We start from the raw sequence: 57,671 nt of genomic DNA, 5'->3' as shown, positions 1-57,671 counted from the left end.
AGATGAAATTACTTATTGGGACGAAAAAATCAGCAAATTAGTAGAAACAGATGCTTGGAAGAAAATATTGAAAAATAATGAATGGGAAGATTACTACATGGACAGTACAGAATCAGCTAAATTTCTTGAAAAGCAAATGGAAAATTATAATGAGTTATTGAATGTTTCTGGTTTAATTGATTAATGGACCGAAATTAGAATGAATCCGAGCTTACGGATTCATTCTAATTTTACCAATGTAAATAAGGAGGGAATAGTATGCTCCGATTAATCACACCTTTGTTTTTTATTTTTGCAGGCGTTATCTATGTCGTTTTTACCTTTAATTTACCGCAAGCAAAAATTGGAGATCCAAATGGACCACTATATTTTCCGGCAGTCATCGGGATATTTTTGCTGTTAATGAGTATTGTTTATTTGTTTCAGGAGTGGAAGAAGCGCGGGGAAAAGATGGAAAAGGTCAGACAGCTTTTCACAGGCAGAACGCCATTCCTAATTATCGCGTCTTTGGTTCTGATATTTATCTATACATTCCTTTTTGAAAGAATCGGTTTTTTATATTCAACAATCATCTTTTTGACAGGATTACTTTTTGTTGTGAATGGGAGAAAACAATGGATTAAGAATATCTTAATTGCAGTCATATTTTCTTTCATTACGTGGTACTCCTTTGCTGAACTTTTAAATGTGAGTCTACCATAGAAAGGAGAAAGAAAAATGGGAGTTGACTTTCAACATATAGTCGAAGGGTTTATGGTCGCTATTAAGCCTATCAACCTATTTTTGATTATCATTGGTGGGTTTCTTGGAACAGTAGTTGGGATGCTTCCAGGACTGGGGCCTGCTACAGCGGTTGCAGTTCTTATTCCGATTACGTTTGGTATGGATCCAACTAGTGCATTGATTTTAATGGCAACCATCTATTATGGTGCCATGTATGGGGGTTCCAGAAGCTCGATTTTAATAAATACCCCGGGTGACGGATCAGCCATTGCTGCCACGTTCGACGGATATCCAATGGCACAGAAAGGGCAGGCTGGCCAAGCGTTAACGATATCTGCTATTGCTTCGTTGATAGGTGGGCTGTTCGCAATAATCGGGTTCATCGTTTTAGCAAAGCCATTGGCAGCATTTGCCCTGGAATTTGGTCCAGCTGAGTATTTTTTGTTATTTTTATTTACATTATCGGCAATCGTTTCCTTGTCTATTGGCAATATGGTAAAAGGGTTTATATCAATGTCTATTGGACTGGTTTTGAGTACCGTTGGTGTTGATTTACAATCAGGGGTACATCGATTTACCTTTGATATTCCCCAGTTGAGTGAAGGTGTTGACTTTCTGGTAGTCATTATTGGAATTTATGCGGTTGGAGAAGTATTTTATAACTATATCAGCATAGATAAACTTAAAAAAGAAAAGAAAAAAGTTGGGTCAAAATGGATAACAAAAGAACAATGGAACCAAACAAAATGGCCGATGCTAAGAAATGGACCAATAGGGTTTCTTATTGGAGTATTGCCTGGTGCCGGTGGTTCCATTGCTTCGATGCTTAGTTATTCAACAGAGAAACAACTATCAAAGCATCCTGAAAAATTCGGGAAAGGTGCCATTGAGGGATTAGCGGCACCGGAATCTTCCAACAATGCGGCTTCTGTCGGTGCATTTATCCCACTGTTAACAATGGGTGTTCCGGGATCAGGAACGACTGCGGTTATTTTGGGGGCAGTTGTTATGTTAGGATTGCGTCCAGGTCCGCTTCTGTTTGAAAATAATCCGGAAATGGTTTGGACACTGGTGGATAGTATGTTTATCGGAAATATCTTTTTAGTTATTTTAAATATCTTGTTAGTCGGCTTATTGGTCCGGATTTTGGATACGCCACCTAAAGTATTATACCCGTTAATTCTGGTATTGGCGTTCATTGGAACCTATACATTGAGCTACAGTATGATCGATTTTTATATACTGGTTATTTTCGGTTTGATCGGATTAGGGATGAAGTTGCTGGATTTTCCGGTTGCTCCATTGATACTTGCTGTCATTGTAGGTGGGGACATGGAACAAAATTTCCGTAAAAGTATTGTCGCACAGGACAATTTTTTGAATGTAATAGTTGCCTCCCCTGTAACGATTGCCTTAACGATTTTGACAATTTTATCGATATGCTATCCATTTTTTATTGGGTGGTTAAGAAAACGCAAGCAAAAGAATACGTAGATGACTGCTGTGAGGCGGTAATATAATGAAGAAAAAGTTGCTTTTGATTTTGATTGTCATTCTGTATATCTTGTTTTTTTCTCCTTTAATAGAATGGAGTCTCGAAACGAAAGCATTGGGAGCACTCATTATTATTCAGATTCTCTGGATTGGGAGAGTGTTCCCTCTAGCATTTAGTTCGGTATTGCTAATTCTATTGTTATCATTTCATTTCTTTAGTTATGATGAAACATTAAGTTACTTTGGATCCAGTCTGGTCTGGTTATTATTTTCCATTTTTATATTGTCCCATGCCTTTATCAGCACAGGACTGGCCAGCAGGATTTCATTATATATTTTGACCTGGGCTAGGGGATCCGGGAAACTGTTGTTATTTGTATCATTTCTATTATCGTTTATTTTAACGTTTTTCATTCCCTCTAACATTGGAAAAGGAAGTTTAATCAGTTCGATATTGCATGATATTATTAGTAGTTTAAAAAAGATTCAGGCAACGTCCAATTTATCTAAATCCTTTTTTATCGGCATAACTTATGTAAGCCCTATTGCTGCAGCTTTTGTGCCAACGGGGGCTAGTTCGACGATTTATGCGTTTGGCATGTTTTCTTCTATTTCCGACACCATTACCTATTTTCATTGGATGTTATATTTAGGGTTGCCTATTTTTATATTTATTTTCTTATTATGGATTTTATTCCAGCGCGTTTTTCCGGTTGAAAAGGTCGATCAGCAAATGGTGAAAAACCTGATCCGTTCCAAGATGGATGAATTGGGGAGTTGGAGTAGCCAGGAAGTAAAAATGATTTTTATTATGGGGATTACGCTTTTATTATGGCTGACTGAACCATTACATGGCTATTCGATTCCTTTAATTGGTCTGTTGGGAGCAAGTTTAACGGTGTTGCCTTCTATCGGTGTGATGGATTGGGATGAGGCACAGCAAAGTGTGGATTGGAATATGATGATTTTCTTTTCATCTACGTTAATGCTATCCAATATGCTGATAAATACGGGATTGATAGAAACGGTTGCTGCATATGTGGTTGAACATTCACAAAATTTCCCTACTATTTTTCTTGTAATGGGTTTGATTGTTTTTACCGCATTTATTCGGGTTGTTTTTGTCAATGTACTTGGGTTTTTGACTATTATGCTTCCTTTAGCGATAACTCTAGGAGAGCAGATAGCTGGCATTTCTCCATTAACATTAGCGATGGGGGTCTATTTAGCTGGTGTTCCCGGATTTTTATTGATAACACAATCACCAGTCCATTTAATTAGTTACTCGTATGGATATTTTACCCATCAAGATTTATTACGTGCCGGTTTCCTTTCCATGTTAATTTGGGTATGCCTAGTGTTTGTAAGCATTTTTTTATATTGGGGTTTTGTAATTTAGGGAGGTATTGGATCATGACGTGGTTGACTAAAGAACAGAAAGGCTTAGAGTGAATTAATACAAAAATACTAGTAAAACTTGGCCACTTCAGATGTTCCTGGTTCTTTAATTTTGTTGCTCAATTTCGGATTAAATTTTTCCAATTCCAGTTTGAGACCGAGTCCATATACTTCCCTGGTTTTATCGAATAATATCCATACATGTCATAGGAGCTTATTAACTATTTAAACAAGCTTATTTATTTAACTCCCCCGTAAGTAGTGTATGGTCAGGTGAATTTAGCAGATTCTCTTGAATAGTATTATAGCACTTCCTTCATAATCGTAGAGCTAAATTTTGCCGTGTTATAATTACAATAGAAACAGTTCAATTCGTAACGTCAGGGGAGCTATCCATTCATGATTCATACATCCAAGAAGCCAGTTATCCACCCAAAAATAAAATTTAACTTAAAGCTAAAAATGATTGCCTTGATAAGTTTGCTGATTATCGGGATATTTGTCATTTTCGGCTTATTTCTTCGTTCTTTTATTTCCACTACCATGGAAGATCAAATCGGCAAACGTGCATTGAGTGTGGCGCAAAGTGTTGCTAATATCCCAGAAATTAAGCAGGCTTTTCAACTGGAAGATCCTGCATCGGTCATCCAGCAGATTGTAACGCCGATTCAACAAGATACAGAAGCTGAATTTATCGTTGTCGGAAATCGAGAGGGGATCCGCTATTCCCATCCAGAGGCCAATCAAATCGGGAAAAAGATGATCGGCGGTGATAATGAGCGAGCCTTGCTAAAAGGGGAGTCCTACATATCGAAAAGAGTTGGATCGCTCGGATTGTCGATACGGGGAAAGGTGCCTGTTTTTGCAGATAATGGGGAAATTATCGGCGTTGTTTCTGTTGGTTTTTTGAATCATGATGTACAAGGTATTATCAAAAATCAGAGCAAATCATTATGGCTCACACTTGTAGCAATTACTTTACTTGGGATTATTGGTGCCATTTTCATCTCAAATTACCTTAAAAAGCTGTTATCAGACATGGAACCAGAGGAAATTTCCGATTTATTAGTGCAAAAGGAAGCAATTTTGCAGTCTACACACGAAGGGATTATTGCAGTAAATGAAAAAGGTACAATTACGATGATGAATGTGGCGGCACAGTGGATTCTATTCAAACAAATTGACCAAGACAATCAGTTCCTGGGCAGACCAATTAAGGAACTATTGCGACATACGGATTTATTTACAGTTTTACAACATGGAGAAAGCCATTATAATAGGGAAATGGTTCTTGGAGAAAATATTGTGCTGGTAAACCGGATGCCAATCTATCAGGATAAAAGAATTGTTGGTGCCGTGTCGACTTTTCGTAAAAAAACGGAACTTGCGCATCTGACAAATGAACTCATGCAAATTAAACAATTTGCCAATGCACAACGCGCGCAGACCCATGAATTTTCCAACAAGCTTTATACTATTCTAGGCTTGCTTCAGTTAGATCAAAAACAGGAAGCGATCGATTTTATCAAAAAGGAAAATAATGTGCAGCAGGAATGGTCCCAGTTTCTGCTGGATCATGTTGCAGATCCGATGATTCACGGCCTCCTGCAAGGTAAATTTAATCAGGCAAATGAACTTGGTATCACCATGTCCGTTGACCCAGATAGTCAGCTTGCTTATTGTTTCAATGGGGAAAAACAGGACGCACTGCTGACGGCGCTTGGGAATTTGATCGAAAATGCAATGGAGGCAGTAAGAAACATAGAGGGCAAACGGGTAATTTCTATTTTCTTTACGGATATTGGAGAAGATGTATTAATCGAGATAGAAGATTCTGGCCCGGGTATTGCAAAGGAAGACGCAGCCCATATTTTTGAACAGGGATTTTCTACAAAGACTGGTTCCCATCGTGGGACAGGCTTACCACTAAGTAATCGTATGCTACAGGATATAGGCGGAGCAATTATGCTGGAAGACGGAGAACTGGGTGGTGCCTGCTTTGTGATAATCCTGCCTAAGGATAAAGGAGAAGATAAGAATGAATGAAAAGTTTCATGTACTCATTGTAGAAGATGATTTTCGGATTGCAGCTATTCATCGTCAATTTGTTGAAAAAGTAGAAGGGTTTGTTGTTCAGGATTGCGTGAAAACGGCGAAGGAAGCATTCGCCCATCTGCAAAACAAAGAGCGTCAGCCAGACCTGATTATACTGGACATCTATATACCCGATGTGGAAGGCCTGGAATTGCTTTGGCGGCTTCGTACAACCTATCGAGCCATGGATATCGTGATTGTGACAGCTGCCAAAGAAGAAGAAACAGTTACGAAGGCTTTGCGGGCTGGTATTTTTGATTATATTGTAAAACCAGCAGATGCGAGCCGTTTTAACCAAACGTTACGACGTTACAAACAACAGCACGAATTTCTGGCGTCGAAGGAAGCAATGGAGCAAGCGGATATTGATTTCATTACCGGAGTACGTGATTTTTCCGTTTCTGCCGAAAAGTCGAATCACCATTTGCCAAAGGGGATTGATCCGATTACGTTGGACGAGGTTACCCATTTATTGGCAGATAAAAAGGGAGACGGAATCACTGCTGTAGAATTGAGTAAGCAAATCGGCACAAGCCGTTCCACTGCCCGTCGCTATTTGGAATATTTGGTGTCGATTAAAGAAATTCGGACAACACTAAAATATGGGACCGTTGGCAGACCTGAGCGGCAATATATTCGAAATTAAAACTATGTCTATCGCTGACGTGGTTTTAATACGGAAGTCATGTCCTGCTACCGACCTGTGAAACTTATGAACAAAATGCAAAATATAGCGAATAAATCACTTATGACAAGAAGGTTTCTCCCCCGCTTTATCCATGGTATTTTTTTAATATCAAAAAAAGAAAAGATCTTTTTTTTTGGATAATCTGTTAACGTTTTCATCTATGATTTTTGAGGAAAGCGGAAAGGAGAAAGAGATGTTAAGTCTTAGTATAATCGGGTTTGCAACCATATTAATTATTGTGTTATTACTTATAAGCGGGAAAGTTACGCCGATTATTGCATTGGTTTTAGTCCCTATTCTCGGCGCTTTTGCTGCTGGATTCGGGATGGAGGCAATTGGTGACTTTTTTAATGAGGGAATTGTTGATGTTATTGAAGTAGTGATTATGTTTATTTTTGCGATTCTGTTTTTCGGTATTATGCAGGATGCTGGACTGTTTGATCCGTTAATCAACAAAATGATTGCCATTTCACGCGGGAATGTTATCGCGGTAAGTGTCGGAAGTGTGATTATTGCGGCAATTGCTCAATTGGATGGATCCGGTGCATCAACTTTTTTGATAACGATTCCAGCATTGCTTCCACTGTATAAACGGTTGAAAATGAATCCGTATTTGCTGCTTTTATTAATTGGGGGAAGTGCCAGTATTATGAATATGTTGCCATGGGCAGGTCCTTTAGGGCGAACTGCGTCTGTTTTAGGCATGGATGTTACCGAATTATGGAGACCGCTCATCCCCATCCAGGCTATCGGGATGGTGCTGATGATCGGCTTGGCTGTTTTCCTCGGATATATGGAAAAGCGCAGAATCACCAAGCGATATGGTCAAATAGAGCTGGCTGCGACTGCTGAGGCAGTTTTTGATGATGAGCCTGCCGTGGAAGATACAAGTGCTGCTGATAAAGATGTCTCCCTTGCACGTCCAAAATTACTTTGGATCAACGTTATATTAGCTATTGCTGTTATTGGTGTTTTAGTTTGGGGGATTATCCCGGCAGGTTTTGCCTTCATGATAGGTGTCAGTATTGCTTTGCCACTTAACTATCCGAACGTAAACGATCAAATAGCCAGGATTCGTGCCCATGCACCGAATGCGTTAATGATGGCAACGATTATTCTTGCGGCTGGCTCATTTTTAGGAATATTATCTGGAACGGGAATGCTGGATTCGATTGCAAAAGATATTGTAAAGGTACTGCCTGCAATCGTTGCACCATACTTGCATCTTATTATTGGATTCTTCGGTGTACCGTTTGACTTATTGTTAAGTACGGATGCTTATTATTTTGCTTTGCTTCCGGTCGTGGATCAAATTGCAACAGGCTTTGAAATCGGTTCCTTATCAACTGCCTATGCCATGATTATTGGCAACATTGTCGGTACATTTGTCAGTCCATTTTCCCCGGCACTTTGGCTGGCTTTAGGTTTGGCAGGTCTGGAAATGGGACGTCACATCCGCTATTCTCTTGTGTGGATGTGGGGACTTAGTATTGTGTTATTGATCATTGCCTTGATTGTTGGTGTGATTGCAATTTAGCATCTATTAAAAAGTCGTAACATTGGACAAAGTTGCGGCTTTTTAAATGAAAAGGAACAAGCGTCTGCAGATACTTTTACCATAGATAATCCTATGATAGCTATGAAAAAATTACTGGACGATCCGGATATTGATGCTTTCTATATCCCGTTACCAAATCATTTATTCCTTCAACTCTTTTATCTTGATTGAATAATATTCTCAAGGAAGCCACTTGATCATGAATCTAGTGGCTTTTAAATCAATCCTATAAAATATCCTTCTTATCCACCGAACCCTTCTTCTCATCCTCATAAAACAATGCAAAATCAGGATCAATTTTTCCAATCCCCAAATATCTTGCTTTGTAATCATGAAGCAATGCGAAGAATTTTTTGCTTAAAATCAGAATGACGACGACGTTGATGAAGGTTGGAATTGCCGATGTAATATCCGCGAAATACCAGATAGTTTGACCTGGCAGACCAAAGCTGACAGCATAAATGACCATTAGTGTACCTGGGATAGGATAAAACCAATTAAAAAATTTTAAGAACCATTTTTTAATTTTTACGTTCTTGTTTTTAAACAAGTGGCGAAGCAGTATCTCGTAATATAAGTACCAGCCTGATGTAGTTGTTAAACCAAACAGGAAAATGGAAAGGGTAATAATAATCCGGCCGAAATCGCCAACACCGGCTTCAAAGGCTGACAAGGTCAGTTCTGCACCTGATAATCCTGTGGCCCATTTGCCAGTGATGATAATCGTAAATGCCGTTATCGAGCAGACAATGATGGTATCCACAAAAACTTCAAAAGCACCCCAAATTCCTTGTTTTACCGGGTGATCTGTCTTCGCTGTAGAATGAACCATAGGCGATGTTCCCCAGCCGGCTTCATTACTGTAAACTGATCTGGCTAGACCCATGCGAATAACCTGAGCAACTGCTGCTCCTGTGAATCCGCCTACTGCTGCGGTCCCGCCAAATGCCCCTTGAAAAATAATGGAGAATACATTTCCGATTTGGCTGAAGTGGCTCAAAATAATAAAAATGCCGGCGAGCACGTAAAACAAGACCATAAATGGAACAAGTTTTGCTGCAACTTTGCTAATGTGTTTAATGCCGCCGTAAATCATATAATAAATGAGCAGCATCAGTGTAATTGAAACAGGGATCATGCCAATATCAAACGTTGAACTTACGGCTTCGGAAATAGTGTAATTTTGCAGGGTTACAAAGAAGGTCCCAAAAATACCAAAGCCAAACAGAACAGCAGGGATCATCCAGTATTTAAAATTTCTTTCCTCCCCAAGCCCTTTTTCCATATAGTAAGTTGGTCCGCCATATGGATCTCCGTTTTCATCGGTGTTTCGGTAGTGAACGGAAAGCGTTACCTCAGCTGTCTTGATGATCATGCCAAACAAGGCGCAAATCCACATCCAAAATACCGCACCAGGGCCGCCAACAGCAATTGCCGTGGATACACCACCGATATTTGCAACCCCTACCGAACCGCCGATTGCCGTACTCACTGCTTCAAACGAGGAAATGATTCCTTTTGATTCGGCGTCAGATTCCTTCTTTTTAAACACCTTCATGAGTGTTTCTTTTAAAATATGTGGTAAATAAGCGAACTGAAACAGTTTACTTCCTATTGTAAAATATACTCCGGCAAAGAGAATGGTCAAGATGAGGGGGAGCCCCCATAGGAACGATGTGATGGCCTGTAATATATCACCCATAAAATTATCCCCCTCCTATTGGTCCTGTGGTACCAGACTTTTTTCGTATTTTACGTCCCCATTAATAATGGTCATTTCGATATCCGTGTTCAATAATGCATCTGGGTCTTCCATCTTAAATGGATTAGCGGAGTAAACGGTCATGTCTGCCAGTTTCCCGCGTGAAATAGTTCCCTTTACTGTTTCTTCATTTGTCGGATAGGCACCCATTTTCGTAAATAAGTGAAAAGCTTCCGTCATTGTAAGCTTTTCCTTTGCATTCCAGCCATTATGGGTTTGTCCGGGAACCTTTCTTGTGACTGCAGCATGGATTCCCAGGAGCGGGTCAACCGGTTCGACTGGTGCATCAGAGCCTCCTGCACAAATAACTCCAGATTCGATTAACGTTTTCCAGGCATAGGCAAGCTTAATTCGTTCTTCACCAAGCCGGTCCTCCACCCAAGGAAAGTCACCGACAACAAAACGGGGCTGAATGTCTGCAATCCGGCTTGGTGTTGCCAGACGTTTGATGAGTTCGTTGTGTGCCACTTGTACATGAATAATCCTGTCACGGTATGCAACTGGCGGAAATTGATCCAAAACATCCAATACATTTTCAAGTGCTTGGTCACCAATCGTATGTACGGCAGTTGGCATCGAAAGCGAGCGAGCATTTTTAACAATCTCGTAAAGTGTGTCTTGATCAAACATAGCTTTCCCATATTCATCGGGTGCATCACTATAAGGTTCTGATAATAAGGCAGTTCTCCTGCCAAGTGCACCATCGGCAAAAATCTTTATCGCACCTATTTGCAATGTTTCATTTCCGTAACCAGCATACATTCCATTTTCCCTGAGATCTTTCAAAAACTCATGATTGATTAATAGATTACAGCGGAGTCCTAGTTGCTCCTTGTTCAGCAACTCATTGTAAAGCTTATACGTTTGATTAAGTCCACCTAAAAAAAGCGGGTCATTTGTATGGACACTTGTTAGCCCTTTTGTGATGGCAAATTGTATCGCCTGTCTTAAGGTATTTTTCAGTTCATCATACGTTCTTTCAGGTATATGTTGGGTTATAAGATCGGCAGCCGATTCTAACAGTAAACCGGTTGGCTTCTTCGTTTGTTCGTCAATCACAATAGTTCCGCCTTCAGGTATCGTCATCGATGGATGGTAATGACAAACCTCTAGCGCCTTACTATTTACTAGTGCAGCATGGCCACATACTCGTGAAAGAAATAGCGGATGAGATGGACAAGCTTTGTCTAGTTCCTCAATCGTTGGAATACCACCATCGATAAAAAGATTTTCATCCCAGCCTCTTCCCTGTAACCATTCTCCTGCTTTTAATGTTATGGCTTTCCGTTGAATTTTCTGAAGCATTTCTTGTTTGGATGCAACACCGGTTAAATCCAAGTTAAGGAAATTTTGTCCAACTGCTGAAAGGTGCAAATGACTATCGATTAACCCTGGAGTTACCGTTTTTCCATGTAAATCAATGGTTTTAACTTCTGGACGTTGCCAGTTGAGTACCATGTCTTCGGTAGTTCCCATGTCAATAAACCTGCCATTTTCCACAACAACCGCTTCAACGGCAGGTTTTACTTGATCGAACGTGTAAAAATTTCCGTTCGTATAGATTTTTCTCATCTGGTGATCTCTCCTTACTGAAATATGTGAGGCGTTTCAAATGGGTAAAATATCTTAAAAAATGTCATAATAGTTGATTATAAATATTCTAATTATTTATAAAATAGCAAAATTAGAAGAAGGAGTCAATGTTTATTTAAAAAAAGGGGAGAACTTGCCCAGAAAAATCAATGCCAATAAAAGATATTTTTTTGTTAGCACTATAATATTTTCAGAGTGTGGCACGTACTAATTTTAAATGGATGTGCTACGTATTTTACTTAAGGAACTAATAAAATGGAAGAGTATTATACGTCAAAATCTTGTTATTTCTAATACCAATAAGCTTCTATCCACGTGACAGGAATTTTCATACATGCTAAGCTAGATATGCAATTAAATCAAAAATCTGCATGTAAGCAGGAGAGGTTCGAAACCATCCCTCTATAAAAAACTAGGGAGACAAGGCAGCGTGCTTCTTAGTGCTGTCTTTTTTTATGGTGAATTTTTGAATCTCTTCCTTTTAGAGGATGTTCAAAAAGTCACCAAATGATAAGCGGCGAATCGTGTCGTTGGCGGAAGGGGATCTTCTGCTAAAACCGCCCACGTCCTGTGGGCAACGCAGAAGTCAGCACCTCCTGTGCAAGCCCGCTCCTCATGTACCTTTTTATGTACATTCCGGTGCTCAAAGCTACGCCGCCTCGACCTTCTTGCTTCTCATTCGGCAACTTTTTGAACACTCACTTTTAACAAAAGGAGAGGGGAAAAGAAATGGATAATCAAAATGCAGTAGTTGTTTTTAGTGGCGGACAGGATAGCACGACATGTCTGTTTTGGGCGTTGAGGGAGTTTGCGCATGTCGAAGCAGTGACATTTCAATATGGGCAGCGCCATATTGCAGAGCTGGAATGCGCAAAAGAGATTTGTGATGTATTAAACGTCCGGCAACATGAACTGGACATGACTCTGTTAAACCAATTGGCACCAAATGCCTTAACACGCGATGATATCGAAATTACAGATGACGAGGGGATGCCGTCAACATTTGTGCCTGGCAGGAATTTGTTATTTCTATCCTTTGCTGCTGTTCTCGCAAAACAAACCGGTGCCAAACATATTATTACCGGAGTAAGTGAAACCGATTTTAGTGGTTACCCGGATTGTCGGGATAGTTTTATCAAATCCCTTAATGTAACCTTAAATTTGTCGATGGATGATCAATTTTTGATACATACACCATTAATGTGGCGGGATAAGTCGGAAGTATGGGAATTAAGTGATCAGCTTGGTGCGTTTGAATTTGTAAAAGAGCATACATTAACTTGCTACAACGGGATTAAAGGAGAAGGTTGCGGGGAATGCCCTTCCTGCAAACTCCGTCAAAAAGGGTTAGAGCAATATGAAATGCGCCGGGGAGATGAGGTGACGAAATGATCCAACAAATCTATCCCGTTCCTGCCCATAACTTTTTGTATGAGTTAAATAAAGATTTTCACTTTGCCGCCGCCCATTATATTGCAGACGAGGAGGCTGGAAAGTGTCAGTATACCCATGGCCATACGTATTTTGTAAACGTAACGATTGCTGGTAATACACTGGATTCCACTGGTTTTCTGATCAATTTTAAAACGATCAAAGATTTAATCCATAATCGTTTTGATCATTCCACGTTGAATAAGGATCCTGCGTTTTTAGATGCTCAGGGAGACTATTTTCCGACAACCGAGGTGGTGGCGAGAAGCATTTACGATATTATACAGGGGCATTTAGAAACGTTGGCAAATAAACCGGTATGCCTGCAAGTCTTTCTACGCGAAACCCCGACTAGTTATTGTATCTATCGACCAAAAGGGGGAGCGGAACGTTGAAACTGCCTATTCTGGAAATTTTTGGCCCAACGATTCAAGGGGAAGGAATGGTAATTGGGCAAAAAACTATGTTTGTTCGAACCGCGGGCTGTGATTACGCTTGCTCATGGTGTGATTCGAAATTCACTTGGGATGGCTCAGAAAAAGAGAAGATTAACTTGATGGAGCCAGAGAAGATTTGGCAGGAACTAAATCAGCAGGCAGGTGGCCGTTTTGCGCATGTAACTATATCTGGCGGCAATCCCGCTTTGCTTTCTGGACTGGGAGCCTTTGTTGATTTATTACAAGCAAACCAGATAAAAATCGCCCTTGAGACACAAGGAAGCAAGTGGCAGCCTTGGTTTGTCAATATTGATGAGCTAACCCTATCGCCAAAGCCGCCCAGTTCTAAAATGAAAACAAATTTTGCTATCCTTGATAATATGATTGCTTCATTAAAGGAAAAACAGAAAGGATCCTGCAGTTTAAAGATTGTTATTTTTGATTTGACTGATTTAGAGTATGCGAAGAGGGTTCATTTGCGATATCCAGATGTTCCGCTATTTCTGCAAGTTGGCAATGATCAAACGGAAAATGTAGATGACGATAAGCTACTGCACTATCTGTTAAATCGGTACGACTGGTTAGTACAAAAGGTAATGGAAAGTAAGGCCTTAAAAAATGTTCGGGTGTTGCCCCAGCTCCATACTTACCTATGGGGAAATAAGCGGGGAGTATAAAAGACACTGAATATAAGAGATTTGTTTATTGCTACGGAAAGAAAGGATGCTATCTGCATATCCTTTCTTTTTTTTGACGCTTTTTTAAAAGGTGGCCAAGCTGACCAGGACAATCATGAAATTCAGTAAACTTGCATAATCATTATTAATACCCGATCAGCATGTACACATCTTAAAAATATAAGCCAAAGGGAGGGGAAAATAGTGAAAAAATTATTTCCGGCTCTATGTTTATTCGTTGTATTTATAGTTGCTTTAAGTGCTTGTAACAAAAATAGTGATGGTGAAAATGGTGATAATGATGCTGGCAGTGACAACGACCAGCCACTGAAAGGTGAGTTTATCACGATTCTTACTGGTGGCTCTTCCGGTGTCTATTATCCACTTGGAGGGGCAATGGCAAAAATTTACCAGGATATGGGGGCAAATGCCAATAGCCAGTCAACAGCAGCTTCTTCAGCCAATGCCACAACATTGAATCAAGGGAAAGCGGAAATTGGTTTTTCCATGGGAGATGCTGCTGCCGACGCCTATGAAGGGATCGACAGCTTTGCAAAACAAGGGGCACAGAAAAATTTGCGATCGATTGCCTCATTATATCCAAACTACTTGCAGATCGTTGCTACCAAAGAATCAGGCATTAAAACGGTGGAAGATTTAAAAGGGAAAAATGTTGCAGTAGGAGCGCCCGCTTCAGGGACTGAAATTAGTGCGAAGCGAGTGTTGGAAGCATATGACATGACGTATGACGATATTGAGGAAGACTTTCTATCGTTCGCTGAAGGGGTGGAAGGGATTCAAAACGGGACAATCGATGCGGTTGTTATTTCGTCTGGACTTCCGAATGCTGGTGTTTTGGAACTGCAAACAAACAAGGAAATTGTCGTTGTAGAAATTGCTGAAGATAAAGTCTTGGAAATGCAAAAGGATTACAATGCGTTCTTTCCGACAACAGTACCAAAGGACGTATACGACATGGAAGATGATGTCGCAACAATTGGCGTTAACAATGTATTGCTTACCCATAAAGATGTATCTGATGAGATGGCATATCAAATGACAAAGGGGATATTTGAAAATCTTGATCAGTTAAAAGATACCCATAACGCTGCAAAAGACATAAATATCGAAGAAGCCTTACAAAATCTTCCGGCACCACTTCATCCGGGAGCGAAAAAGTATTTTGATGAACAGGGGATAACGGAATAACTATTTCTTCACAGAGGGTCATTCCAATGTTGAAAAATATCATCATTTATTGCGGATTGGTTTTGGTCGTGGCTGGGATCCTGATGGTTCCAGTTCAATCCGGTTTATTACTAACGAATAATAAAGGGAATTCGTTGTACTTTTTTCCATGGGATAAAGACGAGGACGTAACAATTGGATGGAGACATTCAGTCGAGTTAACACCTTGGGAAGAGACTTACATGATAACAAAGACCGGTGAATTGTTATTAAAATCTACCACCTATAAATCTTACGGAGCTGGTACTCCTGATACAGATGGGAAGGTGGAATTCCTTGCGAATGAGTTTGTTCGTGTGACAGGGATAGAACGAACCATTCCATATTACTCGCTTTTCTATGTTCCGATGTCAAATTATTATCTTGAACAACAAACGAAAAAATATCCACTTTCACAAGTTGTTCCTGATAATATTAACGTTCAGATTCATTACAAAGTGGTTAGCATGTATGAGTGGTTGTGGCTGAAAATCAAGCGATTGTAAGGAGGGATGGACCAAATGCATAACGGACAAGTGGTTAAACATTCTGAAGAACTGACAGAAGAGAAAAAAAAGCAGCTTGTTGGGAAATACGATTCAGAGTCCAGATTCAGAAATTTGAACATACCATGGATGGTTAGAATGGTTACGCTTTTAGCGGTTGGCTTGGCACTATTCCATCTTGTTACTTCTTTTACCGGCCCATTAGTTACATTGAAACATCGGGCCCTTCATACCGGTGTTATTTTAGCCCTGGTGTTTTTGCTGTATCCATCACGCAAGAGAGCACCACAAAGACGAGCAACAGTCGTCGACTTATTGTTAGCGTTATTGTCTGTTGCAACTATCGTCTATATTTTTGCCGATTATTCAGGTATTGTCAGTCGAGCCGGGTTGCCAAATCAAAACGACCTGCTTTTTAGTATACTCATTGTCATTCTCGTGCTTGAAGGTGGGCGTCGTGTTGTTGGCAATGGGTTAACGCTTTTGGCCTCGTTATTTTTACTTTATGCTTATTTTGGTCCATACCTTCCTCGGGTTATTGCACATCGGGGGTATGCAATAGATGATATAGCCACTTATATGTATTTAACCACAGAGGGGATATATGGGACAGCGATCGGGGTATCGGCTACATACATCTTCTTATTCGTCTTATTTGGTGCATTTTTGAATCGGACAGGGATGGGGCAGTTATTTAATGATGCTGCAATGGCAATTTCCGGTCATACGTCGGGAGGACCGGCAAAAGTGGCTGTCATTTCTAGTGGATTTCTCGGATCGATTAACGGTTCTGCAATAGCAAATGTTGTGACAACTGGATCGTTTACGATACCTTTGATGAAGCGGACGGGCTACTCGAAAAACTTCTCTGGTGCAGTTGAAGCTGCTGCATCTGTTGGCGGTCAGGTGCTTCCGCCGGTAATGGGGGCCACAGCTTTTATTATGGCGGAAACATTAGGGAAACCATACGCCGAAATTGCTCTTGCTGCGGTTCTTCCAGGGGTTCTCTACTACATGGGTGTGATCACGGTTGTTCACCTTCGTGCTAAAAAGCGTGGCCTAAGGGGATTATCGCGCAAAGACCTTCCAAATATGAAGCAAGTTATCAAAGAACGGGGACATTTGTTAATACCGCTAGTTATTTTAATCTATATGTTATTTGGCGGTTTTACCCCGATTTATGCCGCTGCATGGGCGATTATTTCGACCGTTGTCATTGCCATGTTTAGAAAAACAACCCGATTAGGTCCGAAGAAAATTGTGCAGGCACTGGAAGAGGGAACGCGCAGTGCACTTGGCGTAGCAATGGCATGTGCCATGGTAGGGATTATTGTTGGTGTTGCATCTTTGACAGGGTTCGGACTAAAAATGACGACCGCTATCCTTGTATTGGGTCAGAACACGCTTATTTTAACATTGTTTTTTACCATGCTTGCTTCGATTATTTTAGGCATGGGATTACCGTCAATTCCAACGTATATCATTACATCTTCCATGGCAGCACCGGCCTTAGTAAAGTTTGGTGTCGATCCTTTTGTTTCCCATATGTTTGTGTTCTATTTCGGCATTTTGGCAAATTTAACACCCCCTGTTGCGCTTGCCGCGTTTGCTGGTGCAGGAATTTCCGGGGGTGATCCGAATCGAACCGGTTTTAATTCTTTAAAATTGGCAGCAGCTGGTATTCTGGTTCCATATGTTTTTGTATATTCTCCTGAATTGCTCATGCAAGGAACAAGTGCATTAGAGATTATTTGGGTAACTATCACTGCAGCATTAGGTATCATTGCCTTAGGAGCAGGATTGGAAGGATATTTACTTACAGACGTTCATTTACCTCTCAGGATTTTGGCAGTAATTGGTGCAGTAACGTTGGTTATCCCCGGATTATGGACAGATATGATTGGCCTTAGTTTGGTCATTATTGTGTTAGCAATACAAATGGTGAAGAGAAAGAGAAGCAGTAATATTGAATAATTGTTGGGGTAGATTGCTTGGAAAAGCAGGATAATTTGGTGGATTATTTTTATAGGTTTGGAAAGTATTCCAAAAATAATTTTTTTATAGTAAAAAACCTAGGTATATCCTAATAGTGCGTGTTCAAAAAGTCGCCGGATGAGAAGCAAGAAGGTCGAGGCGGCGTAGCTTTGAGCACCGGAGTGTACATAAAAAGGTACATGAGGAGCGGAAAAGCAAGCGGGCGATACGATTCGCCGCTTATCATTTGGTGACTTTTTGAACATCCTCTAATAGATAAAACTAGGTTGATAAGGACATCTAGGTATGAAACTTTTTGTTCGACATTCTGGGAATGATCGTATGTGAAATCTCGTATTTCGAACCATAGCGAAATTGGTTTCGTTCCCTCTCTTAATGTAAATCAATATTACTCCTTATCGACACCGTAACTAATCAAATTAGTAAATAGAAAGGTCAATAGCAAGTGAAAAATATTTTAACCCCCACAACTTTAAAGTTGTGGGGGTTAAAACTTTTCTATTAAACTCTTACTTTTCTTCACCAGTTGTTTGTTCTGCTTTAAATGTCCATTCCAGTTTTAAGGTATCTCCTTGGAATTCATTTTGATCCTTTCCGTTATCAACAAAATTAAACTTTACTGCAAAGTCGTCAATAGTGCCAGCGGGAAGCCCCTCTTCACCAAATTGGGGGTAAAAGATGTGTTTGTTTATCGTCTCAGGCTTCATCTTTTTTAGCTCTGCCAGCGTTGTTTTGTAGATAACTTCATCCAATTTATCAGCGTTGTATAGAAACTCAACTTCGATATACTTGCCAAAGTCATCTGTGTTATCTTTTTTAGCATCAATAATAGAATAGTCGGTTTCTAACAATACCTTTGCAATATCCAGTGTGCCATTGTTTTGCAATTCAAACGTACGAACCATGTGATCACCAGGTTTTATATTGTCCAAATTGATAATTTCAGTAGGCTCTGCAGTCAGATCCAAGGTACCTGCTGCGAATGTATTTTGTGTCACTTCATCATCACTGAAATATGCGTACGTTCCTCCTCCTATCATTGTTAATCCAAGTGTTGCGGACAGTATACCAATGCCAAGTTGTTTTTTAATTCCCATCCTGTATTCCTCCTTGTGTGTTGTTTTTTATAAAAAACCGATGAAGTATGTTCTGATACTTGAAACGATGCTGTTCCAATTTTTCTGCCATTTTATTCAATTATTCGAACACGCTGTTACGGGGTAACTTGAAATAATGTTAGATTACTGTTTTCATCATGAAACCAAATTCCACCCCTTACCACTTTCCTATAAGAAAAGTAGCCTCATCAAGCAGTACATTAAATGCCCGGTCAGAAATCAACCCATTTTCTTTTTGTTGGTTCAGCAGTGTATTAAAACCGTTCATGTGCTTGATAACTTTCTCATGCAATCCTTTTTCTTCATACTGACTTACTGCGGTTAAGTGTACTTTTAACGAATGTGCTTCGGTACTGGATAATTCTTTTCCTTCAAAACGCTCGACAAGTGTTTTAATGGTAGTTGCACTAGCTGGCATATTTATAAGTATTGGGTAATCTGTAATAATCCCATCGACGCCCCACTCTGTAAGTCTGACAGCCCATTCTCTGTCTGTGACAGTGTATGGCCAGGTTTTTAGCTTATGCTGATGTATACGATCAACCGTATCTTGATCTAGTAACCCTTTGTTAGGATTAGCATAATCAGCATACGTTTGAAAGCTTGTTAACTGTTCATTAGTGATTTTACCTTCAATTGTCTGCGCATTACTGATTAACACCCCGGTTGAAACTGACGGTAGTATTTCGTGAAACTGCTTAATAGATTCCCAATTAAAAGATTGAACAATTATATCGCTGTTATCCGTTGTCCCCATGTTTCGTTTCAATAGTTCGTCTGCTACTTTCTGTTCAATACCCGGGTAAAGTTCCGGATTTTTTAATTCTATTAGAATACCAATTTTCCCCTTGTAGCGATCTAATGCTTCTCCGAGGGTAGGAACTGTTTCCCCTGCAAATGATTGATCAAACCAGCTTCCGGCGTCTAGTCGTCTGATTTCTTCAAAGGTAAGATCTTTAATTGCTCCAGTGCCATCAGTTGTACGATCTACTGTCGTGTCATGCATAAGAATTAACTTTCCGTCTTTCGTCATCTGAACATCAAGTTCAAAGTAATCCGCATTAAATTCGATTGCTTTGTCAAAGGCGGCAAGCGTATTCTCCGGTGCCTGTCCAGATGCCCCCCTATGGGCAACGTTTACCGGGGTACTTCCGCTGGTGCTTGCAAATGCATTGGTCACAGGAAACATTACTGCGATACCAATGATAAGTACTACGGCGGTTAAAAATTTACTCCGTATTTTCTTCATATGCTTCCTCCTCGTCATATCCACTTAATAGGAAAGTGGTGAATTCGTTACGTTCCTTTCATATATATGATGATAACTTATTTTATAGACTTGTAGAGGTCACCAGGTCACCCCCTCCCGGTAAAATAAAGGTTATTGCCATTTTGCCAACAATGATTCTGTTCCTTTTGTTAAGGCATCATAGGCATTTGTGGAAATAAGGTCTTTTTGTTTCTGTTGATCAAGTAATAGATTAAAATTCGTTAAATGCTTGATAACTTTTTCAGCCGCACCTTTCTGCTCAAACTTACCCACTGTAGTTAAATGGATCAGTAGTGATTGTGCTGCATCATGGTTTGTAATTTCACCATTTTCCTCAAATTGTTGAACCTGCTCCTTTAAATCCAGTGAAGTTAATGATTTTGAAGTTGTTTTGCTTATTAATTCTGCGATTTTTGTGTTGTCGATTGTTCCAGTAAGTCTTTCTGATAATGGACCGTATGCATAGACTGGTACATTAACCCCTGTGTGTCCTGTCGTTGTCCAGCCAATCAATGCCCGTTCACTGATAATTTTAGCTATCGCCCCGGCAGCATCTTCATCTGTTTTAATTAATTGTTCTTCTTCTTTTTTCAAATCTTTGATACCGGTATACTCCGCCATTATTTCGGCAATGTTAGATTGTTCTTTATTAAATTGGCTGCTAATATATTCTGGTGTCCGTTTCACATTTTGTACTACATCTTTATTAAACCCGTATACACCGTCTGCCCCAATGGACATACCACCAGTTTCATGGTCGGCTGTTACAATTACGATTGTGTTTTTATCCTTTTTTGCGAATTCTAGTGCTTCCTGAACCGCCTTATCAAATGCCAGGGTTTCTTGAATATTCGTTGCAGGCCAGTTTGCGTGTCCAGCGTGGTCAATACGTCCACCTTCCACCATAAGGAAGAAACCATCTTTATCATCTTTAAGTACATTCAGTGCCTTACCGGTCATCGATTGCAGACTTGGTTCACCGGTCAGATCCCGGTCTAATTCATATGACATATGACTTTCATTAAATAAACCTAACAATTTGTCTGCATCCGCATTCTCTAGTTCTTTTTTATTTTCAATTAGTTTGTAACCTTTTTCTTTAGCTGCGTTCAAGAGATTTTTTCCATCTTCACGTTTCCCACCCTTGTCCTTTGGAAGAAAATGACGCTTTCCGCCACCGAGTAAGACTTCAATGTCGTGATTTAGCAGCATTTGTTCAGCTATGTTGTTTTCTTCATCACGGTTTCCAATATGGGATGCGAAGGCAGCTGGTGTAGCATGGGTAATCCTTGCTGTCGATACGAGACCAGTAGACATGCCGCTTTCTTCAGCAGATTCGAGCACAGTATCAACATTAAAATGTTCCTCGTTTTCATGATGTTCTTCGTTCTTTGGCGCCTTTCCCAACACTCCGTTGTCTGTTTTGTGTGTGGATGAAAAAGCAGTTGCTGCTGCCGCTGAGTCTGTAACCGTATTGTCATGTGAGAAGGTCCGTGCATATCCGACATTGGTAAATTGATCCATGATTAAATCTTCTGCCCCGTATCCGCTTCCTTTATAGTAAGCTGCTGCAGATACCTGATTCTGTCCCATCCCATCGCCAACCAAAAGGATTACATTTTTGGCTGCGGCTTCATGTGCGGGTTGAAGATTTTCGCTTTTTGCATCGCCACTTGCTGTTGTTACTATGCCCAGGGCAACCGATGTGCTTAACACTCCAGCAAGGGTGACTCCAACCAGCTTTTTGGCATTTTTTTTCATTCCATTCCCCTCCATTTTTTGTATTTCCTATCCCTATCTACCTTAATGGAGGAATGTTGAATTACTATTAATCTATCGTTAAGAAACTGTAAATATTAAATTTTTTGTATTCTTATGTTGGTTTTAACTATATAATAGAGATGACAAAACGTTTATAGTTAGCCTTTCTTGAAGGCTATGTTTAGAAAGGCTGCCAAATGATAGAGCAGGGTGAAGATTTTCTGCATGATGACTTAAAGCAAGACCTTATACCTATACAAAGACTATTTTCATAAACTAATTGAGACTATTTGCACTAGTACTTCTATTTTTAATTCGCTAATGTTAGAAATGACTGAGTATTTAAATCAAACACGTTGTAAAGGAGGGGTGAAGTTTCTATATTTCAATTAAATCTAAAGGGGGAGAAATATGCTAAAACGAATTTCAGTTGTGATATTGGCCTTACTGCTAGCATTCAGTAATTATTTCTATGTAAGTGCAGCCGAAATCACAGGGAAAACACTCCAGCAGCATACGGAGAAAAAGGTAAAACCAGACGCTAAAAAGCTGAAAGAAACGACAGATCCTAATAAAGAAGTCAGAGTAATTGTCGAATTGAAAGAAGCAGCACCAATAGAGAAAGCTACTAAAAAAGGTGTTACATTTAATAGTTTGCAAGAAACGGAAAAAAATCAGCTTCAGCAAGCGGCAAAACAAGAACAAAAAACGGTCAAAGATAAAATGAAGACCGAAAAAATTGAGGCTGATTACTTACAGGAATTTACTACCGTCGTAAACGGATTTAGTGCCGAAGTCAAACAAGGGGATATTGAGTTCATTAAAAAGATTCCTAACGTTGGCAAGGTACATATCGTAAATGAGTATAAGCGACCGGAAGTAAAACCGGAGATGAAATATAGCAAGGAATTGGTAGAGGCGCAAAAAACATGGCGTGATTATGGTTATAAAGGGGAAGGGATGACGGTCGGGGTCATTGATACCGGGATTGATCCGTCACACCGTGATATGATCCTATCCGAGGATACAGAGCCTGCCCACACAAAGCAGTCTGTTGACCAAACGGTAGCTGATCAAGGGTTGCCAGGTAAATTTTACACGGAAAAAGTCCCATATGGTTATAACTACATGGATGAAAATGACGAAATTCTTGACAATATTCAAGGAGCATCCATGCACGGCATGCATGTTGCCGGAACGGTTGGCGCCAACGGAGACGAGGATAATGGCGGTATTAAAGGGATAGCCCCGGAAGCACAGCTGTTAGCCTTAAAGGTTTTTGGAAATGATCCGGAAATGCAGTCAACCTATGGCGATATTTATGTAAAAGCAATTGATGATTCTATTAAACTAGGTGTTGATGCATTGAACTTGAGTCTTGGCTCTCCTGCTGGGTATGTCGATCCGGATGCACCCGAGCAGCAGGCAGTAAAACGCGCGGTTGACAATGGAGTACTTGTATCAATCTCTGCCGGAAACTCGAACAAGTTTGCGGAAGGATTCTATTATCCGCTTGCCTCGAATCCGGATTATGGTCTGAGTGGTTCACCGGGAGTAGCAGAGGATTCACTGCAGGTTGCTTCCTATGAAAATACGTATATGGATGTTGATGCGGTGGATTATACGATTGATGATACAGAAGGCAGTGCACCATTTCTTTCCGCTGGCAATACAGATCCGTCTGATTATGTAAAGACATCGTTTGAGGTCGTTGAAGCCGGACTCGGCGCACCGGAGGATTTCGCCGGAAAAGATGTAAAAGGAAAATATGCCCTGGTTCAGCGCGGTGAACTGGCATTTACGGATAAGGCGTTAAATGCTCAGGAGGCTGGAGCGGAAGGGGTAATTATCTATAACAATACAGATGGCATTGTGAGTATGGCAACAGATAATGCGATCGAAATACCGCAGCTGTTCATGTTGAAAAATGACGGGGACAAGCTTGCAACAGCTTTAAAAGACGGTAAATCCGTTACATTGAATTTCAATGGTGGTACAGCAACGATCAATAATCCGGGTGCTGGAAAAATGAGTGATTTTACGTCTTGGGGACTGACCCCGAACTTGGACTTTAAACCAGAAATTACCGCTCCAGGCGGACAAATTTTATCAACCTTGAATAATGATGAATATGGGTTGATGAGCGGTACGTCGATGGCTGCACCACATGTAGCAGGCGGCGGAGCACTCGTCTTGCAGTATGTCGATGACAAATTTGGACTTGATCACGCTGACCGGGTTGCCATGGCCAAAAATATCATGATGAATACAAGCAAGCTGGTGAAATTAGACGGGGCTTATGTATCCCCGCGTCGTCAAGGTGCTGGTTTGATGCAGCTGCATGCAGCACTATCAACACCAGTTATTGTTACAGAAGCAAAGACAAACGAAGCGAAAGTAGCGTTAAAACAAATAACCGATAATGAGGTAACATTTGAACTGACTGCGAAAAATCTAACAGATGAATCGGTTACCTATGATGTAAAGGCTAATGCCCAGACTGACCAGCCTGTAGCAAATGGTAATGATACACTGGTCGTTCCAAACCAATTCGCGGCACTGGAATTGGAAAAAGTGGCTACGGTCAATGGAGAAGCGGTCAGTCAAATCGAGGTTCCGGCAAATGGGGAAGCCACCGTTACGGTAACGGTTGATGTAAGCAGTGTTGACGAACAATTGGGCGAATTTTTCACGAATGGTTACTGGCTGGAAGGATTTGTAACACTGACAGATCCAACAGACACGAATCCGGAAATTTCGGTACCATACGTTGGCTTTAAAGGTGAGTGGGATAAGGCACCGATCATGGACAAGCCGATGTGGGATGATGAAACCTATTATGGCATGACTGGTGTTGCCACATTCCAAGGAAAAGATGAAGAGGGCAATGATCAATATGGTTTTCTCGGTGAAGATCAGCAAACGGCTGAAATAGATCCGGAAAAGATTGCTTTCTCGCCAAATGGAGATGGGGTTCAGGACGATGCTCTTGTTATTTTGTCATTCCTGAGAAATGCAAAAGAAGTAAAATTTAACGTATTGGATGAAAACAAGGAAAAAGTACGCACGATTACGACAGAATCGTATGCGACAAAGAATTACTATGATGGTGGACGAGCCCCAATGTACTCCTTATCTTCGTCTAGAAAATGGGACGGAAAAATTGCTGGAAAACAGGCACCTGAAGGAAAGTATTTTCTCCAGGTTGAGGCCGTAATTGACTATGATAATGCAGCGTGGCAATCACTTGAGCTTCCGGTCGTACTTGATACAACAGCACCTGATCTGGATGCAAAGTTTGATGAGACAACGCAAAAAGTTACAGTAGATACAGAGGATAATCCAGAGGGAATTGGGCTTGCCTACTGGGATGTACAGATCGACGGGAAATCCATTCTTGACAAACCATATGCGGATGGTGAGACGGAGCACAAGCTAACGAAAAAGCTGCAGCCAGGTCAAACGCTAACAGTTGTTGCTGTTGATTATGCCGGTAATGAAACATCAAAAGAGGCAGTTACGGGAGAAGATACAACAATGCCAGATCTGCATCTGAAAACACCGGAATTTCTAGGGGTGGAAACAAGCAGGGAAGTGGAAGTCACCGGGTATGTAACAGATAAATCCGGAATTAAAGAAGTGACTGTTGATGGTGAAAAGGCCAAGGTTGTCTATAACGAAGAACAAGATCGGTATGACTTCTCTGTGACAATAAAACATAATAAAGATGGCTACTTTTTCCATCGTATTAAAGCGGTAGACAATGCTGGTAATGAAGCAGAAATCGGCCGCAGATATTTTGTGGATACGGAAAAGGCCAAACTGAAGGTGAAGGCTGCCAAGAAAACGGATGCTGATACCATTCAGGTTGCAGCTACAGTTACAGACAATTTTGATGACATTCGCCTATATGTGAATGGAAACGAAATTTATAAGCATGAGCTTTCTGAACCGTATGGTATGAACGGTTTTGAAAAGAAGATTAACGATATTCAGTTAGACCTGAAAGACGGTAAAAATGAATTTGAATTCAAAGTAGTGGATCTTGGCGGGCATGTGACGAAAAAGACCATCGTCGTAGAGAAAGAAGATGGAGCTACTGAATCAAATGTTGAAGCAATGCTGACACTTGTTGACCAGTATCAGCAAAATGGAGAAATCAAAAATCCAATCGTTACACGTCTATTAAAAACGCAATTGACGGCAATCGGCCATTATGCCGATAGTGGATTACAGAATAAAGCTGTCAAGCATATGAAGAACTTCAAATCAGCAATTGATTATTACAAGGACAATAACCTGATAGCAGAAGACGCTGCAAAGACACTGAATAAACATGCTGATAACCTGATTGAAAAATGGCAATAACTTTTTAAATAAAAACCTCTGTGGCAAGTACACAGTTTGTCACAGAGGGATATGCTTTGTGAAGGAGTTTTATCATGATTTTCCGTACAAAAAAGAATTCTGGATGGAAAATGTATATTCTATTCCCGCTTGTTACCGGATACCTGTTATTTTTTACCATCTCGCAATTAATCACGCCGACAACGGCATATTTTACGGATAGCCAAACCGTTGATGGAAGACTATCCACGTCGGATCAATTTGGTGAAGCAGAAACGGAACCTGCGAGCGGGGATAATATTAAGGAAGAAGAACAAGCGGAAGTGGAAAACAAGGATCAGGAAAATGAAGCAGGCGATGTGGAACAGGATCAACAGGCTAGTGAAGATAAGACAGATGCAGATAAGCAGGATAAAGTCTTGACGGATGAAGGTAAGGATGAAACATCGAATCAATCAGAAAGAGCCGATCAGAAGGCTGCATCAGAAGGATCAGAACAAGAAGTAAAAGCAGCAAATGACAAGCCAACAACAAAATCTGAGGGAAATGAACAGACGGAGCCAAGCGGAAAAGAATGATGGAAAAGGGCATCGGAGTGATGTTTGTATGAAAGCAAAAAGTATTTTAAAGCTGATCAGCAATATTGTAACAACCCTATTGTTTATTGTGCTGCTCGTTACGTTATTTGCCGTGATATCGATGAAAGCTTCAGGTGGTGAAGCAAGTATATTTGGCTATCAAATCAAGACGGTCCTTTCCGGGTCAATGGAACCAGACATTCAAACCGGATCGATCATAACGATAAAGTCTACTGATGGGCAGCAGACCTTTCAAAAAGGTGATGTGGTTACATTTAAAACAGAAGAAGATATTTTTGTGACACACCGGATTGTGCAAGTGAAGGAAGATGGACAGCACTATATTACCAAAGGAGATGCGAATGACGCGCCCGATATGGATCCTGTCTCACCAGGAGATATTGTCGGGGTATATACAGGATTTACGGTTCCGTATGTCGGGTATGTTATGAATTTTGCTAACTCCAGAGAGGGTGCTGCGTTAATGTTAGTGTTACCTGGTGTTTGTCTGCTTTTATACTCTATGGTAACGATTTGGCGTGCATTAAGACAAATCGATAAACCCAAAGGTGATGTAGGGACAGACGCGAAATAGGCAGTTATGTTTTAACCAATAAAATGAAGGGGGAAGTTTTAGATGGGTTTAAAGAAACAACTTGGATTGGGTATTATGTCGGCTGTGCTTGGTTTAACGTTGATTGGCGGGGGGACTTATGCGTATTTCAGCTCCAGTAAGACAACCAATAATACATTTGCGGCAGGAACATTGGATTTAGCTGTGGAACCAACGACGATTATTGATGTAGACGGTCTGAAACCAGATGATTCTGTCATACGCGATTTTGAATTGCAAAACAGTGGATCATTGGATATAGCGAAAGTACTGCTGGAAACGAATTATAGCGTTATCGATGCGGAGGGCAATAATACTGACGATTTCGGCAAGCATATTCAGGTTGAATTCCTGTACAATGCGGATAAGCTGGATGAGGTAATCTATGAAACAACGCTGGCAGATTTGAAAGAGATGACACCGGAAGCAGTTAACGAAAGTGTTTTTTTACCAGCATTTGGTGAAAAAGGTCTTGAAGCAGGAAGTTCAGATGATCTTGTTGTAAAGTTTAATTTCCTTGATAACGGTGAAGACCAAAATCAATTCCAAGGTGATTCACTAAAACTTGAGTGGAAATTTAATGCACAACAAGCGGCTGGTAAAGAGCAATAGTTTTTCGAGTGACAGGCACCCAGTCGGGTGCCTGTCACTATTTTACTTCTTTACTTAGTGCCTTAAACAATGCTATTACCATTAAAATCATGACAAATGAAAACGGTAGTGCGGCGATGATAATGGTGTTCTGAATCGCTGTTAAACCGCCGACATAGAGCAAAATTAGTGCTACGGCAGATTGAGCGATACCCCAAATGATTTTGACTTGATTCGGCGGTATCAGGGAACCGTTCGTTGATTGTATACCGAGAACAAACGTCGCTGAATCGGCAGAGGTAATGAAGAATGACGCAATCAGCAAAATCGCAATGATGGAAAGAATGAACGATAACGGCATTTGATCGAACATATTAAACAATACGAGTTCTGTTGCATAGTTTGTCAAGTCAGTACCACTGTTTTGTACATCTCCAGCAGTTGTACCAAATGCGGCAAACCAGATGGAAACAAATAATGTTGGTGCGACCATTACACCGAGTAGAAATTGACGAATGGTTCTTCCTTTAGATACACGTGCAATGAACATGCCGACAAATGGTGCCCAGGATATCCACCATGCCCAGAAGAAGATTGTCCAATTGTTATGCCAGGCACGATTATCTCCCTCAAGTGGTGCGGTTCGGAAGCTCATTTCTATGAGGTTCTGCATGTATTGCCCAAACGTTTCAGTAAACATATCAAGAATCAATAATGTCGGACCAACAATTATCACAACGACTAGTAATAAAACCGCAAGTACCATGTTTGTATTGGATAAATATTTAATTCCTTTACTTAAGCCGGACCAAGCGGATGCAATGAAAAGGATTGTTACGATCAGAATAATGATAAACTGTGAGAAAAAGCTAACTTCTACACCAAATAAATGGGAGAGTCCCCCATTAATCTGGGCTGCCCCAAAGCCTAGTGAGGTTGCAACCCCAAAAACCGTCGCAAACACTGCTAGTACATCAATTAAAACCCCAAGCGGACCATTCATTTTCTCTCCGAACAATGGTTTTAATGTGGCCGAAATTAATCCCGGTTCTTCTTTGCGGAATTGGAAGAATGCCAATGCTAGTGCCACAATGCCATACATCGCCCAAATGTGAACTCCCCAGTGGAAATAAGAATAGGAAAGACCTTCTTTGAAGGCTGCATCCGTACCAACTTTTTCTGTTGCTGCATCAAGGGCATAGTTAAATAGTGGCTCAGCAGCACCATAGAACACGAGCCCGATTCCCATCCCCGCAGAGAACAGCATGGCTATCCATGTAGGAGTTGAAAAATCCGGTCGCTCTTTGTCCTTGCCTAGACGAATTTTACCGTATGGACTAATTGCAATGATAATAGAAAGAATAATCATGGCAGACATAAGCAGCATGTAATACCAGCCAAATGATGTCGCAACAAATGCTTTAATGTTGCCGGTTATTTTCTCAAATTGCCCGGGAAACAGAGCACCTAATATTACTGCCAGGATAACTAAAACCAAAGTGATGTAAAAAACCCTTGTAACTTTCTTCATGAATCCCCCTGAAAAATTTTGACATAGTAATAACGATACCAAAGACTTTAAGACGGTGCAATTTTATTCTTAGATTATCCAATAAACGGGGTAATCATTTATCGATAACAGCTATTTAGCTAAGATGAGAATTATTGTAATCTTAAAAAATGAGTGATATACTCTAAGAGACAAATTGAATAGGTTTAGGATATAGGTGCGGCAAATTCATTCTATTTATTGTTTAAAGGGGAGTCAGGTCGAAATCCGTAACTTGTCCGCAAACTTTATATGGGAACGATTCGAGCGAGGCACTGTATTCGTTTGTATGGAAATGGGAAGGGCCAAAGGTAATGACCATGACCAGGGAGACCTGTTTATGTCCAATAACAACCTGCGAGGAGTCGTGTTACGTGCAAATAAACAGATGTGCATGTTTATATATTTTCTCCCTCGAAGCATGTTACAACTTCAATGTGGGAGTTGTTTTTTAATGTATAAGAGGATGTTCAAAAAGGCACCAAATGATAAGCGGCGAATCTCTTCGTTGGCTTGCTTTTCCGCTCCTCATGTACCTTTTTATGTACACTCCGGTGCTCAAAGCTACGCCGCCTCGACCTTCTTGCTTCTCATTCGGCGACTTTTTGAACACGTACTATAAGGCCCAAATTAACACCCATCTGGAGCAATTTTCTTTAAAACCCCCTTTGCAAGTGGCATTAATAGTGATTTCGTCGTTGCTTAAACCTCTCAATGCAAGTTGTCAATAGGCAAATTTGTCCATGCGCAAAAGGCTTTAGTCAGAAAGAAATATTACTTATTACTTTTTTGAAAGGGGTTTCAAGTTTGTCCATAATGAATGGAGAGGATGGAGGAGATCTTTATGAAAACAGATGCTAAGTTTGTACCAGGGCTTGCGGGAGTAGTTGCAGCAGAAACAGCGATTTCATTGCTTGATACCGAAAAAGAGAAAATCGTGATTAAAGGGCATGATTTAATAGCGCTATCGAAGGATAAGGACTACTTGGATATTGTGAACCTTTTGCTTGAAGACACACTGCCTGATCAAACAACAAAAACAAAGTTGGAAGAAAAATTGAAAGCGTTATATGATGTTCCGACTGGTCTAATCGCAGTTTTTAAATCATTACCGAAAGCAACACACCCGATGGATGGTTTAAGAACCGGCATCTCCGTACTTGCAGGTTATGATGAACAGATTGATGACCGTTCTTTAGCGGTAAATAAAAGCAGGGCATACGATCTCTTGGCAAAACTGCCTACTATTACAGTAAATAGTTATCGAATACTAAATAACCAGGAGCCGGTTCAACCGCAGCAGGAATTAGCTTATAGTGCCAACTTTTTATATATGATCACTGGAAAGGTTCCGACCGAACAAGAGGCGAAGATTTTTGATCGATCCCTTCTATTGTATAGTGAACATGAAATGCCGAACTCCACATTTACTGCGAGAGTGATAGCATCAACGCAATCGGATTTATATGGTGCCTTAACAGGGGCGGTTGCGTCACTGAAAGGTAATTTGCATGGTGGTGCCAATGAGGCTGTCATGTACATGTTGCGTGAAGTTGATTCAGCAGCTTCCTTTGAAGAATTACTAATGAAAAAGCTAAGCCGAAAAGAAAAAGTTATGGGCTTTGGACATCGGGTTTATATGAATAAAATGGATCCAAGAGCATTAATGATGAAGGAATCATTAAAGCAACTTTGTGAGAAGAACGGAGATTTCTTATTACTGGAAATGTGTGAGGCTGGGGAAAAGTTGATGAAGCGGGAGAAAGGTTTATATCCGAACCTGGATTATTACGCTGCTCCAGTTTATTGGCTGCTCGGGATTCCAATTCAGTTATATACACCTATCTTTTTCAGTGCACGAACAGTTGGATTAAGTGCGCATGTGATTGAACAGCATCAGCATAATCGTATATTTCGCCCACGGGTCCATTATATTGGCAAACCGTATTAATTTGTGATTTGACTATCGGAAGGTGATGTCACGAAAAGCGTGTCTCGGATTTGCCGACAAAATTCAGTTAATCGCCATGCCGACATTTGAGATAATCAAGGCTCACGTAACCTGCCACATAAAAAGGATAGAAAGGAAGAGGATTGTGATTAAAGTAGATGAAACAAATAAAACCGATGTACTACTCGAGGAAATTGCCGATTATGTTTTAAACAAAGAAATTATAAGCACAGAAGCATTTACGACCGCTCGTTATGTTTTGCTTGATACTTTAGGATGTGGAATTCTTGCGCTTAGCTATCCGGAATGTACGAAGCTGCTTGGCCCGGTTGTGCCTGGGACGGTTGTGCCAAACGGAACTCGCGTCCCCGGTACTTCCTACGTACTTGATCCAGTAAAGGGAGCTTTTAACATTGGTTCCATGATTCGCTGGCTGGACTATAATGATACATGGCTAGCTGCTGAATGGGGGCACCCTTCCGATAACTTGGGTGGAATCCTGGCAGTTGCCGACTATGTAAGCCAGGTCCAGGTAGCAAAAGGGAAGGATCCGCTTACCATTCATGATGTATTGGAAATGATGATTAAAGCACATGAAATTCAAGGTGTTCTTGCACTGGAAAACAGTTTAAACCGTGTTGGGCTGGATCATGTGTTATATGTGAAAATAGCAACAACCGCTGTTGTTACAAAAATGTTAGGCGGTGGGCGCGAGGAAATCATTAATGCATTATCAAACGCCTGGATTGATAACGCAAGTCTTCGTACGTATCGACACGCACCAAATACTGGATCGCGTAAATCTTGGGCTGCCGGAGATGCAACGAGCAGAGGTGTATTTTTGGCAATGTTGGCTGTTAAAGGCGAGATGGGTTACCCATCTGCATTGACCGCTTCTGGTTGGGGGTTTCAGGATGTCTTATTTAATAAACAGACGTTAACATTGAGTCGCCCGTTCGATGCCTATGTGATGGAAAATGTCTTGTTTAAGGTCGCTTACCCAGCAGAATTCCACGCACAAACAGCTGCAGAGGCAGCGGTTCAGCTGCATCCAGAGGTAAAAGATAGACTCGATGAGATTGATAAAATAATGATTACCACACATGAATCGGCTATTCGGATTATTGATAAAAAAGGCCCATTAAAAAATCCGGCAGATCGGGATCATTGTATCCAATATATAACAGCGGTTGGACTATTGCATGGTGATGTTACGGCAGACCATTATGAAGATGAAGCAGCTGCTGATCCTAAAATTGACAGATTACGGGATAAGATGGTGGTAACAGAAAACAAACAATATACAAACGATTATCTAAATCCGAACAAGCGCTCAATCGCTAATGCTGTCCAAGTTTATTTTAAAGACGGAACTGCAACTGCAAACGTGGAGTGTGAATATCCTTTAGGGCATCGGTTTAGAAGAGAAGAGGCATTTCCGAAGATCAAAGAAAAATTTACTGCCAATCTTGCAACACATTACACCCGGAAGCAACGGGAAAAAATTGAGGAAGTGTGTTTCGATCAAGATAAAATTAATTCTATCGAAGTGAATGTATTTATGGACTTATTTGTTAACGCGTAAAGGAGGACATCGTGTATGGCATGGATAGTGGATCAACAAGCCTCACAAGCAGAACTGGCAAACCAGTTTAAGGAGCTAATCAATGAAAAATCAATTTTGCAAATCCCTGGAGCCCATGATGCAATGGCAGCACTAGTTGCGAAAAATGCTGGGTTTAAGGCACTTTATTTATCTGGAGGTGCATACACCGCAAGCAAAGGGCTTCCAGACCTTGGGATTGTGACCTCGACCGAAGTGGCGGAAAGAGCGAGGGATCTTGTTCGGGCAACGAATTTACCTGTGCTTGTTGATATTGATACAGGATTTGGCGGGGTTCTTAATGTTGCTCGTACAGCTCGGGAAATGACTGAAGCCAATGTCGCGGCAGTACAAATAGAGGACCAGCAACTTCCGAAAAAATGTGGTCATCTTAATGGGAAGCAGCTTGTTTCTAAAGAGGAAATGGTTCAGAAGGTGAAAGCGATTAAGGAGGTAGCCCCGTCACTCGTTGTTATAGCACGTACAGATGCTCGAGCAGTAGAAGGTCTGGACGCTGCCATTACAAGGGCACAAGCATATATTGAAGCTGGTGCTGATGGAATCTTCCCGGAAGCATTGCATACCGATGAAGAATTTCGCTTATTTGCCAAAAAAATAGCTGTACCACTGCTTGCCAACATGACGGAGTTTGGCAAGACTCCGTATATTACTGCTGAAGCCTTTGAAGAAATGGGCTTTCGCATGGTTATTTATCCGGTAACTTCTTTACGAGTGGCTGCTAAGGCTTATGAACGAATTTTTCGTTTGATTAAACAGGAGGGGACACAAAAAGATGGTGTCTCTGATATGCAAACAAGGAAAGAGTTATATAAGACAATTTCTTACGATGATTTTGAGGAGCTGGATGAAACAATTGCCAAAACAATGTTGTCCAGTGACCAATAGAAAAATATGCAAGTCTTTTGATTTTCAAGCGATGACTCCGATTCGATGTTAAAGATAATTTCTGGAGTCAACGTCCTTTTCTACTACTTAATTAAATTTATGTTATGATAAAGATAATAAAATAACAACGCAACCACAAGGGGAGCGTAAGGCTGAGAGAGAACATGTTTTGTTCTGACCCTTTGAACCTGTTAGTTAGGACTAGCGTAGGGATGTGGTGATTAAAAACAGTGGTTTACTGATTTCTATGGAAAAGAACAGTAACTTGACTGGTTTAGCTGTATTCACTTATGTCTTCCTTTTGGTGCGTTAAAACAAAAAAGGGAGGCATTTTTTGATGAAAAAATTAAGCTTGCAAACGATGATTGAAGTGGCCATTTTCGCGGCATTTGCATTTGTTTTGGATTTATTGCCATCATTCCATTTTGGACCGTCCATATCTATTTCCTTTTCCATGGTACCAATATTTATTGTTGCCTTTCGCTGGGGTTTTTTTGCGGCTTTTGTATCAGGATTTCTTTGGGGGCTCCTGCAGATTGCACTCGGTGAGGCATGGATTCTCACACCAACACAAGCATTTATTGAATATTTTATTGCCTTCGCATGTATTGGCTTTGCCGGTCTTTTCATCAGACCAATCAAAGGGAATTTGCTAAGGGGACGAAAAGGGAATGCACTCATGTGGATTGTCATCGCGACATTGGTCGGTGGTGCTGCTCGCTATTTTTGGCATTTTGTTGCCGGCGTGATTTTTTTCAAAAAGTATGCGATCGAAGCGGGGAAGTCACCAATTATTTACTCATTGACGATGAATGGGATCACGTATATTGCTTCTTCAATAGCCTGTGCGATTGTGTTAGTCCTAATCATTTCGAAGGCAGGTCAATTAATTACGTCGGCAAAGTCTGCTAAGGATCAGCGTATGGTTAGTTGAAAAGTACAATCTCATTAAAAACAGCCAAGCATAAAAAGGTGCTTGGCTGTTTCTTATGGAATTACTTGTTATGCTTATAGTCTGGATTAAAGCTATACCGGGATCTATACGGTGATCTAATAAATGTGTTTATCTTCTGCCAATACATCAGCTATTTTTTTCGTTGGACAACGGTTACGCAACTCAACCTCGTAAGCATTTAAGGAAATAATAAATGATTGTCAAATTTAGCCGTTTTTTAGACGCAACTATCAGAATCATCCGTATTTAATAGGTATTTGTAATAATTAAAGGAATAACCGGGATTACATTATCACTATCCGAATATAAGCCCATCTATCCTTTTAAATGATTAAGTATCCGTTTTTTCTAAAAAATGAATCTTTGTTAAAGTTAATAGATACGACACTATTTAAGGGGGACTTTCGTAATGCAAAAAGGATATGGCAAATTTTTAAGCACTGTTTTGCTCTCATTTATTATCGTAATCGGACTTTCTGCATGTGGATCTGACAAAGAAGCGGATGGAGATGCCCAAAATGGCAGCGGTGATTTGAAAGACGAATATACCGTTGTAAGTGATACATCGTTTGTACCGTTTGAGTTTAAAGAAGACGGTGAATATGTCGGGTTTGACATTGAGTTGATAAAAGCAATAGCGGCTGAGGCAGGGTTTAAGATTAATTTAGAAACAACGAACTTTGATGGAATTATCCCCGGTCTGCAAACAGGTCAATTTGATATCGCTATTGCCGGGATCAGCATTACCGAGGATCGGGCAAAGAAAATCGATTACAGTGACGCTTACTATCAGTCAGGTTTACGCATTGGCGTGGCGGTTGACAATGACTCGATCAAAGGTATTGAGGATCTGGAAGGAAAGACAATTGCTACACGTCTAGGTTCTACAAGTGCTGCCTATATTGAGAAAAATATTGATGGCGCTGAAGCTAATCAGTACGAACAGCTTGACCAGGCTTATCTGGCAGTTGAAAACGGCAGCGCGGATGCAATTTTGTATGACGCACCAAATGTTGCCTATTATATTAAAACAAAAGGTGAAGACAGTCTGAAAATGGTTGGCGATTTGTATCAGGCTGAGGATTATGGTATTGCCATTGCAAAAGGAAATGACGAATTGGTTAAAGCCATTAATGAGGCATTGGCAACACTGAAGGAGAATGGTAAATACGATGAAATCCATGAAAAGTGGTTTGGTGAAAAGCCTGAATAACTGAACTCTGCAGGCTGCTTTATCGGGTGTAACCATCCAATCGTTACACCCTTTTTTACTTCATATAATAGGAGAGGTGAAAGATGTTAGGACGATTTAATTGGGCAGGAGTTATCGATTTTTTACCACAACTAGCAACGGGTTTATATTACACCCTCCTTATTTCAGTGCTAGGGTTATTTATTGGCTTTATTCTGGGGGCTATTTTTGGGTTGGGACGGATTTCGAAAAACAAGTTAATTTATGGGATATCGAGTATATATGTCGAGGTAATACGCGGAACTCCAGTTTTGGTGCAGGCGATTTGGATCTTTTTTGCATTGCCGCTTATTATTGGTCATACGTTTGAATCGGTCACTGCGGGTGTCATTGTTATCGCGCTAAATTCGGGAGCGTACATTGCAGAAATTGTTCGTGGTGCTGTTCAGTCGATTGAAAAGGGACAAATGGAAGCAGGTCGGTCTCTCGGTTTGGATCACGGAAAAACAATGCGCTATATTATTTGGCCACAAGCTTTTAAACGTATGATTCCTCCGCTGGGCAACCAGTTTATAATCAGTATTAAGGACACTTCTCTTTTATCCGTTATTCTTGTTCCAGAGCTGATTTTCCAGGGGCGCTTGATTGCAGCAAATCATTTTAATGCAGTTGAAATTTATACAACGGTTGCATTGTTTTACCTTGTGATTACGTTAACGTTATCCCTTGTTTTACGTCTCGTAGAAAGAAGGTTGGATATTCAATGATTGAAGTGAAGGATCTCTATAAAAAATTCGGTGATTTGGAAGTTTTAAAAGGCATTAATTGCAAGATTGCAGAGCAAGAAGTAGTTTGCGTAATTGGACCAAGTGGATCAGGAAAAAGTACGTTCCTTCGCTGTTTGAACATGCTGGAGGAAATGACTAGTGGTGACGTCGTCGTTAATGGCTATCATTTAAACGATCCAAAGACGAATATTAACAAAGTGCGGACAGAGGTAGGCATGGTATTTCAGCAATTTAACCTTTTTCCGCATCGGTCGGTTATGGAAAATATTATGCTAGCACCGAAAAAGGTACGAAAGATCAGTGATAAAGAGGCAAGAGAGCGTGCCCTTGGATTATTGGAAAAGGTCGGATTAAGTGATAAGGCAGACATGTATCCAAGCCAGCTTTCCGGCGGGCAGCAGCAACGTGTCGCAATTGCTCGGGCACTGGCAATGGAGCCAAAGGTAATGTTGTTTGATGAGCCAACTTCCGCGCTGGATCCGGAATTGGTTGGTGAGGTACTGGAGGTCATGAAACAGCTGGCACTTGAAGGGATGACTATGGTGGTTGTAACACATGAGATGGGATTCGCCAAAGAAGTAGGGGACAGGGTGCTATTCATGGATGAAGGAATTATCATGGAGGAAGGCGATCCGGAAAACATTTTTACCAACCCGGAATTGGAGAGGACGAAAGGCTTTTTGAATAAGATTTTATAGCTTTTATAGTTGGAGTAGATAAATGCGGCGTATCCACGAGAGCGCTGCTTATTTATTTCTTTATATATTTGGAAATAGTGAAAGTGTTTAAATTGGTGAAAAACCGGGTATTACATTTTCGTATCAATGCTAAAAGGGGAATGTAATATGAATAGGAACTCAGCGTGCAATCTTAAGGTCTGAGCACGCAATTCTGGGCTCAAGCGCATATTCTTTAGCTCCCACCGTGATTACGCTCCAAAACCATGAGTCATTTCCGATTTATGGTAAGGCGGGATTTACGTAATTGTAACTTTTCCAAAATAGAAAACCGCAGAATAGGGAACATTGAAAATGAGATAATGTTGCAAAATCAACAAGGAGGAGTATGATGGACCAGGACAAAGATGGAAAAAGGCGATCTAAGCTATCTCTGAAAAAAAGAAAAAAGCATCAATTACATAAAGATGATATTACCGTAGTTGATACAGATGTTGCGAAAAAGGCTGTTGTCGCAACGGCGATGGGGAATGCCATGGAATGGTTTGACTTTGGCATTTATTCCTATTTAGCGGCAACCATTGGGAAGGTGTTTTTCCCGGAAATGGCTGGTCCGACGCAGCTGGTATTTAGTTTTGCAACGTTTGCGGTAGCATTTCTTGTCCGGCCGATTGGCGGTATGTTCTTCGGTATGCTGGGCGACCGGCTGGGCCGGAAGAAAATTTTGGCTATTACATTAATTATCATGGCACTAGCTACCCTTAGTATTGGCTTGATACCTGGGTATGCCACAATTGGTATAACTGCACCGATACTATTATTGATAGCGCGATTAGTTCAAGGATTCTCAACGGGCGGTGAGTATTCGGGGGCGATGACCTTTATCGCGGAGTCTGCACCAGATAAACGTCGAGGTGTCATGGCCAGTGGATTGGAAGTTGGGACATTAGTTGGTTACATTGGCGGATCCGGGATTGTTACATTGCTAACATTTATTTTGGGTTCGGAGACTATGCTTGATTGGGGATGGCGGATTCCGTTCCTAATTGCGGCACCGATCGGATTCATTGGTCTGTATTTACGTACACACCTTGAAGAAACGCCAGCATTTGAGAAAATGGAAGAAGAAAAAGAGAAAGCAGAAAAAACAGGCGAATCAAAGCATGTCTCGATGAAGGATATCCTCATTCATCACCGGCGTCCACTTTTAATCGGCTTGACATTGGTCTTTTTTTATAATGTGATTGATTATACCGTTCTAACCTACATGCCTTCCCATTTAACCGCTGTTCTTGGATACGGGGAGACGAAAGGGCTGCTCTTGATTCTGATCGTCATGTTTATCATGATTCCATTCGTTTTATTAATGGGCCATTTCGGTGACCGGATTGGCAACAAGCGAATTATTCAAAGTAGTCTGATTGGTATAATTGTGCTTGCCATACCATCATTCATGCTGATTAACAGTGGGAATAACTGGCTTGTTTTTGCCGGATTATTAATTTTGGCAACATTGCTAGCCGCTTTACTGGGAACAATGCCATCGCAATTGCCTTCACTCTTCTTCACAAATGTAAGGTATGGAGGGTTGGCGATTACGTATAATATTTCCACTTCGCTATTTGGTGGAACTGCACCGTTACTGGTGGCATGGCTGGTTGATGTAACAGCAAGTCAATTGGCTCCGGCATATTACGTTATTTTCGCATCCATAATCGGGATTGTCGTTGTTACCCTTTTCCTTAAAAACACTTCAGGCAAGCCGCTTCGTGGATCACCACCAGCTGTTCAGGAAAAAGAGGAGATCGAGGAAATATTGGAAAACACCGATGATGCGCTATGGTGGAGGGAGGAGAAGAAAAAGATTGATCGGCATATAAATGATGCGGAAAACAAAAACGATTGACTATTGTGCATTATAGGTAGTTAGTTAATAAAAGTGTCCAAGGTTCCCTGGACACTTTTGTTTGCCATTAAAAAATCTATAGCGGTTCATTGTGGAATGGCGAAAAGAATTGCATTAAGCATGACGATGGTATCTTTTGTCCAGAACATTAATTTTTTCCGTATTAAGAACGATTTGATTAAAATTGCGGTCGATTTTGCCAGAATGTACATCTAGCTTTTCCGTATTGCGAACAATTTGATCGAAGTTTCGATCGATTTTCCTGGAATTTTCATTAATTTTTTCCAGTAATTGATTGATATCGCTTTTTGTGGCCATGTCATCCAGATCACTTTTCATAGCAACATTTTCCAAGTCGCTTTTCATGGCTACGTTTTCTAAATCACTTTTTACGACCATAGTAGACTTTATTTCCCTAACTTCATCAACCAGTTGTTGCAATAACTGTTCTTCCATTAGTTTTCACTCCCTTCATTACAAATTTCTCATACTTAAAATATACCATGGACAAACTGTAACAACAAACAGTTAAAAATGTTGGAAATCGCTATAAAAAAACAATTTAGCATTGCTATTTCTATTAAAATGGCAGATTGACAGTTCTATTAATGAATTTGAGGATAAAAAACAAGCGGAAAATTAAATTTAGTATTTTTAATAGTTTTTTAGGTTAAGAAAAAAAGATGCTGAAGAATGTTTGAAAGTTGCTGAACATGGCCAAAAAGTCTGCTGAATAAGGGCTAAAAGTGCTGAAGATTCTCTGGAATGTGCTGAACTAAGCCAGAAAGTTGCTGAACCCCCTCATAAGCAAACCAGGAATCTGTTTAAACCAACAATAGGCCGCGTTTTCCCAGCTAAAACAGAAAAGTCAATTTTAACTTTGTGTCCGAAATTTTTCGGTAAAATTAAAGTTCTCTCATGGATTTACCAACTTTGCTTACAAAATCTCCTGCAAAACCTTTATTTCTATTCCCGAAAATAATATTTACCGTTTTGACTTTTTCAAATTTGGAGTTTACGCTCAGGTTAAATTCAGTCAGAGGGGATTTCACTGTGTGCAAAATAGTAAAAGTAAAACCTATTTCATCGCGAAGTGGCTGGTTGTTATGTAATTTTGCTAATGGAGAAAAACGTTTTGTGAATATACAGCCGTTTATGGTTGGGGTAATGGAAAACTTAAAAAATCCAGCTATATTCAACGATGTTTATATCGATCATATAGCTGGAACGATTGCCTGGCCAGATAATCTCAAGCTTGATCCTGCTGTGCTTTATGACCATGGCATTCGTATAAAAAATATCCGCAATCTAGGTGAAATGATAGAGCAGCATGTGAATAAGGATAGATCTTCAAGCATCATTTTAGTCCCTGTTATAAAGGAACAAATAAAATAACCGAACCCCAAGTTTTTACGTAAAAACATCAAACGAAAATACCGTGCGTTTCTTATACATTTCTCCCTGTTGTAACATAATACTCGGAAAATCGTGTTTAAGTGATGCAGGTGTGCCTTGGGTTTCAAAGCATACACCCAAATGCTTCGCAGACACTCCTTCTCTTAATTGCGACTGGTCATCCAGTCCGTTCCCTGTATACATGACCATACCAGGCTGATTGGTTTTGACAGTCATCATACGTCCTGATTGTTGTTCACGTACGACCACTTTTCCTTTATCTGCAAACAGAAAATAATGATCATAACCAGAGCCGGCAATGGCATGTTGCTTTAATTGATCATGAAAACCATCACCTAGCAAACGTCCTTTACGGAAATCAAAAGTCGTTCCGGCAGTTTTCAATCCGTTTCCGGTTGGAATCAGTTCATCGTCAAGCTCGATTATTTTGTCGCTATCAAAGGTGACATGATGCTGATCCACGGTCGCTTTAAGGTCACCGTTCAAATTAAAATAGGAATGATTCGTTAGAGTGAGCGGTGTCGTTTCATCTGTGCTCGCCTCATAATCAAGTATAAGGTCATTATTCGACAACAGTGTGTAGGTAACCGAGACATCTACATTACCTGGATAATTGCTATCACTATCCCGACTGGTGTGGCTGAGTTTTAACCCAACTGCACCATTGTTCTGAAAAGGTTCCACTTTCCAGATAACGGAATGGAATCCATTAGAACCGCCATGCAGGTGGTGGTCACCTTCATTTTTTTCCAAGTTATAGGTATCATCGTCCAATTCGAATGAGGCGCCCTGAATTCTGCCTGCAACACGACCGATGATTGCGCCGAAAAAATTGGGGTTAGCCTCGTAATCAGCGTAATCTCGATAACCTAGTACAACGTTTTCAATGTTACCGGCTCTGTCGGGGGCCATTATTTTTGTAATAATCCCACCGTAATTAAGGATACTGACACTCATTCCATGATCGTTTTCAAGTGTATACTCGGTCCATTTATCCCGAATGGGCTGCTTAGAAATATTCATCTATCTACCACCTGCTTATTCAATGTCGTTATAAATCGCTCGATCGCTTGCCTATCTTTGAATACACCGGCATCCTCGAGGACCCGGGAAAATTTCTGTGCTAATTCATCCTGTAAAATCTGTTCTGCCTTTTTCGGATCACCAATTACACCATACTTCGTTTTGAGTTCGTTTGCCCAATCAAGGTGGTATTCCGCAACATTGCTTGCTTCATCAAGTAAAAATTGCTTGATTTCAGCAAGTTCATCCTTAAGTCTTGCTGGCAGTACGGCAAGCCCCATCACTTCAATAAGACCAATATTTTCCTTTTTGATGTGCTGGACATCGGCATGCGGATGAAAAATCCCCAGCGGATGCTCACTAGACGTTCGGTTATTTCGCAAAACTAGATCAAGTTCGTGTTTACCATCCCGGATTCTGGCGATTGGTGTAATCGTATTATGTGGAGTTGCTCCGGAATAAGCTAACACGTCTGCAGCTTTATCTGTGTAATTGCGCCACGTCGTAAGGATATGGTCGGCTGCACTTAACAAATGTTCCCTATCTTTACTTTTAAGCCTGATCACAGATAAAGGCCAATTTAGGACGGAGGCCTGAACATGATCGAACGGCTTTAGTACAAAAGTAAAGGCATCACGAGCCTTTGTCATGGCAAATTCGTAACGTCCTCCTTGATAATGGTCATGACTTAAAATAGAACCGCCAACGATCGGTAAATCGGCATTGGATCCGATAAAATAGTGCGGGAATTTTTCCGTGAACAGAAGCAGCCGTCCAAAGGCGTCCTTATCTATTTTCATATTCCGATGTTCTTCTGCAAGTAAAATACAGTGTTCGTTGTAATATACATATGGCGAATATTGCAAGTACCAGTTTTCTTCTAAAAGCGGTACTTGAATAACTCGGTGGTTAGCGCGTGCCGGATATCCAGTCCGACCAGTATACCCTACGTTCTCCACGCATAATACACACTTTGGATAGTGAACGGTCTGTTTCATTTCGCGTTCCCGTTTAATTTGTTCCGGGTCTTTCTCCGGTTTGGATAAATTGATCGTAATATCCATTACACCATATGTTGTTTCTGCTTTAAAATGAATATTTTTCTTGATCCGGTTCGTTTGAATATAATTACTGTTCCTGCTCAATTTGTAAAAATAATCTGTTGCTTCCTCTGGTGAATGCTGATATTTCTCCTGAAAGACAGCATTAACAACAGAAGGGCGGGCGACAAAGCAGTTCATAATGTTGGCAGCAAGCATTTCCTTCTCGTCAAATACATCCGCAATTACGTTATGATCGATTGCATAGCTGACCAATTTCTCCAGTAGATCGGGAATCGTACCATTCGTCGGATTATCAACATGTTCAGGAAATGATTCCAAGCTAAGCAAATGCATTACCTGGTTGCGAACATAGATATGATCCGCTTTTTCGATTAACTTTTCACGGATTGCGCGTTGGATCAGTCCAGCCAAATCGTGATAAATCATCATTGGTTTACTCCTCCCTATAGCCGTTCGGATGGGATTCATGCCAATTCCAGGCATCTTGCATAATCTTTTTAATCGATGTCCGGGCAGGATTCCAGCCAAGGACATTTTTTGCTTTATCTGAGCTTGCAATCAAGACGCTTGGATCACCTGCACGACGTTCGCCAGATTCTGCGGGAATTTCTTTGCCTGTTACTGTGCGTGCCGTTTCAATCATTTCTTTTACGGAAAATCCTTGACTGCTGCCAAGATTGAAAACGTCGCTTTTACCACCGTTTTTTAAATAATCCAGCGCCAAAAGATGAGCCTCAATCAGATCCTCAACGTGAATATAGTCGCGGATACAGGTACCATCCGGTGTATCATAATCCTCACCAAAGACCGTAATATGTGGCCGCTGACCAAGTGCCGCTTGCAAAATAATCGGAACGAGATGGGTTTCCGGACGATGATCTTCCCCAATTTCTCCAGATTCACGTGCACCAGCAACGTTGAAATACCTTAATGATACATAACGGATATCGTGCGCTTGTTCAGTCCATTTCATAATTTTTTCCATTGTCAGCTTTGTTTCGCCGTACGCATTAGCCGGATTGGTTGGCATTGTTTCGGTAATCGGAACAGATTCCGGTTCACCATAGGTAGCGGCAGTAGAAGAGAAAACGATATGTTTTACATCGAATTCCGTCATCACCTTCAGCAGCACCTGTGTCCCGTAAACGTTGTTATCAAAATATTTCAGCGGTTTTTCCATTGATTCGCCAACAAGGGAATTTGCGGCAAAATGGACAACGGCCTCGATGGACTCTTTTTGAAATACGTCACGCAAAAAATCGATGTTCCGGATATCCCCTTGATAAAATGCGGCCTTTGGATGAATTGCCGCTTTGTGTCCAGTCTCCAAGCTGTCCACCACGACAACATCCTCGCCCCGATCGATCAATTGATAAACAGCATGGGAGCCGATATAGCCCGCCCCGCCTGGTACTAATATACTCATGTTAATGTACTCCTTCCCTGATTTGCTTGGCACCGTCACTGATTGCCGCGGTGTAGAACGTTGCATCGTAACCGATCATTTCGCGGTATTTGCGATTTACGTTTTGCTTAAAGCTTGCTTGTTTATCTTTTTCAACGATAGCAATCGCACAGCCGCCGAATCCGGCACCAGTCATACGGGCACCAATTACCCCTTCTTGTTCGCAGGCTGCCTGCACAAGACAATCAAGTTCTTTCCCGGTCACCTCATAATCATACTTTAGTGAATGATGGGAATCATTCATTAGTTTTCCAAAACCGTCTAAGTCACCTGCTTGTAGTTTCTTTAAAGCTTCAACGGTACGAACATTTTCGGAAACGGCGTGTTTGGCCCGCTTGCGGTTCGTATCATCTTTAATCAGCTGCTGTTGCTCCAAAAATTGTTCGTTCGACAATTCTCCAAGACTGGTAATGGAAAGTTCTGTCTGTAAGTCCTTCAGTGCCTGTTCACATTGCTGGCGTCGTTCATTATACTTGGATCCGGCAAGTGTCCGTTGTTTATTAGTATTGATAATCATAATACAATAGTTATCAAGTGAAATCGGAGCATATTCATATTCCAATGTTTGACAATTTAATAGAATGGCATGATCTTGTTTACCCATACCAATCGCAAACTGATCCATAATTCCGCTGTTTACCCCGATATACTCATTTTCTACTTTTTGTCCTAACTTTATCATTTGCATACGGTCTATTTCCAGGTTGAATAAGCCTTCCAGCAAAACCCCTGTTACCATTTCGATTGACGCCGAGGATGATAGGCCGGCACCATTCGGAATATCCCCATAAAAAAGTATATCAGCACCATTGGTAATGGGAAAGCCTGATTCGCGAATGAGGTGGATCATTCCCTTTGGATAATTGGCCCAGTCATCCTGAACACAATAGGTCAAATCCGCAAGATCGCAATGGATCATTCCACTTTCCGGGAAATTTACTGAATAAAACCGGAATTTCTGATCATTACGTTTCCGTCCCACTGCATATGTGCCAAAAGAAATTGAAGCAGGGAATACATGCCCACCATTGTAATCGGTATGTTCCCCAATCAGGTTAATTCTCCCGGGTGCAAAGAATTGGACAGGTTTTTCAGTTGTTTTGAATATTTTCTGGTATTGCTGAAGTAAATCCTTCATCATCATTCCCCCTACAACATTAATAAAGTTTTAACTATAATTAGTTTACTATGAAAGCGGTTTTTTCACAATAAATATTTATTGTTTTATTAGTAAAATACATGCATTATTTTAGTTAAAATATATGTCATTCCATTTCTTCTTTGTTTTTTACCATTAAAATAAAGGACTTTACAACAAAAAGGTGAAAGCGTATACTCAAAATTATACTACAGCTTAGAAAGGTTTGACAGAAGATGAAGAGTAAAATAATTAGTAAAAAAATGATTTTTTTCCTTGGCGCTTTAGGAGGGCTTTTGTACGGGTATGATATGGGAGTTATTTCTGGTGCACTTCTTTTTATAAAGGATGACATCCTATTAACTAGTTTCACGGAAGGACTGGTCGTTAGTTCCATGCTAATCGGGGCGATTTTTGGTTCCGGTTTCAGTGGTCCGTTGTCTGATCGCTTTGGCCGGCGCAGATTGGTCTTTATGATTTCCATTGTTTTCATTCTTGGTGCTCTTGCACTCGCGGCGGCACCCAATATGACCGTGCTTGTTATCGGCCGGTTAATAATTGGATTAGCGGTTGGTGGATCAACAGCGATCGTCCCTGTTTATTTATCAGAAATGGCACCGACAGAGCAGCGTGGTTCATTAAGTTCATTAAACCAGTTAATGATTACGATTGGTATTCTGTCATCTTATTTAGTGAATTACGCGTTTGCTCCAATCGAGGGCTGGCGCTGGATGGTAGGGTTGGCGGTTGTTCCATCGTTAATCCTGATGATTGGTGTTTTGTTTATGCCAGAGAGTCCAAGATGGCTGCTTGAACATCATAGTGAAGCAGCAGCACGGGCAGTAATGAAATTAACACGAAAACCGGAACAAATCGATCCGGAAATTGACGAAATGAAAGAAATCAATCGTCTATCTGATAGTACCTGGAAGGTGTTATCATCCTCCTGGCTACGACCCACTCTTATTATTGGCTGCTGTTTTGCACTATTTCAGCAGATTATTGGGATCAACGCGATTATTTATTATGCGCCAACCATTTTTAGTGAAGCTGGCCTTGGTGATGCAACAGCCATTTTAGGAACGGTTGGAATTGGGACCGTGAATGTGATCATTACGATTTTTGCGATTATGATTATTGACAAAATTGATCGAAAGAAATTGCTTATTATCGGAAATGCTGGTATGGTAGCTTCATTAATTATCATGGCTGTCTTAATTTGGACGATCGGGCTTGAGTCAAGCTTTGGAGCATGGATTATTGTTGCCTGCCTGACATTATTCATTATTTTCTTTGCATTTACATGGGGACCAATTTTGTGGGTGATGCTTCCAGAACTATTTCCAATGCGCGCCCGTGGTGCTGCAACCGGAATTGCTGCGCTTGCCCTTTCCATTGGAAGCCTTTTAGTTGCACAATTTTTCCCAATGATGTCAGATGTAATGGGAATTGGGCAAGTATTTCTTGTTTTTGCTGTTATCGGTATCGCAGCACTTATTTTTGTAATCAAATTTTTGCCGGAAACTCGCGGGCGGAGCCTTGAGGAAATTGAAGCAGAATTACGACGCCGTACTTCTGCAAAAGGGGTGAAGGAATAATTGCGGTTTCCAGATTAGCAGAAAGAATCGGAGCTGAGTAGATGGCAACTATAAAGGATATAGCAAAAAAGGTAAATTTATCAATTGCTACCGTGTCACGGGTGCTTAATGATGACCCGACACTGTCTGTTGGCGAAGAAACGAAAAGGCGGATTTTTCATGCCGCAGAAGAGTTGAATTATCAAAAACATTTGATGAAAAGGGTAAAGAAGCAACTGCGAATAGCGATCGTTCAGTGGTACACTGAACAGGAAGAATTAAATGATATGTACTACTACGCAATCCGTGCAGGTGCTGAAAAGCAAATAGAAAACAAACAATATGAGTTTATCCGGTTATTTCAGCATGCTGACCAAAAGATCATTAAAAAGATTGACGGAATTATTGCGATCGGAAAATATTCAGAATCACAAATGAAACAACTGCAGCAATGGTGTCCAGCTGTCTGTTTTGTTGATAATCGTTATGCCTTTCCTATGTATGATTCCGTTGTCGGGGATTTTCATCTGGCAACGGTAAGTGCCTTAGCCCATTTTATTAGCCGGAAGCATACGAAAATCGGCATGTTGGCTGGTGAGGAAAAATTTACAGATTCAACGGAGATGCTTGCGGATCCAAGATATGAAAGCTTCCGGCGATACATGAAGGAAAAGCAATTATTCAAAGAAAAATATTGCTTCAAGGGACCGTTTTCTGTAGATTCTGGTTATCAAATGATGGAAAATGCAATTCGGACCTTAAAGGATGATTTGCCTTCTGCCTTTTTTTGTGCAAATGACTCCATTGCAATTGGTGCGCTTCGTGCATTAAGCGACCATCGCATTGACGTACCTAATAGGGTTGAAATTATCGGTTTTAATGACGCTAGTGTAGCCAAGTATGTTTCCCCATCACTAAGTACAGTAAGGGTTCCTACTGAATTAATGGGAGAGACAGCGGTGTCGTTATTGGAAGATCGTATTTTTTACGGGAGGACTGTTGCCAAACAGGTAACATTGGCGACTGAGCTAGTTATAAGGAACAGCAGCCGCTGAAATATTTTTGCTTAAGAAAGGTATCGGATAGCCTCCGATACCTTTTTTCATCTACCTATTATTTCCAGGGAAAACGAAACTTTTTCACCTGCTTATTCGTCTATTGATGTAGCGGATAAAAAACGACGACTTATAAATAAAGAAGATGTGGAACGATTCGCTAAAAAAGGGAGGCAATAAGCCCTTAATTGTCTCCCGGGTTTACTTTCTTTCAACAACTTATCCCTTCGCCAATGTACCTTTATACCCTTTGCGAAAAATTTCCTGTACACCATGAACAGTAACGTAGGCATCTGGATCGATAGCCTCTATAATTTTTTTTAAATGAACAATTTCCTGCTTGTTAATAACAAGATACAGTACCTCTCTGTCTGCTTTTGTATAACCACCTTTTCCTTCCAAGACAGTGATCCCGCGAGCCATTTTATTCGTTACCTGATCAAGTACTTCATCCGGTTCACTGGAAATGATCAGGACCGCTGATCGTTCGTTAGTACCTTCCACAATGACATCAATCACTTTTGCCCCTACATATACGGATACTAATGTGTACATGGCTTTTTCCTGACCGATAATAAAGGCCGAGCCTGCAATCACAAGAATATCAATTACCAGCATTCCTTTGCCGACACTCCAGCCGAGTAATTGGTTTGCCAGGCGAGCAAGGATTGCTGATCCACCAGATGTACCACCAGCGCGGAAAATCATGCCAAGTCCGATCCCGACGGTTAATCCGGCGAACAGGGCTGCAAGTAATGTATCACTATTAATTTCCTTCCCAATATCAACCGTTACATGCAGAAAGATGGAGGAAAAAATAATGGAAACGATTGTATACCAGATAATTCGTTTGCTGAAAAAGCGGTAGCCAATTGTGACTAGTAAGCTATTGAGGATGAAATTAACAATTCCTGGTGACCATTCGAACAAATAGTACGTTACAATTGTAATACCGGTCACTCCGCCTTCGGATAAGCGGTTGGGGATGGCAAAGTAGTTAATTCCCAGCGCAAAAATAAGAGAGCCGATTATAATCAGGATGATATCTTTTGCAGTTCGATTCATTACCATAAACCTCCTTATCCGATCAGTAAAGTCCTATTCGTACATTTCCGGAACCCTGCTTGCAAACACAGGCACATCTCTTCTGATTTTTGAAACAATGGACAAGTCCAATGTCGTCGTGATTGTCCCCGTATTTTTTGCACTTCCCGTTTTAAGTTGTGTTCCCCAGGGATCAATAATCATGGATTCTCCAGCATATTCTGTACCGTTATACGTACCAACAGCATTACTGGAGACCACGAAAAATTGGTTTTCTATTGCCCTGGCAAGCTGCAGTGCTTTCCAATGGTCTTTTCGAGCGGCCGGCCACTCTGCTACAATATGCATAACTTGCGCACCGTCCAATGCCAGCTGTCTGGAAAGTTCCGGGAAGCGCAGATCATAACAGATAATGAGTCCCATTTTAACATGATCCAGTACAAATGTATGTACTTTTTTTTGCCCGCCAGTTAAATACTGATGTTCATTGAGCATTGGTACAAGATGAATCTTATCATACTGGTAGACGAGCTCTCCGTTACGATCAAATACAAGACTAGTATTATAAAATTTGTCCGCTTTTTGATTGCCGATTGATCCGCCAACGATATTAATGTTATGGGTTTTGGCAAGGCTGCTTAGGAAAGAGGCTGTTGGTTCCCCGTCCCGATCAGCCGTATTTGCTAGTTCTCCTAGTGCATAGCCTGTATTCCACATCTCAGGCAAGAGTACTGTATCAGGCTGTTCTTCTTGCACAACGTTCTCAATCCACTGCTTTACATTTTGTCGGTTCGCTTCAGGGTTCCCTGCAATAATTTCCATTTGATAAATAGCATATTTCACCTATCATCCACCCCTTCTTCTTTCATTGTGAGTCTTTTCTCTATCATAGTATAAAGTGGATGGAGTTATCATGTTCTTTGTTTACTTTTTAAAAATTTATTATGGTACTTTAGGCAGGCCGCCATAAAAATAGATGACTAATGAGTTCGAAGTTATAAATCAAAAAAGTGTTGTATAGGAGTGAAGACAAATAGAAATAAAAAGTAGTTGCAAATCCCCAATATTAGTGATGAAAGAATAAAATTGGCAGCTAAGCGTTACAGAATATACATAGCGCTTACCTCTGATAGAATCTTACTTAGATAGAAAGAACACTGCAAGATTGTTAAAAATGGTTAGCATCCATTACTTGATGAAGCATAGGTAAAAGAAAGCCCAAATACAATATGTCGTCAACCTGTAGGGGATTTGGTCTTTACTGATTGAAAAACTAGAGACGTTCAAAAAGTCAAAAAAAACCAGCCCCGAATTAAGAATTTCTTCCAAAAGGATACGTTACATTAGGGCTGGCTTCCTAATCATATTTTTTCAACTTTAAAATTTACAATCCTCCAACAGACATATACTTCGTCTCTAAGTAAGGTTCAATACCTTCAATTCCGCCTTCACGTCCAAGGCCGCTTTCTTTCATTCCGCCAAATGGTGCATGGGCAGCTGAAGGCCCTCCATCATTCCAGCCGATGATACCGAATTGCAGATGATCATGCAGGTAAGTGCCTGTCCGGTAATCGTTTGTAAAGAAATAAGCCGCAAGTCCGTATGGTGTGCTATTAGCCAGTTCAACAGCTTCTTCAATCGTTTTGAAACTTGTGATGGGTGCTACTGGGCCGAAAGTTTCTTCATGCATGATTGTCATATCTGTTGTCACATTTTTTAAGACGGTCGGATAAATAAAGAAAAAGCCTTTCTCTTGATCGGCATCATATTTATCTCCTAACACGACTTCTGCACCTTTTTCTTTTGCATTATTAATTTGGTCAACAATTTTAGTATAACCCTTTTCGTTAATAATTGGTCCAACGTCTATTCCATCGTTTAGACCATTTCCAACGGTGAGTTTCCTTACTTCAGCAACAAACTTCTCAGTGAATTTATCCACGACATTTTCATGGACAAGTATCCGGTTAGCACAGACACAGGTTTGTCCCGCGTTTCTAAATTTTGTGCCGACGGTTTGTTTAGCTGCATAATCAAGATCCGCATCCTCTGCTACAATCAATGGTGCATGGCCACCTAATTCCATTGTGACATGTTTGACTGTATCAGCACTGTTCTTGATGAGATTTTTACCGACAGGGGTTGATCCGGTAAATGTGATTTTACGTACATAATCACTATTGGTGAATAAATCACCAATAACACTGCCCCGTCCGTTTACGTATTGGATGGCATCTTTCGGAATACCCGCTTCATGTGCCAGGTCAATGAACTTCATCCCTGTCAATGGCGTCTCGGATGCAGGTTTGACGATGAACGTACATCCGGCAGCCAGGGCAGGTGCTGCTTTTCTGGCCATCATCGCTGCTGGGAAATTCCAGGGGGTGATGGCTGCAACTAGTCCGATTGGCTCTCTCGTAACAATAATTCGCTTTACTTCAGTGTTAGCTGGGATCGTTCGTCCATAAACTCGTTTTGCTTCTTCTGCATACCAATCAAGGTAGGCAACGGAATAATCGACTTCACCTAATGATTCACTTAATGGTTTTCCATTTTCTTCTGTCATGATTTTTGCTAATTCATCTTTGTTCTCGATTACCTTTTCTGACCATTTTTTAATTAGGCGGGATCGTTCATGGGCATTTATTTTTGACCATTTTTTAAAGCTTTCATGGCCGTCCCTGAGAGCCTGTTTGACTTCCTCATCCGTATTAATTTTAACCTCCTGGATCAATTCTCCTGTTGCAGGATTGGTGACATTAAAATAACTTGCCATAATCGGTAAAGCTCCTTTCGATAATTAAGATTAGATACATCCAATGTTATGCTGCATGCTTTACAGTTGTTGATATTCCCTTATTCCCTAATGAAATAACATGATATTAATGGGAAACGTCGGCAAACGCCTTTTCCAGAATATTTAACCCCTTGTCCAGTTCCTTCTCTGTAATAACGAGTGGTGCAAGGAAGCGGATAACATTGCCTTTGATACCAGCGGAAAGTAGCAGTAGACCATTTTCGTTAGCATATTTGATAATGCTGTTTGTTTTTTCCTTATCTGGAGCTTTGTTTAGGCGATCCTCAACGATTTCCACAGCGACCATGGAGCCAAGTCGACGGATTTCACTTGCAAATTCGTGTTGTTCAGCTAATTCACGCAGTTTTGCTTCGATTTTTTGTCCGATCATTTCTGATTTTTGATTTAAATTTTCTGCTTTTATAATGTCGATAACAGCTAATGCAGCAGCGCATGCAACCGGATTTCCTGCATATGTTCCACCTAATTCCCCGGGAGCTGCAGCACTCATGATCTCTGTTTTTCCAACAACACCGCTCAAAGGTAAGCCGGCAGCCAATGATTTGGAGACCGTTATGAGGTCCGGTATGACATCAAATTGTTCAATAGCAAATAATGTACCCGTACGCCCGAATCCTGTTTGAATTTCATCGGCCACAAAGACGATACCATGTTCTTTGCAAAATTCATGGACAGCTTGAACGAATTTTTTCGGAGGAATAACAAAGCCGCCTTCACCTTGAACTGGTTCCATGACCACGCAAGCTACCGTTTCTGGTGCAACGGTAGTAACAAAGAAATCCCTAAAATCTTCAATGACCTGATCGACATAGGCTTCTTCAGTCATTCCTTCTGGTCTATGGTAAGTGTATGGATATGGAGCTTGGTACACTTCCGGTGCAAACGGGCCGAAGCCAAATTTATATGGCTTTACCTTACTGGTCATACTCATTGTCATGTTTGTTCTTCCATGGAACCCGCGGGTAAATGAGACAACCGCCTGTCTTTTAGTATAGCGCCGAGCAATTTTAACCGCATTTTCAACGGCCTCGGCTCCAGAATTTAGTAATAGAGCTTGTTTATCAAAATCGCCTGGTGTAATCCTGCATAACTTTTCAGCAAGCTCAATGTAGCCTTCATACATCATCACATTAAATCCGGGATGTAAAAACTTTTCTGCTTGTTGTTTGACTGCTTCGGTAACTTTAGGATGGCTGTGACCTACATTTAAAGTACCAATCGCTCCGGCAAAGTCAATCCATTCATTCCCATCGATATCTGTAACCGTTGCACCAGTTGCTTTTAGCGCAATGTTCTGGTTACCGTTACTAACCCCTCTTGGGATAAACCTTTCCCGTTTGCTTTGTAAATCGGAACTGCTTGGATGTATTGTTGTCATTTTATTTTTCCTCCTTTGCTTGATTAAGATTTTTTTAACTTAAATATGGTAATAGTATGACAATAATCTGGTACAATGAAAAGTACCAGTTGTTGAAAGATATAGGAACCAGATGGAGGTGAATTTTTTGCAAGTATTCAATTTAGCTAGCAATAGCAACGTGAACTTCAAATATCAGCAAATTTATAATTGGGTTAAGGAAAATGTGTTGGCAGGGAAACTGCGGGCGAATGAAAAGCTGCCGTCCAAAAGACAATTGGCTGATGAATTAAAGGTTGGTGTCAATACAGTTGCCAACGCTTACGAACAACTACTTGCGGAGGGATATATTTATACGGTTGAGCGTAAAGGATATTTTATTGAAAACATCACTGTCTTTTCCAATCAGGAAAAGGCTGTTCAGAGCAAATTGCCCAATGATCTAAAGGAAGGAAACGATAGTAAAGAAGGATGGCTCTCCTTATCACATATGTCAGCAGATATTTCCCTGTTTCCTTTTAAGGATTGGATGAAATGCGAGAACAGAGCAATAGATGAACATAGAAGGGAACTAGCTGAGCTTGGCCATCCTCAAGGCCCTTATCTGACAAGAAAGGCCATTAGCCGAATGATTGCTTTAACGCGTGGAGTAGTTTGCGAACCGGAACAAATCATTATCGGTGCCGGCACACAATTACTAGTCCAGCAATTGATGGAGATGCAAAATAAAAAAAGCATCATAGCTATTGAAGATCCTGGTTATTCCCGCCTTTATCGATTATTGAACGATATGGGATTTACCGTTAATCCGATAGAGCTGGATAATAAAGGCATCAATATCAAGAAAGTAGAATCGTCAAATGCAAATTTTTTATTTGTTACACCATCACATCAATTTCCGACTGGTAAAATTATCCCGGTGACAAGGCGGATAGAGTTATTGAACTGGGCAGCGGGCGCTGAAAACAGATATATTATAGAAGATGATTATGATAGTGAGTTCAAGTATGAAACAAACAGTATTCCTTCCTTGCAGAGTCTTGACCGTAATCAGCGTGTCATTTATACTGGTACGTTTTCAAAAACGTTGTTACCAGGTACCCGGATTAGCTATATGGTCTTGCCTCCTGACTTGCTAAGGAAGTACCGTAAGCATTATCCGGATCTCATGCAATACAGCAATTCACTTGCTCTTTTCGCATTACATTATTTTATTGAAAGCGGGGCTTATTCAAGACATATTAAACGAATGAATCATCATTACGAGGTGAAACGAAACCTATTAATCGAACAGTTGCGTAAAAAATTTAATGATCAAGTGTGCATTGAGAATATACCAGCAGGTCTTCATTTTATAGCTCAATTCAAATCTGTTAAAACGTATGATGAAATCGAAGCCTGTGCTAAAGAGGGAAGGCTTGAACTATATACGATGCGGCGCTTCATGCTTAAAAATAAATATAAGGAAAATGGCAGGATTGAGCTTGTTATTGGTTTTGCTAATATTGACGAGGGTGAAATCATGGAGGCGGTGGAGAGGCTGTATTGGGTTATCGTATTTGACGATGGATAAGTGCCTGTCAGCTAACGTAATCATTACGTTTTAATGTATAAAATTTTTCACTACTGAAAACAGTAGTGAAAGCCTTTTATCAATTCTTCGATGTTCAAGTCTTTTCCAATGAAAACCATTTCGCTTCGTCTTTTTCCTTGGGCAACCATTTTCGATCATTTGTACTGAAAAGTAACATATTCGGGTCATCGTTAAGCACCCTGTTTAGTAATGTCTTTTTTCCTGAACCGAGAAAGCCAGTTAGAATCGTAACCGGGATTCTATTGTCTCTCAACAAATTTACCATGCCTCCTAATATAAGTACCATCCCCAAAGCATGATTCGGCTTTGGGGAGAGAAACTAGTGCTATTTCGTAACTTGGTCGAGTATTTTGAGATTTTTATCCATTAAAGAAATATAATCTTTATTGTTTTTAATATCCTCTTTCGTTAGTACAGATAGGTTGTGAATGGTTAAAGCTTCGGCACCAATCTGTTCCTGGATAACCTCTGAGAGACGGTTTGGACTGTTCTGTTCATATAAGATATAATCTAAATCAAATTTTTCTGCCTGTTCAATTACTTCCTTTAATTCTTTTTGTGACGGTTCCTCGCTGGTAGATAAACCACTTATTGCGATTTGTTTCACTCCATAGCGCTCTTCCCAATATCCGAAAGCAGCATGTGGTACAATAATGTGTTTGTTCTCCTTTGTTTCCAGCAATTGTTGGTATCGTTTATCCAAAGCGATTAGTTCTTTTTTCAACGCTTTAAAGTTTTTGCTGTACCTGGCTTCCTCGTCTGGGTTTAATGCAATTAATTCATCCCTGATGATTTTGGACACTTCTATCATACGTAATGGATCGATCCAAATATGCGGATCGTGACCACCTGTATGATCATCAATCACAATGGTTACCGGATCTGATTCAGCGATAACATTATGATTTTCATCAAAAAGTGCTGCTTTAATTTGCTGGCCGTTAGTAGCAGTTTCTCCTTTATAGGTATTGCTTAACTGACCTGAAACGGTTTCCCAATCTTTTGCATCAGGATTTAATGTATACCAATGCCAATGATTATGACCAGATTCATTACTATGGGCTGCCGTTAGTTCAATTGTATCTCCAGTATGGTAATGAGCACGCAATCCCTCAATGGTAATCGATTTATGGTCGTGTTTTTCAGTACGACCATGCTCATGATCCTCACTCCCATGGTCGTGGGCTTCTTCCCCGTGTTCATCGTGTTCATGATTGTGACCGTGATGATCATTAATCGCAATGGTTACAGGCTCTGACTCGGCAATAACATTATGATCCTCATCAAAAAGAATCGCCTTGATTTGCTGACTATCTGCAACCGCCTCGCCTTTATACGTATTGCTTAACTGATCCGAAACGGTTTCCCAATCTTTTGCATCAGGATTTAATATATACCAATGCCAATGATTATGACCAGATTCTTCCTTAGGACTTGCAGTTAACTCAATCGTATCCCCGGTATGATAATGGTCTTGCAGTCCCTCGATGGCAATAGATTTATCGGCGTGATTATTGCCTTCTTCGTGGCCATGCACGTCTGTTTTTCCATGATCATCTCCTTCTTCGCCATGATTGTGTTCATCCTTATTTTCATGATCATGCCCTTTATGTGAATGGCCATGGAATAGATCTTCATGCTTACCAATTTCAATTAACTTTACATCTTGTGACCCAAGCGCATCTGCAATACCTTCAGCAAAACCTTCCATACCAGCACCTAAGTAAATGAATGCATCACTTTTCGCAATAGCTGTCATTTCTTTTGAGGTAGGTTCATATGTATGCGCATCTGCACCAGGTGGAAATACCGACTTTGCTGAAACTGTATCTCCGCCAATCTGTTCAACCACATATTGAAATGGATAAACTGTCGTGTACACAGTCAATTCTGGGTCATCAGATTTAGTTGAAGCTTGATTGGATGGCGTACAGCCAATCGTGATCATCCCCACAATGAATAGCAGGGTTACAACTTGAAAAATTTTCATTTCTCGCATCCTTCCTTTTCAAAAAAGTGAATTTTACTTTTACATCATACCGTAATGATTACGATTTGTAAATAGTAATGATTACGGTTTATTTTTATTAAGGATAAAGAACTTAATTAAGAAGGGGATGGAAATGTCTAATGTGCAGGTACCTGACATGATAAATAACGAGGCAAAAAAGAACCATAATACAACGTAATTTTAGTACGTAGAATACAAAAATAACCACCTTTCAAAAGATTAAGGTGGTTATTTTTTTTAAAACTCCAGTGTAAGCTGTCATTTGCAGGGGTGTTGCCTCAATATTGATTGAGTCGGTACGCTGTAAGTTTTTCGTTTAACTTAAAAATAGAAGAGCAGGATGATTATTGATTTGTAAATCGTAATAATTACGAATAATGTTGCATATTCTATTATACGAGGTTATCAGTCAGCATAATAAGAGAAATAGCATCTCTAAAAAAGTTCTAGTATTTCATAAAGAAGAATAGGATGGATTGGGTACAATACGCAAAGTCGAACTAATTATTTCAGTAGAATTAGTAGATTGGCGTCAAAGGAGGAGTATTAAAATGCTTAGTAAAAACCACTTATTGATTGATATTACAGGGTTATTTATTTTTTGTCTAGTTATTTCAATTACCAGTATGTGTCAAGTTTTTCTCGACGTTGCTTTCATACCAATATTTCAGGCGCTCCCATTTTGTACACCTTGTTCGGCTACCGCGCTGTCGCTTGCTGG

Annotated in this window: 46 protein-coding genes, 1 pseudogene and 3 riboswitches (1 of these 50 running past the window's edge); of the genes and pseudogenes, 29 read left to right on the top strand and 18 right to left on the bottom strand. The window is 40.6% G+C overall.

Annotated elements, in window-relative coordinates:
* From IEX12_RS13905 to IEX12_RS13875, 7 genes are all read left to right on the top strand, one after another.
* Window positions 1-184, top strand: the 3' portion of a protein-coding gene (locus IEX12_RS13905; protein WP_155554452.1) for a tripartite tricarboxylate transporter substrate binding protein. 824 nt of this gene lie to the left of the window's left edge; only the last 184 of its 1,008 coding nucleotides appear in the window; its start codon lies beyond the left edge, outside the window; the stop codon is at window positions 182-184.
* Window positions 185-258: 74 nt separating this feature from the next.
* Window positions 259-702 (top strand): tripartite tricarboxylate transporter TctB family protein, encoded by a 444-nt coding sequence (locus IEX12_RS13900; protein WP_155554453.1) that lies wholly within the window; start codon window positions 259-261, stop codon window positions 700-702.
* A gap of 15 nt (window positions 703-717) precedes the next feature.
* A complete protein-coding gene (locus IEX12_RS13895) occupies window positions 718-2,217 on the top strand; it encodes a tripartite tricarboxylate transporter permease (RefSeq protein ID WP_155554454.1) in 1,500 nt (499 codons plus the stop codon).
* 25 nt (window positions 2,218-2,242) lie between these two features.
* Window positions 2,243-3,616, top strand: coding sequence for an SLC13 family permease (locus tag IEX12_RS13890; RefSeq protein ID WP_155554455.1), 1,374 nt, complete (start codon window positions 2,243-2,245; stop codon window positions 3,614-3,616).
* A gap of 398 nt (window positions 3,617-4,014) precedes the next feature.
* Window positions 4,015-5,661 carry an ATP-binding protein gene (locus IEX12_RS13885; RefSeq protein WP_155554456.1) on the top strand — a complete coding sequence of 549 codons (1,647 nt, stop codon included), beginning with the start codon at window positions 4,015-4,017 and terminating at the stop codon, window positions 5,659-5,661.
* Complete coding sequence (locus IEX12_RS13880) at window positions 5,654-6,355, top strand: response regulator (RefSeq protein WP_155554457.1); 702 nt, start codon at window positions 5,654-5,656, stop codon at window positions 6,353-6,355. Before IEX12_RS13885 ends, IEX12_RS13880 begins: the two co-directional genes overlap by 8 nt.
* 235 nt (window positions 6,356-6,590) lie before the next feature.
* Window positions 6,591-7,934 (top strand): CitMHS family transporter, encoded by a 1,344-nt coding sequence (locus IEX12_RS13875; protein WP_188725387.1) that lies wholly within the window; start codon window positions 6,591-6,593, stop codon window positions 7,932-7,934.
* Window positions 7,935-8,181: 247 nt separating this feature from the next.
* On the opposite strand, the gene IEX12_RS13870 is transcribed toward IEX12_RS13875, so the two are convergent.
* Both IEX12_RS13870 and IEX12_RS13865 read right to left on the bottom strand, forming a co-directional pair.
* A complete protein-coding gene (locus IEX12_RS13870; protein ID WP_188725386.1) occupies window positions 8,182-9,657 on the bottom strand; it encodes an alanine/glycine:cation symporter family protein in 1,476 nt (491 codons plus the stop codon).
* Between the two features lie 15 nt (window positions 9,658-9,672).
* Window positions 9,673-11,289 (bottom strand): amidohydrolase, encoded by a 1,617-nt coding sequence (locus tag IEX12_RS13865; protein WP_102414796.1) that lies wholly within the window; start codon window positions 11,287-11,289, stop codon window positions 9,673-9,675.
* A 398-nt stretch (window positions 11,290-11,687) separates the two neighbouring features.
* Window positions 11,688-11,732, top strand: a riboswitch (PreQ1 riboswitch).
* A gap of 307 nt (window positions 11,733-12,039) precedes the next feature.
* Here IEX12_RS13865 and queC point away from each other — a divergent pair.
* The 6 genes from queC to IEX12_RS13835 all read left to right on the top strand — a co-directional run bounded on the left by queC (window position 12,040) and on the right by IEX12_RS13835 (window position 17,562).
* A complete protein-coding gene (gene queC, locus IEX12_RS13860; protein WP_102414797.1) occupies window positions 12,040-12,702 on the top strand; it encodes a 7-cyano-7-deazaguanine synthase QueC in 663 nt (220 codons plus the stop codon).
* Window positions 12,699-13,136, top strand: coding sequence for a 6-carboxytetrahydropterin synthase QueD (gene queD / locus IEX12_RS13855; protein ID WP_088052759.1), 438 nt, complete (start codon window positions 12,699-12,701; stop codon window positions 13,134-13,136). Before queC ends, queD begins: the two co-directional genes overlap by 4 nt.
* Complete coding sequence (gene queE / locus IEX12_RS13850) at window positions 13,133-13,855, top strand: 7-carboxy-7-deazaguanine synthase QueE (protein WP_088052760.1); 723 nt, start codon at window positions 13,133-13,135, stop codon at window positions 13,853-13,855. Before queD ends, queE begins: the two co-directional genes overlap by 4 nt.
* Window positions 13,856-14,059: 204 nt before the next feature.
* Window positions 14,060-15,064, top strand: a complete 1,005-nt coding sequence (locus IEX12_RS13845) for a TAXI family TRAP transporter solute-binding subunit (RefSeq protein WP_188725385.1) — start codon at window positions 14,060-14,062, stop codon at window positions 15,062-15,064.
* A gap of 26 nt (window positions 15,065-15,090) precedes the next feature.
* Window positions 15,091-15,588 (top strand): DUF1850 domain-containing protein, encoded by a 498-nt coding sequence (locus IEX12_RS13840; RefSeq protein WP_088052762.1) that lies wholly within the window; start codon window positions 15,091-15,093, stop codon window positions 15,586-15,588.
* A gap of 15 nt (window positions 15,589-15,603) precedes the next feature.
* The gene (locus tag IEX12_RS13835) at window positions 15,604-17,562 is read left to right on the top strand and encodes a TRAP transporter permease (protein ID WP_088052763.1); all 1,959 of its coding nucleotides are present in this window, start codon (window positions 15,604-15,606) and stop codon (window positions 17,560-17,562) included.
* Between the two features lie 530 nt (window positions 17,563-18,092).
* Here the strand turns inward: IEX12_RS13835 and IEX12_RS13830 are convergent.
* From IEX12_RS13830 to IEX12_RS13820, 3 genes are all read right to left on the bottom strand, one after another.
* A complete protein-coding gene (locus IEX12_RS13830; protein ID WP_088052764.1) occupies window positions 18,093-18,680 on the bottom strand; it encodes a CalY family protein in 588 nt (195 codons plus the stop codon).
* Between the two features lie 178 nt (window positions 18,681-18,858).
* Window positions 18,859-19,950 (bottom strand): glycerophosphodiester phosphodiesterase, encoded by a 1,092-nt coding sequence (locus tag IEX12_RS13825; protein WP_155554462.1) that lies wholly within the window; start codon window positions 19,948-19,950, stop codon window positions 18,859-18,861.
* 132 nt (window positions 19,951-20,082) lie between these two features.
* Window positions 20,083-21,732 carry an alkaline phosphatase gene (locus tag IEX12_RS13820; RefSeq protein WP_188725384.1) on the bottom strand — a complete coding sequence of 550 codons (1,650 nt, stop codon included), beginning with the start codon at window positions 21,730-21,732 and terminating at the stop codon, window positions 20,083-20,085.
* 411 nt (window positions 21,733-22,143) lie between these two features.
* Here IEX12_RS13820 and IEX12_RS13815 point away from each other — a divergent pair, with 411 nt between their 5' ends.
* From IEX12_RS13815 to IEX12_RS13800, 4 genes are all read left to right on the top strand, one after another.
* On the top strand, window positions 22,144-26,100 hold the full coding sequence (locus tag IEX12_RS13815; RefSeq protein WP_188725383.1) for a S8 family serine peptidase: 3,957 nt from the start codon (window positions 22,144-22,146) through the stop codon (window positions 26,098-26,100).
* A 74-nt stretch (window positions 26,101-26,174) separates the two neighbouring features.
* Entirely contained in the window at window positions 26,175-26,657 is a 483-nt protein-coding gene (locus tag IEX12_RS13810) for a hypothetical protein (protein WP_088052768.1), read from the top strand.
* 28 nt (window positions 26,658-26,685) lie between these two features.
* A complete protein-coding gene (sipW, locus tag IEX12_RS13805; RefSeq protein ID WP_088052769.1) occupies window positions 26,686-27,252 on the top strand; it encodes a signal peptidase I SipW in 567 nt (188 codons plus the stop codon).
* A gap of 42 nt (window positions 27,253-27,294) precedes the next feature.
* A complete protein-coding gene (locus tag IEX12_RS13800; protein ID WP_088052770.1) occupies window positions 27,295-27,882 on the top strand; it encodes a CalY family protein in 588 nt (195 codons plus the stop codon).
* 37 nt (window positions 27,883-27,919) lie between these two features.
* Here the strand turns inward: IEX12_RS13800 and IEX12_RS13795 are convergent, their stop codons facing one another.
* Window positions 27,920-29,392 carry a glycine betaine uptake BCCT transporter gene (locus IEX12_RS13795; protein ID WP_088052771.1) on the bottom strand — a complete coding sequence of 491 codons (1,473 nt, stop codon included), beginning with the start codon at window positions 29,390-29,392 and terminating at the stop codon, window positions 27,920-27,922.
* 177 nt (window positions 29,393-29,569) lie between these two features.
* Window positions 29,570-29,766, top strand: a riboswitch (cobalamin riboswitch).
* Window positions 29,767-30,254: 488 nt separating this feature from the next.
* On the opposite strand from IEX12_RS13795, the gene mmgD reads away from it, so the two are divergent.
* The 8 genes from mmgD (at window position 30,255) to proP (ending at window position 39,388) form a co-directional block, all read left to right on the top strand.
* Window positions 30,255-31,361 (top strand): citrate synthase, encoded by a 1,107-nt coding sequence (gene mmgD / locus IEX12_RS13790; RefSeq protein ID WP_088052772.1) that lies wholly within the window; start codon window positions 30,255-30,257, stop codon window positions 31,359-31,361.
* Window positions 31,362-31,506: 145 nt separating this feature from the next.
* Complete coding sequence (gene prpD, locus IEX12_RS13785; protein ID WP_102414804.1) at window positions 31,507-32,946, top strand: 2-methylcitrate dehydratase; 1,440 nt, start codon at window positions 31,507-31,509, stop codon at window positions 32,944-32,946.
* Window positions 32,947-32,961: 15 nt separating this feature from the next.
* The gene (gene prpB, locus IEX12_RS13780) at window positions 32,962-33,870 is read left to right on the top strand and encodes a methylisocitrate lyase (protein WP_102414805.1); all 909 of its coding nucleotides are present in this window, start codon (window positions 32,962-32,964) and stop codon (window positions 33,868-33,870) included.
* A 128-nt stretch (window positions 33,871-33,998) separates the two neighbouring features.
* Window positions 33,999-34,100: riboswitch (TPP riboswitch) on the top strand.
* A 107-nt stretch (window positions 34,101-34,207) separates the two neighbouring features.
* Window positions 34,208-34,804 (top strand): energy-coupled thiamine transporter ThiT, encoded by a 597-nt coding sequence (gene thiT / locus IEX12_RS13775; RefSeq protein ID WP_088052775.1) that lies wholly within the window; start codon window positions 34,208-34,210, stop codon window positions 34,802-34,804.
* A gap of 430 nt (window positions 34,805-35,234) precedes the next feature.
* Complete coding sequence (locus tag IEX12_RS13770) at window positions 35,235-36,038, top strand: transporter substrate-binding domain-containing protein (protein WP_102414806.1); 804 nt, start codon at window positions 35,235-35,237, stop codon at window positions 36,036-36,038.
* Window positions 36,039-36,121: 83 nt separating this feature from the next.
* Window positions 36,122-36,784, top strand: coding sequence for an amino acid ABC transporter permease (locus IEX12_RS13765; RefSeq protein WP_088052777.1), 663 nt, complete (start codon window positions 36,122-36,124; stop codon window positions 36,782-36,784).
* Window positions 36,781-37,503 (top strand): amino acid ABC transporter ATP-binding protein, encoded by a 723-nt coding sequence (locus IEX12_RS13760; protein WP_102414807.1) that lies wholly within the window; start codon window positions 36,781-36,783, stop codon window positions 37,501-37,503. The genes IEX12_RS13765 and IEX12_RS13760 overlap by 4 nt, the downstream gene beginning before the upstream one ends.
* Window positions 37,504-37,873: 370 nt before the next feature.
* Window positions 37,874-39,388, top strand: a complete 1,515-nt coding sequence (proP, locus tag IEX12_RS13755; RefSeq protein WP_102414808.1) for a glycine betaine/L-proline transporter ProP — start codon at window positions 37,874-37,876, stop codon at window positions 39,386-39,388.
* 114 nt (window positions 39,389-39,502) lie between these two features.
* Here proP and IEX12_RS13750 read toward each other — a convergent pair whose 3' ends face one another.
* The gene (locus IEX12_RS13750) at window positions 39,503-39,844 is read right to left on the bottom strand and encodes a hypothetical protein (RefSeq protein ID WP_088052780.1); all 342 of its coding nucleotides are present in this window, start codon (window positions 39,842-39,844) and stop codon (window positions 39,503-39,505) included.
* A 462-nt stretch (window positions 39,845-40,306) separates the two neighbouring features.
* Here IEX12_RS13750 and IEX12_RS13745 point away from each other — a divergent pair, with 462 nt between their 5' ends.
* Window positions 40,307-40,783 (top strand): DUF2442 domain-containing protein, encoded by a 477-nt coding sequence (locus tag IEX12_RS13745; RefSeq protein ID WP_088052781.1) that lies wholly within the window; start codon window positions 40,307-40,309, stop codon window positions 40,781-40,783.
* 15 nt (window positions 40,784-40,798) lie between these two features.
* Here the strand turns inward: IEX12_RS13745 and IEX12_RS13740 are convergent, their stop codons facing one another.
* From IEX12_RS13740 to IEX12_RS13725, 4 genes are read right to left on the bottom strand one after another with little or no spacing between them, the layout of a single operon-like run.
* A complete protein-coding gene (locus IEX12_RS13740; RefSeq protein ID WP_088052782.1) occupies window positions 40,799-41,827 on the bottom strand; it encodes an aldose epimerase family protein in 1,029 nt (342 codons plus the stop codon).
* Window positions 41,824-43,317, bottom strand: coding sequence for a UDP-glucose--hexose-1-phosphate uridylyltransferase (gene galT / locus IEX12_RS13735; RefSeq protein WP_102416301.1), 1,494 nt, complete (start codon window positions 43,315-43,317; stop codon window positions 41,824-41,826). The genes IEX12_RS13740 and galT overlap by 4 nt, the downstream gene beginning before the upstream one ends.
* Before the next feature lie 7 nt (window positions 43,318-43,324).
* Window positions 43,325-44,317 (bottom strand): UDP-glucose 4-epimerase GalE, encoded by a 993-nt coding sequence (gene galE / locus IEX12_RS13730; protein ID WP_102414809.1) that lies wholly within the window; start codon window positions 44,315-44,317, stop codon window positions 43,325-43,327.
* 1 nt (window position 44,318) lies between these two features.
* On the bottom strand, window positions 44,319-45,500 hold the full coding sequence (locus tag IEX12_RS13725) for a galactokinase (RefSeq protein WP_102414810.1): 1,182 nt from the start codon (window positions 45,498-45,500) through the stop codon (window positions 44,319-44,321).
* A 230-nt stretch (window positions 45,501-45,730) separates the two neighbouring features.
* Here IEX12_RS13725 and glcP point away from each other — a divergent pair, with 230 nt between their 5' ends.
* Both glcP and IEX12_RS13715 read left to right on the top strand, forming a co-directional pair.
* Window positions 45,731-47,092: a glucose transporter GlcP gene (gene glcP, locus IEX12_RS13720; RefSeq protein ID WP_102414811.1), complete on the top strand. Its 1,362-nt coding sequence runs from the start codon at window positions 45,731-45,733 to the stop codon at window positions 47,090-47,092.
* A gap of 41 nt (window positions 47,093-47,133) precedes the next feature.
* Window positions 47,134-48,126, top strand: coding sequence for a LacI family DNA-binding transcriptional regulator (locus tag IEX12_RS13715; RefSeq protein WP_088052786.1), 993 nt, complete (start codon window positions 47,134-47,136; stop codon window positions 48,124-48,126).
* A gap of 219 nt (window positions 48,127-48,345) precedes the next feature.
* On the opposite strand, the gene IEX12_RS13710 is transcribed toward IEX12_RS13715, so the two are convergent.
* From IEX12_RS13710 to gabT, 4 genes are all read right to left on the bottom strand, one after another.
* Window positions 48,346-49,197 (bottom strand): YitT family protein, encoded by an 852-nt coding sequence (locus IEX12_RS13710; protein ID WP_250889680.1) that lies wholly within the window; start codon window positions 49,195-49,197, stop codon window positions 48,346-48,348.
* A 27-nt stretch (window positions 49,198-49,224) separates the two neighbouring features.
* Window positions 49,225-50,013, bottom strand: coding sequence for a carbon-nitrogen family hydrolase (locus IEX12_RS13705; protein ID WP_102414813.1), 789 nt, complete (start codon window positions 50,011-50,013; stop codon window positions 49,225-49,227).
* Window positions 50,014-50,554: 541 nt separating this feature from the next.
* Window positions 50,555-51,946, bottom strand: a complete 1,392-nt coding sequence (locus IEX12_RS13700) for an NAD-dependent succinate-semialdehyde dehydrogenase (RefSeq protein WP_102414814.1) — start codon at window positions 51,944-51,946, stop codon at window positions 50,555-50,557.
* Window positions 51,947-52,052: 106 nt separating this feature from the next.
* Entirely contained in the window at window positions 52,053-53,366 is a 1,314-nt protein-coding gene (gabT, locus tag IEX12_RS13695; RefSeq protein WP_102414815.1) for a 4-aminobutyrate--2-oxoglutarate transaminase, read from the bottom strand.
* 127 nt (window positions 53,367-53,493) lie between these two features.
* Between gabT and gabR the strand changes: the two genes are divergently transcribed.
* Window positions 53,494-54,918, top strand: coding sequence for a MocR-like transcriptional regulator GabR (gene gabR / locus IEX12_RS13690; RefSeq protein WP_286171154.1), 1,425 nt, complete (start codon window positions 53,494-53,496; stop codon window positions 54,916-54,918).
* A 50-nt stretch (window positions 54,919-54,968) separates the two neighbouring features.
* Here the strand turns inward: gabR and IEX12_RS23870 are convergent, their stop codons facing one another.
* The 3 genes and pseudogenes from IEX12_RS23870 to IEX12_RS13675 all read right to left on the bottom strand — a co-directional run bounded on the left by IEX12_RS23870 (window position 54,969) and on the right by IEX12_RS13675 (window position 56,929).
* Window positions 54,969-55,037 (bottom strand): hypothetical protein, encoded by a 69-nt coding sequence (locus IEX12_RS23870; RefSeq protein WP_371871321.1) that lies wholly within the window; start codon window positions 55,035-55,037, stop codon window positions 54,969-54,971.
* 65 nt (window positions 55,038-55,102) lie between these two features.
* A pseudogene (locus tag IEX12_RS13680) lies at window positions 55,103-55,204 on the bottom strand (GTP-binding protein); the annotation flags it as partial.
* 60 nt (window positions 55,205-55,264) lie between these two features.
* Window positions 55,265-56,929 carry a metal ABC transporter solute-binding protein, Zn/Mn family gene (locus IEX12_RS13675; RefSeq protein ID WP_159457842.1) on the bottom strand — a complete coding sequence of 555 codons (1,665 nt, stop codon included), beginning with the start codon at window positions 56,927-56,929 and terminating at the stop codon, window positions 55,265-55,267.
* Window positions 56,930-57,671 lie beyond the last annotated feature (742 nt).

Source organism: Lentibacillus populi (assembly GCA_014642895.1).
In the GTDB taxonomy this organism is placed as follows: Bacteria; Bacillota; Bacilli; order Bacillales; family Amphibacillaceae; genus Lentibacillus_C; species Lentibacillus_C populi.
The sequence above is the reverse complement of the archived record's forward strand: the minus strand, read 5'-3'. Positions and strand labels throughout refer to the sequence as shown.

Excerpts from the sequence above, each read along its gene's own strand:
- IEX12_RS13795 (WP_088052771.1), bottom strand. The coding sequence starts at position 29,392 with ATGAAGAAAGTTACAAGGGTTTTTTACATCACTTTGGTTTTAGTTATC.
- IEX12_RS13740 (WP_088052782.1), bottom strand. The coding sequence starts at position 41,827 with ATGAATATTTCTAAGCAGCCCATTCGGGATAAATGGACCGAGTATACA.
- IEX12_RS13750 (WP_088052780.1), bottom strand. The coding sequence starts at position 39,844 with ATGGAAGAACAGTTATTGCAACAACTGGTTGATGAAGTTAGGGAAATA.
- queC (WP_102414797.1), top strand. The coding sequence starts at position 12,040 with ATGGATAATCAAAATGCAGTAGTTGTTTTTAGTGGCGGACAGGATAGC.
- IEX12_RS13900 (WP_155554453.1), top strand. The coding sequence starts at position 259 with ATGCTCCGATTAATCACACCTTTGTTTTTTATTTTTGCAGGCGTTATC.
- IEX12_RS13865 (WP_102414796.1), bottom strand. The coding sequence starts at position 11,289 with ATGAGAAAAATCTATACGAACGGAAATTTTTACACGTTCGATCAAGTA.
- IEX12_RS13710 (WP_250889680.1), bottom strand. The coding sequence starts at position 49,197 with ATGGTAATGAATCGAACTGCAAAAGATATCATCCTGATTATAATCGGC.
- IEX12_RS13675 (WP_159457842.1), bottom strand. The coding sequence starts at position 56,929 with ATGAAAATTTTTCAAGTTGTAACCCTGCTATTCATTGTGGGGATGATC.
- IEX12_RS13895 (WP_155554454.1), top strand. The coding sequence starts at position 718 with ATGGGAGTTGACTTTCAACATATAGTCGAAGGGTTTATGGTCGCTATT.
- IEX12_RS13880 (WP_155554457.1), top strand. The coding sequence starts at position 5,654 with ATGAATGAAAAGTTTCATGTACTCATTGTAGAAGATGATTTTCGGATT.
- IEX12_RS13700 (WP_102414814.1), bottom strand. The coding sequence starts at position 51,946 with ATGGCAAGTTATTTTAATGTCACCAATCCTGCAACAGGAGAATTGATC.
- IEX12_RS13840 (WP_088052762.1), top strand. The coding sequence starts at position 15,091 with ATGTTGAAAAATATCATCATTTATTGCGGATTGGTTTTGGTCGTGGCT.
- galT (WP_102416301.1), bottom strand. The coding sequence starts at position 43,317 with ATGATTTATCACGATTTGGCTGGACTGATCCAACGCGCAATCCGTGAA.
- queD (WP_088052759.1), top strand. The coding sequence starts at position 12,699 with ATGATCCAACAAATCTATCCCGTTCCTGCCCATAACTTTTTGTATGAG.
- IEX12_RS13745 (WP_088052781.1), top strand. The coding sequence starts at position 40,307 with ATGGATTTACCAACTTTGCTTACAAAATCTCCTGCAAAACCTTTATTT.
- IEX12_RS13815 (WP_188725383.1), top strand. The coding sequence starts at position 22,144 with ATGCTAAAACGAATTTCAGTTGTGATATTGGCCTTACTGCTAGCATTC.
- sipW (WP_088052769.1), top strand. The coding sequence starts at position 26,686 with ATGAAAGCAAAAAGTATTTTAAAGCTGATCAGCAATATTGTAACAACC.
- IEX12_RS13765 (WP_088052777.1), top strand. The coding sequence starts at position 36,122 with ATGTTAGGACGATTTAATTGGGCAGGAGTTATCGATTTTTTACCACAA.
- IEX12_RS13770 (WP_102414806.1), top strand. The coding sequence starts at position 35,235 with ATGCAAAAAGGATATGGCAAATTTTTAAGCACTGTTTTGCTCTCATTT.
- mmgD (WP_088052772.1), top strand. The coding sequence starts at position 30,255 with ATGAAAACAGATGCTAAGTTTGTACCAGGGCTTGCGGGAGTAGTTGCA.
- IEX12_RS13825 (WP_155554462.1), bottom strand. The coding sequence starts at position 19,950 with ATGAAGAAAATACGGAGTAAATTTTTAACCGCCGTAGTACTTATCATT.
- IEX12_RS13810 (WP_088052768.1), top strand. The coding sequence starts at position 26,175 with ATGATTTTCCGTACAAAAAAGAATTCTGGATGGAAAATGTATATTCTA.
- IEX12_RS13760 (WP_102414807.1), top strand. The coding sequence starts at position 36,781 with ATGATTGAAGTGAAGGATCTCTATAAAAAATTCGGTGATTTGGAAGTT.
- IEX12_RS13835 (WP_088052763.1), top strand. The coding sequence starts at position 15,604 with ATGCATAACGGACAAGTGGTTAAACATTCTGAAGAACTGACAGAAGAG.
- glcP (WP_102414811.1), top strand. The coding sequence starts at position 45,731 with ATGAAGAGTAAAATAATTAGTAAAAAAATGATTTTTTTCCTTGGCGCT.
- proP (WP_102414808.1), top strand. The coding sequence starts at position 37,874 with ATGGACCAGGACAAAGATGGAAAAAGGCGATCTAAGCTATCTCTGAAA.
- IEX12_RS13885 (WP_155554456.1), top strand. The coding sequence starts at position 4,015 with ATGATTCATACATCCAAGAAGCCAGTTATCCACCCAAAAATAAAATTT.
- galE (WP_102414809.1), bottom strand. The coding sequence starts at position 44,317 with ATGAGTATATTAGTACCAGGCGGGGCGGGCTATATCGGCTCCCATGCT.
- IEX12_RS13890 (WP_155554455.1), top strand. The coding sequence starts at position 2,243 with ATGAAGAAAAAGTTGCTTTTGATTTTGATTGTCATTCTGTATATCTTG.
- IEX12_RS13715 (WP_088052786.1), top strand. The coding sequence starts at position 47,134 with ATGGCAACTATAAAGGATATAGCAAAAAAGGTAAATTTATCAATTGCT.
- IEX12_RS13875 (WP_188725387.1), top strand. The coding sequence starts at position 6,591 with ATGTTAAGTCTTAGTATAATCGGGTTTGCAACCATATTAATTATTGTG.
- gabT (WP_102414815.1), bottom strand. The coding sequence starts at position 53,366 with ATGACAACAATACATCCAAGCAGTTCCGATTTACAAAGCAAACGGGAA.
- IEX12_RS13820 (WP_188725384.1), bottom strand. The coding sequence starts at position 21,732 with ATGAAAAAAAATGCCAAAAAGCTGGTTGGAGTCACCCTTGCTGGAGTG.
- prpB (WP_102414805.1), top strand. The coding sequence starts at position 32,962 with ATGGCATGGATAGTGGATCAACAAGCCTCACAAGCAGAACTGGCAAAC.
- IEX12_RS13870 (WP_188725386.1), bottom strand. The coding sequence starts at position 9,657 with ATGGGTGATATATTACAGGCCATCACATCGTTCCTATGGGGGCTCCCC.
- IEX12_RS13800 (WP_088052770.1), top strand. The coding sequence starts at position 27,295 with ATGGGTTTAAAGAAACAACTTGGATTGGGTATTATGTCGGCTGTGCTT.
- IEX12_RS13830 (WP_088052764.1), bottom strand. The coding sequence starts at position 18,680 with ATGGGAATTAAAAAACAACTTGGCATTGGTATACTGTCCGCAACACTT.
- thiT (WP_088052775.1), top strand. The coding sequence starts at position 34,208 with ATGAAAAAATTAAGCTTGCAAACGATGATTGAAGTGGCCATTTTCGCG.
- IEX12_RS13725 (WP_102414810.1), bottom strand. The coding sequence starts at position 45,500 with ATGATGATGAAGGATTTACTTCAGCAATACCAGAAAATATTCAAAACA.